Below are 57,671 nucleotides of genomic sequence, written 5' to 3'. Positions count from 1 at the left end.
ATGCACGCTGGCCAGACGTGCAACATGTTCGATCTCTTCCTGTGTGGCCTGTGGGCGTCCAAGCGCTATGTTGTTGGCGACCGTATCCGAGAACAAGAAAGGTGTCTGGCTGACCACTGCCAGACGGCTACGCCAGCTATCAAGTTGCAAGCGAGTTAACGGGATATCATGAAAGCGCACATCGCCCTCGGTGATATCAAAATGACGCTGGATCAGCGACAACACCGTACTTTTACCCGCGCCGGTCGGGCCACAAATACCCAGCATCTGCCCTGGCTTAAGCTGGAAATTCACATTCTCCAGCACCGGATGAGCCGTTTGCGGGTAGCGAAATTCGCGAATTGCCACCGCCAGCTCGCCGCGTCCTTCCGGCACGGGTTCTGTGCCGTCATCCACTACCGGCGCTTCAGCCAGCATGGCGCGAATACGGCTATACGCGGCGCTGCCTCGCTCAACAATGTTAAACATCCATGCCAGCGCCAGCATCGGCCAAATCATCAGCCCGAGATACATCATAAAACTGGTTAACTGACCAAGGGTCAGAGAGCCATGAACCACCATCCAGCTTCCCCCGGCGATAGCCAGCAGGTTAGCCATACCAATGGCGATATAAATCGTGGGGTCAAAACGGGCGTCAATGCGGGCGACCAGTAAGTTTTTCTTGCCGGTATCTTTAGCATCTGCGGCAAATAGCGCCGACTGTCGGTCTTCCAGACCAAAAGCCTTAATCATACGGATACTGGTCAGGCTTTCCTGAGTACGATCGTTAAGGCTGGAGAACGCTGCTTGCGCAACCTTAAAACGGTTATGGAGTCGATCACCGTAACGTTTGATCATTATCGCCATCACCGGCATTGGGAGTAGCGCGATAAGCGTCAGCTCCCAACTGATTTGCGTAGACATCACGATCAACACCGCGCACCCCATGACCAGCGAGTCCACCAGCGTCAATACACCTTCGCCAGCCGCAAACACCACCCGATCAACATCGTTAGTTGCACGCGCCATCAGATCGCCGGTGCGATGACGCAGATAAAATTCAGGATGCTGGCGGCTCAACTGGCGGTAATAGTCTTCGCGTAGTTCAACTGCCAGTTGGTAGGATGCGCCGAACAAAAGTACGCGCCAGACATAGCGCAACAAATAGACAACCACCGCAATCAGGGCAATCGTGCCAACCCACATCAGCAGTCTCTCGGTGGTGAACCGCTGTGTCGTCACGCCGTCCACGATGATACCGACCACTTTTGGCGGGATAAGCTGAAGAATAGCGATGATGATAAGCAAGGCCACCGCCCCGAGGTAGCGACGCCACTCCCGGCGGAAGTACCAGCTTAATTGAGCAAATAATCGCACGCGTTATGTCCTGACAAGATTTCCGGCAATGATCACCGGGAGAGTTATTCAATAGGTAGAGCAGTCGTGTATTTAATCTGTTCCATCGCAAAACTGGAGGTAACATCAGACAGGCCCGGTACGCTATTCACCAGACGCTTATAGAAATCATCATAGCGTTTCATATCAGCAACCTGCACCCGCATCAGGTAGTCGTACTCCCCAGCCATTCGCCAGAAACCCAGCACCTCCGGCATCCCGGTCACTTCGGTGACAAAGCGGCAGTACCACTCGCTGCTATGATGCTGGGTTTTAATCAGCACAAACGCGGTTAAACCCAGCCCCAGTTTTTCCGGATCCAGCAGAGCAACCTTGCCCAGCAGAATGCCGTCATCCTCAAGCCGCTTGAGCCGTTTCCAGCAGGGGGTGGTCGTCAGATTAACGGCATCGGCTAACGCCTGCAAAGAAAGGGTGCAGTCTTGTTGCAGTAGGCCAAGCAGCTTACGGTCAATTTTGTCTAACATATCCACTCCACAGAGAAGAATTTTCTCCTTACATTCTATTTTAAAGGCTAAATGGCAACAATTTTTTCCGTGCTTTTCGCTATTCTGGGCACAAAATGACAAATGGATATTAATGATGAATAGCTCCTGGGTTAAAAACGCCATCAATGAAATTAATGCGGATTACCAGCGTTCTGCCGATACGCATCTTATTCGCCTGTCGCTTCCGGCGTTTCCGGGTATTCAGCTCTATTTGAAAGATGAGAGCACGCATCCAACCGGTAGCCTGAAACATCGCCTGGCACGTTCACTGTTTCTCTACGGACTGTGTAATGGCTGGATCAAAGAAGGCACCACGATTATCGAATCGTCATCGGGATCAACGGCGGTTTCTGAAGCCTATTTCGCCCGCCTGCTTGGACTGCCGTTTATTGCCGTTATGCCTTCCTGTACGGCAAAACGCAAAATTGAACAAATTGAATTTTATGGCGGCCGCTGCCACTTCGTGGAAAGCGCCTGCGAAATCTACGCGGCCTCTGAACAATTGGCGCGTGAACTGAACGGTCATTACATGGACCAGTTTACTTATGCTGAGCGCGCCACCGACTGGCGTGGCAATAATAATATTGCCGACAGCATCTTTCGTCAGATGCAGTGCGAGCCCAACCCCGTACCCCGCCATATCGTGATGAGCGCCGGCACCGGCGGCACCTCAGCAACTATTGGCCGTTATATCCGCTGCCAGGGCTACGATACTCGCCTGATGGTAGTGGATCCGGAGAATTCGGTTTTTCTGCCCTTCTGGCAGGATCGCGATGCGACATTGCGCAGCCCGGTCGGCAGCAAAATTGAAGGCATCGGCCGTCCGCGTGTCGAACCGTCCTTCATTCCTGACGTAGTTGATGAAATGCTGCGTGTGCCGGATGCCGCAAGCGTTGCCACCGCGCACTGGCTGGAAACGCAGTTGGGTCGTAAAGTGGGCGCCTCAACCGGAACCAACATGTGGGGGACGTTACAACTTGCCGCCCGTATGCGCGACGCCGGAGAAACGGGGTCGCTGGTGACGCTGCTGTGCGACAGCGGCGAACGCTATCTGGAAACCTACTACAACCCGCAATGGGTTGACGCGCACATAGGCGATTTAACGCCGTGGAAAGCGGAACTTGCCCAGTTGCTGAATACACACTGAGCAGACAAAAAAAAAGCCAGACGCGAAGTCTGGCTTGCTGGAAGGGATCTCTCATTCGGGGGAATAAGGTAGATGCGGATTGTCCAGCCAATGCGTCAAAAAGTGAGATACAGCCTGATTGCGGCAATGCCCAATCACCGATAAATGCGGCAGTTCAGCCATCAGTTGCGGCATTGCGTTACCCATAATCAGGCCGCGCCCAACGCTACCTAACATTTCGCGATCGTTCATGGCATCGCCAAATGCCATGCAGTCAGCCATGGAATAACCCAAGTGCTCGCTTAGTACCGCCAGCGCAGAGCCTTTGTTACAGCCCAGCGGTAGTACCTCAAGGCAATCAACCGCGGAGAAACAGAGATTCGCCTGTTCTCCCAGCGCTTCATTCAGTTGAATGCGCAATTGGATCAGCGACTCATGATCGCCGCAGAAACAGATCTTCGTTACCTGATGAGCCGGAATACGTTTCACATCGACGATCTGGTAGCGAAATCCGCTATACACATGCGCCTGTAGCAGCGAGGGTATCTCTTGTCCGGTGAACCAACCGTTGTCATTAAAGACATGCATGCTGGCGGTGGTATCCCATTTCTGATGTAACACGATATCCGCAACATTCGGATCCAGATCCTGACGATGCAACACATCGCCCTCAAGAGAGTGAATGCGCGTGCCGTTACCGGTGATCAAAAAGGCGTCCAGCGAGATAGAACCCAAAATGTGGCGCATTTCCAGCACATGGCGGCCAGTGGCAAATGTCAGGGTGATATCGCGTTCACGCAGACGCGCCAGTGTTGAAAGCGTTTCGTCACCTAAATGGTGATTCGGCATTAAAAGGGTGCCATCCATATCAAATGCAGCCAGACGAGCCATTTCTTTCTCCACACTGTGACGCGGTTAACTTGTGATTCAGTATCACCTGAGATATACGGAAGTAATAGTGAATAGATAAAATGAATTGTTCCGGGTTTATATGAGATTGTTGAATCGCCTGAACCAGTACCAGCGCCTGTGGCTGCCTTCGAACGGAGAACCGCAGTCGGTGACCGTCGGGGAACTGGCTGAACGCTGTTTTTGCAGCGAGCGCCACGTGCGAACCCTGCTAAAGCAAGCGCAGGATGCAGGCTGGCTGGAGTGGCACGCTCAGTCCGGACGCGGGAAACGCGGAGCATTACGTTTTTTGGTCACCCCAGACTCGCTGCGCAACACGATGATGGAGCAGGCACTGCAAAAGGGTGAACAGCTCAGCGTACTGGAACTGGCTCAACTGGCCCCCGGGGAATTAAGAACCCTGCTGCAGCCGTTTATGGGCGGGCAATGGCAAAATGATACGCCAACCCTGCGTATCCCCTATTATCGCCAGCTCGAACCTTTGCATCCTGGATTCCTGCCCGGTCGCGCAGAGCAGCACCTTGCCGGACAGGTATTCTCTGGCCTGACACGTTTTGACAGCACTACGCAACGTCCCTGTGGAGACTTAGCCCACCACTGGAATATCTCCGCTGACGGCCTGCGCTGGGATTTCTATATTCGTTCCACCCTGCATTGGCATAACGGCGATACGGTAAGCAGCACGCAGCTACATCAACAGTTGCTGAAGCTGTTAGAGTTACCTGCGCTGAATAAGCTGTTTATCAGCGTAAAGCGCATTGAGGTGACGCATCCCCAGTGTCTGACCTTTATTCTGCATCGTCCCGACTTCTGGCTGGCGCACCGTCTGGCGAGCTACAGCAGTCACCTGGCGCATCCTGAGCACCCGTTTGTGGGTACCGGCCCGTTCCGGTTGACGCTGTTTACTCCTGAGCTGGTGCGTATCGAGAGTCACGATCACTACCATCTGAGTCATCCGCTATTGAAAGCCATTGAATACTGGATAACCCCACAGCTTTTCTCCCAGGATTTGGGCACCAGCTGTCGCCATCCGGTGCAAATTGCGATTGGTAAACCTGAAGAGTTACCAATTCTAAGCCAGGTAAGCAGCGGGATCAGCCTTGGTTTTTGCTATCTCACACTCAGAAAAAGCGCGCGGCTGAATACGCAACAGGCCCGTCGACTGGTCAATATTATCCACCGCTCTTCGCTGCTACAGACGCTTGAGGTGGATGAAAACCTCATTACTCCCAGCAATGCCCTGCTGCCAGGATGGACGATCCCACAATGGGATGAACTGAACGAAGTAGCGCTACCAGAAAAACTGACGTTGGCTTACCACCTGCCGGTAGAACTGCACGCCATGGCTGAACAGCTTCGCCAGGCCCTGGCAAAACTGGGCTGTGAATTAACGCTTATTTTTCATAATGCTAAAAACTGGGATGGCGACCATCCTTTAGCCCAGGCCGATCTGATGATGGGCGACAGGCTGATTGGCGAAGCCCCCGAGTATACCCTCGAACAGTGGTTACGTTGCGATCAGCTATGGTCACACGTTCTGAATGCACCCGCATATACTCATCTGCAGACCACGCTGGATGCCTTGCAAATTCAGGCCGATGAGGACGATCGTCATGCAGCTTTACAGCAGGTTTTCGCCACGCTGATGCATGACGCAACCCTGACGCCGCTGTTCAATTATCACTATCGCATCAGCGCGCCGCCGGGCGTGAACGGCGTACGTTTGAATCCGCGTGGCTGGTTTGAGTTCACCGAGGCCTGGTTACCGCCCCCTTCAGCGTGAAGAAGCTGGTCGGCGACACGCCCAGGCGCTACCATAAGGGTTTCGTTATTTGTCAGGAAAAGCCATGAAACGTGCCGTTGTTGTATTCAGTGGAGGTCAGGACTCCACGACTTGTCTGGCGCAAGCGCTGCATCAGTATGATGAAGTGCACTGCGTGACCTTTGATTATGGTCAGCGCCATCACGCTGAAATTGACGTCGCACGTGATCTGGCCTTAAAACTCGGCGCCCGCGCGCACAAAGTGCTTGATGTCACGCTGCTCAGTGAACTGGCTGTCAGCAGCCTGACCCGCGATAATATTCCGGTACCCGATTACGAACCGGATGCGAACGGCATTCCCAATACCTTTGTGCCAGGACGCAATATTCTGTTCTTAACGCTGGCAGCAATTTACGCGTACCAGGTGCAGGCAGAGGCGGTCATTACCGGCGTTTGCGAGACCGATTTCTCTGGTTATCCGGACTGTCGTGACGAGTTCGTCAAAGCGCTGAACCATGCCGTAAGCCTGGGGATGGCGAAAGATATTCGCTTTGAAACCCCACTGATGTGGATCGATAAAGCCGAAACCTGGGCGCTGGCTGATTACTGGGGCAAGCTGGACCTGGTACGCGAAGAAACACTAACCTGCTATAACGGCATCAAAGGTGACGGTTGCGGTCACTGTGCGGCGTGTAATCTGCGTGCCAACGGCCTGAACCATTATCTGGCGGATAAACCGGCAGTGATGGCGGCAATGAAGCAGAAAACCGGCCTGAAATAATAGAGCGAATAGTGCCGGATGGCGGCGTAAACGCCTTATCCGGCCTACCGACAGCGTTCATCGTACGCAATGTCGCCCGTAGGCCTGATAAGCGAAGCGCCATCAGGCAACGTTGAGCTACTGCACCATCTGCTCCAGTTTTTCGCGTAACTCCCCTTCCAGCGGCAGCGCTTTTTGCGTTTTCAAATCAATACAGACGAAGGTAATCAACGCGTCAGCCACCACCTGCCCTTCCGGCTCCAGGGTAATTGTCTGGTTTAACACCCCGCTTTTGCCATTTAGCTGTTGCACCTGACTGGTGATGGTCAGCAGGTCGCTTAGCACCGCTGGACGGCGGTAGTTAATATTTATATTCACGACCACAAAAGCGATGTTGTGTGCGGTCATCCATTGAAAGCTGTCGCTGTTTTCCAGACCATCCCAACGGGCTTCTTCCAGAAACTCGAGATAGCGGGCGTTGTTGACGTGCTGATAGACATCAAGATGAAAACCACGGACTTTGATTTGTGTTTGCATAGCGCAGGGGCCTTACGTTGTTTTTATAGGAACAGACTTTAGGGTAAAGAGGTCATAACTGGTATGACCTCTACAGTCTGGCAAATTTTCAGCGCTGTGCAAGTTATTAAAGTGTTAAAACTGCCAGGTTACGCTCCACCAGCGAACTGCCCATACCCGGTACCTGCTTTAAGTCCTCCACCGTTTTAAACGGTCCGTACTCCTCACGATAGCTCACAATCGCCTGCGCTTTCTTCAGACCGACGCCATTCATGACTCGCGCTAAATCCTCCGCGGAAGCGCTGTTGATGCTTACCCTGGTGCCTTCATCGTCGCTTGCTTTAGCGGGCTGTGTGGCTTTGCTTTGTGCCGCCCCTGAGTTTTCCGCTTTGGTTTGTACCGCCTGACTTTTAGCGACAGACTCTGCGGCCAGTGCGCTTTGAGCCATGCCGGCACAGGTCAATGAAAGGGTGATAAGCAGGGCTTTGATTCCATGTTTCATACTGTTTTCTCCTTGTTTGTTAACAGTGGAATCACGATAGCGAGGTGCAGAACAGCAGACAAACGGCAAATATCAAAAATGGAAAAGGCCGCGAAAGCGGCCTTTTGTAGATACAAACTTTTGCAATTTTTTGCGAGCGGACTCGGTTATTGCTGCTGTTCCAGCGCATCACCGACTTTAATTTTTGCCGCTTTACGCAGGTTACTCATCAGCGCTTCGAAGACAATCTGCGCGTTGTTCTGAGTGATCCCCTGAACCATCGCTTTCTTCTGCGCTTCAGGCATAGAACCGGCTTTCACCTCGTCCAGCGCCAACAGTACAACGTTACCCTGCATATCGTTCGCAACACCGTAGCTCGGCTTGTCTTTCGCCGGCAGGCTCAGACCAAAGGCAGCCTGACTCAACGGATCCTGACCCGTACGGCTCAGCGTTTTCGCCTCGCCAAAGCTCAGACCCGCCGCTTTCAGCGCTTCATCGCCTTTACCGGCTTTCAGATCCGCCAGCAGTTTATCGGCATCAAGCTTCGCCTGCTGCTCTGCTTTATTGTGCTTAACGAGCGCAGTTACCTGCTCTTTCACTTCAGCCAGTGGCTTCACGGCTTCTGCTTTGTGTTCGCTAATACGCAGCACGAACGCGCGATCGCCATCCACGGTGATGATATCGGAGTTACTGCCAGGTGTACCGTTCTCGCCAACCAGGCCACCATTGAAAATGATGTCAGCGACTGGTTTGAAATTCAGTTCTTCCGGCAGGCTGTCACGGCTAAACCAGCCCGTTTCAACCGCTTTCACGCCCGCGGCCTGCTCCGCACCCGCCAGGGATTCGTTGTCGTTGCTGGCGGCATCGCTCACTTTCTGTTGCAGCGCATAGTAGGCATCCAGCGCTTTTTCCTGCTTCACTTTCGCCGCAATGTCCTCACGGGCTTCGCTCAGCGGTTTAACCTGCGCAGGCTGTACGTCATCAAGACGCGCCACGAGGAAACCAACGGAAGACTTAATTACGCCAGACAGTTGGCCTTTTTCTTTCAGACCGGCATTTTTCAGCTCATCTGGGGTGGTAGAGTCTTCCAGCCACCCCATATCACCGCCGTTACGGGCAGAGATGATATCGGCAGATTTTTCTTTCGCCAGAGTCGCAAAATCACCGCCTTTGTTCAGCGCATCAAGCACCGCTTTTGCTTCATCTTCCGTTTTGGTCTGGATGATGCTATAGCGGTTACGCTGCGGCTGAGTGAACTGATCCTGATGCTGGTCATAATAAGACTGAATATCAGCATCGCTGGCGGTTTCCTGCATTGCTGCAGCGTCCAGCTTGATATAGCTCACACGGAACTGTTCCGGCGTCATAAAGTTGTTTTTATTCTGCTCGTAGTAGCTGGCAACTTCCTGCTCGGTAACAGACTGCTTCGCGGCCAGTGCGTTAACGTCAATCGTCGCTTCACGCACGATACGTTGCTGTGCAACCAGTGCAGCCAGTTCGTCCGTTTCACCCTTCAGCATGAAGTCGGTCCCGGCAACGCCGTTGATCAACTGTTGCGTGGTGAGCTGGTTACGCAATGCCTGAGCGTACTGATCGGCGGTCATGCCCATCTGATTCACAATTGCGTTGTAGCGGTTGTTATCAAATTTGCCGTCAACCTGGAAAGCCGGTGTGGCGAAAATAGCCTGCTTAATCTGATCGTCGCTAATGTTGAGCTTAAGCTCACGGGAGTACTGATCCAGCAGCGCTTCGTCCACAAGACGATTCAGCACCTGCTGACGCAGCGTTTTCATATAACCTTCGTTCGCCGCCAGCTCAGAATATTGATCGCCCAGCTGTTGCTGCATGCGGTTACGTTCGCTGTTGAACGCATTCTCGAACTGCCCGCGGCTGATCTCCTGGCCATTCACTTTAGCGGCGTAGTTATTGCCCCCGCCAATCAGGTAACCACTCACGCCGGTCAAAATGAACGACACGATAATGATACCGAAAATAATCTTGAGCACGAGACTGTTAGCAGCCGTGCGTAAGCTGTCCATCATGGTGTAACCACACTCCGCTGTAGATGACTATACGCGTTATCCTTCAGGCCGTCTGCGCGTTGACACAACAACGGCGGCAAGGATTTTGAGTATATATGCTTCACGCAGCATAGCGTTTCCTGAACGCTGCGCACAAAGGCCTATTGTGACAAGAAACAGGGGCAATTGTCAGCCCACAACGCATAGAAAGTACCGGAATCAGAAATAAAAAAGGCACATCGGTTGATGCGCCCTTGTACTTAGTCACATCCCCAAAGGGGAAATCACTTAGTTTACCGCGTCTTTCAGTGCTTTACCTGCACGGAAGCCCGGTACTTTAGCCGCGGCGATGGTGATCTCTTTACCTGTTTGCGGGTTGCGACCAGTACGGGCAGCACGCTCTTTAACGGCAAAAGTACCAAAACCTACCAGTGCTACGTCATCACCGTCTTTCAGGGATTCGGTAACAGAAGCAATAATTGCATCTAACGCACGTCCAGCCGCAGCTTTAGAGATATCAGCCCCTGCAGCAATTTTGTCGATCAGTTGAGATTTATTCACTCTTCTCTTCCTCTTTATAATATATATCGCACCAGAATCCTTCAAAGTGCGACCGCGCAGCAGTTATATCAGGCCTGCCATGCCCTTACAACACCCGATAATGATGGCAAGCCCAATCCGTTATCTAAATTAGCTATACAAAAAAAGGCTGGCAAGCCCGAAATGGCCTGCCAGCCCTGTTTTTATTAATGCTCTTTGCGCGAGGTCACTATTTTGCCGTCACAACCTGCATTCCAGAGGGTTCATTTTGCAACGCAAGAGTCAGAACTTCCTCAATACGTTTCACCGGGTGAATATTAAGATCGGCAATGACGTTGTCCGGAATCTCTTCCAGGTCACGTTTGTTTTCGTCTGGAATTAAGACCGTTTTAATGCCGCCGCGGTGCGCCGCCAGCAGTTTCTCTTTCAAACCACCAATAGGCAGAACCTGACCACGCAGGGTGATCTCGCCGGTCATCGCCACATCGGCACGAACCGGGTTACCGGTCAGACATGAGACCAGCGCGGTGCACATGGCAATACCCGCACTTGGACCATCTTTTGGCGTCGCGCCTTCAGGTACGTGAACGTGGATGTCGCGTTTTTCGTAAAAGTCCGGATTAATACCCAGTTTTTCCGCACGCGCACGCACCACGGTCAGCGCTGCCTGAATGGATTCCTGCATCACTTCGCCCAGAGAACCGGTGTAGGTCAGCTTACCTTTACCCGGTACGCAGGCGGTTTCGATGGTCAGCAGATCGCCGCCCACTTCCGTCCACGCCAGACCGGTCACCTGACCCACGCGGTTTTCGTTATCCGCACGGCCATAGTCAAAGCGCTGTACGCCCAGGTAGTCGTGCAGATTATCGCCATTGATCTCGATGTGTTTCAGTGATTTATCGAGCAACAACTGCTTAACTGCTTTGCGGCACAGTTTGGAGATTTCGCGCTCCAGACTACGCACGCCCGCTTCACGGGTGTAGTAACGAATAATGCCTACAATGGCGCTATCGTCGACCGTCAGCTCACCTTTTTTCAGCGCGTTACGCTCAATCTGTTTTGGCAACAGGTGACGTTTCGCAATGTTCAGCTTCTCGTCTTCGGTATAACCAGACAGACGAATCACTTCCATACGATCCAGCAACGGTGCTGGAATGTTCATGGAGTTCGACGTCGCAACAAACATCACGTCGCTGAGATCGTAGTCCACTTCCAGGTAGTGATCGCTGAACGCCACGTTCTGCTCTGGATCCAGCACCTCAAGCAGTGCGGAAGCCGGATCGCCACGCATGTCAGAAGACATTTTGTCGATCTCATCAAGCAGGAACAGCGGGTTTTTAACGCCCACTTTGGCCATTTTCTGGATCAGTTTGCCCGGCATCGAACCAATATAGGTCCGGCGGTGACCACGAATTTCAGCCTCATCACGCACGCCGCCAAGCGCCATACGGATGTATTTACGCCCTGTCGCCTTGGCGATGGACTGACCCAGAGAGGTTTTACCTACCCCCGGCGGCCCAACCAGACACAGGATCGGCCCCTTGATTTTGTTCACACGGCTTTGGACCGCGAGATACTCAAGGATACGGTCTTTGACGCGTTCCAGACCGTAATGGTCGGTATCGAGGATTTCCTGCGCCTGACGCAGGTCTTTTTTGACCTTGCTACGCGCATTCCACGGCACCTGTACCATCCAGTCGATGTAGCCACGCACGACCGTCGCTTCTGCCGACATCGGAGACATCATTTTCAGCTTCTGCAGTTCCGCTTCCGCTTTCTCTTTTGCCTCTTTCGGCATTTTCGCCGCGTCGATCTTACGCTTCAGTGCTTCGTTTTCGTCCGGCGCATCGTCCATCTCGCCGAGCTCTTTCTGAATAGCTTTCATCTGCTCGTTCAGATAGTACTCACGCTGGGACTTCTCCATCTGCTTTTTCACGCGGTTGCGAATGCGTTTCTCAACCTGCAGCAGATCGATTTCTGACTCCATCATCGCCATCAGATATTCCAGACGTTCATTCACGTCGGACATCTCCAGCACGGACTGTTTGTCAGCCAGCTTCAGCGGCATGTGCGCTGCGATGGTGTCCGCCAGACGTGCAGGATCGTCAATGCTGTTAAGCGACGTCAGCACTTCTGGTGGGATTTTTTTGTTTAGCTTGATATAGCCTTCGAACTGGCTGATAGCTGTACGTACCAGCACTTCCTGTTCACGCTCATCAATAGCAGGCGAATCAAGGTACTCCGCTTTCGCAGAGAAATGCTCGCCGTTGTCTGACAACGCAGAAATACGCGCGCGCTGTAACCCCTCGACCAGCACTTTTACGGTGCCGTCAGGCAGTTTCAGCATCTGCAAAATAGAGGCCACGGTCCCGACGGTGAAAAGATCGTTTACACCCGGCTCATCCGTTGACGCTTCTTTCTGTGCGACCAGCATGATTTTTTTATCATGGTCCATAGCCGCTTCCAGACAACGGATAGATTTTTCCCGCCCTACAAATAAGGGTATGACCATGTGCGGATAAACCACCACATCGCGCAACGGCAATACGGGGATTTCAATGCGTTCAGAACGCTCAGGATTCATAGAGCTCTCTCTTAGTTTAGTTTCCGCCAGGTAATCAGGTGGTACGACTGTGCTTCACACCACCTTTAACATGTATGTCAGTATATGGGGATGATTCCCACACATTCAACGCCATGTTTACGGAAAAATAAAAGGGGAGATAAAATCCCCCCTTTTTGGTTAAACGTCTGTATGAATTGATGAATTATTCGCCAGATGCCTGCTGTGCTTCCGGCTTACCGTAAATCAGCAACGGCTTGCTCTGGCCGCCAATCACCGACTCGTCGATCACCACTTTTTCAACGTCTTCCATAGAAGGAAGATCGTACATGGTGTCGAGTAACGCCGCTTCGACGATAGAACGCAGACCACGCGCACCGGTTTTACGAATCATCGCTTTCCTGGCGATAGCATCCAGCGCTTCCTCGCGGAATTCCAGATCAACACCTTCAAGATTGAACAACGCCTGGTACTGCTTGGTCAGGGCATTTTTCGGCTCTTTCAGGATCTGAATAAGCGCTTCTTCGCTCAGTTCGCTCAGGGTTGCCACAACCGGCAGACGACCGATGAACTCAGGGATCAGACCAAATTTAATCAGATCTTCCGGTTCTACCTGCGACAGCAGTTCACCTTCGCTGGCTTTATCAGACTGTGCTTTTACCGTTGCGCCAAAACCAATGCCGGAGCCGGTTTCAACACGGTTAGCAATCACCTTATCCAGACCGGCAAATGCACCACCGCAGATAAACAGAATCTTGGAGGTATCAACCTGCAGGAATTCCTGCTGCGGATGTTTGCGTCCACCCTGCGGCGGAACGGCGGCAACCGTACCTTCGATCAGTTTCAACAGCGCCTGCTGTACGCCTTCGCCAGAAACGTCACGGGTAATGGACGGATTGTCTGATTTACGCGAAATCTTGTCGATTTCATCGATATAGACGATCCCACGCTGTGCTTTCTGCACGTCGTAATCGCACTTCTGCAACAGTTTCTGAATAATATTTTCAACATCTTCACCCACATAACCGGCTTCGGTCAGCGTGGTGGCGTCGGCCATAGTGAACGGAACGTCCAGCAGGCGCGCCAGCGTTTCAGCCAGCAGCGTTTTACCGGAACCCGTCGGGCCAATCAGCAGGATGTTACTTTTGCCCAACTCGACGCCATTGCTGGTGTCGCCGTTGCGCAGACGTTTGTAATGGTTGTATACCGCGACCGCCAGCACTTTCTTCGCCTGTTCCTGGCCAATAACATAATCGTCCAGGTGGTTGCGAATTTCATGTGGCGTCGGCAGCGCACTGAGTTCACGGTGCGGTGCTACTTCCTTAATCTCTTCGCGAATGATGTCGTTACATAAATCAACACATTCGTCGCAGATATACACGGATGGTCCGGCAATCAGCTTACGCACTTCATGCTGGCTTTTGCCGCAAAAAGAGCAGTACAACAATTTGCCCGAGCCATCTTTGCGTTTATCTGTCATGGGTCAAAACCTCTTCTTTGTTCTTTGTGCCGCACACGACGACGCAAATGCCATTCTCAGGCGCAAGACGCTAGTCAGCGTTGTGCCGCTCCAGGTAATTATAGCGGCACACCTGCGCGCTGGGCATTAATTACGATGGGTCAAAATCGAGTCGACCAGACCGTACTCCACCGCTTCAGAAGCGGAGAGGAAGCGATCGCGCTCGGTATCACGTTCAATCTGCTCAAGAGATTGACCCGTATGATGCGCCATAAGTTCGTTCATGCGCCCTTTTACCTTCAGGATTTCACGGGCATGAATTTCAATATCCGTTGCCTGACCCTGGTAACCGCCCAGAGGCTGGTGGATCATGACGCGAGAGTTAGGCAGGCAAAAACGTTTACCTTTCGCCCCGGCGGTCAGCAGGAACGCGCCCATTGAGGCCGCCTGGCCCATACAAATGGTGCTGACGTCTGGCTTAATAAACTGCATGGTGTCATAGATAGACATCCCGGCAGTGATCACCCCACCAGGGGAGTTAATATACAGGTAGATATCTTTTTCCGGGTTTTCTGCTTCCAGGAACAGCATCTGCGCCACGATCAGGTTAGCCATATGGTCTTCGACCTGGCCGGTCAGAAAAATGACGCGTTCCTTAAGTAGACGAGAATAGATATCAAATGAGCGCTCACCACGTGAGGTCTGTTCAATGACCATCGGCACCAGCGCCATATGGGGTGCAAAGTTATCTCGTTCGCCGCTGTATGACATTTCCGTCTCCTGGATAAAATTTGAAAAAACCTGCTGTGCTGATTGTAACCTTATGGACGGATTATCAGCTAGTCCCTCAGTAATGGGTACGACATCGCCATAATTCAAGCATAACAATCTTTTGTTGTAACGCTAACACTGAAACGCTGTTTTCGCACTCTTCCCATGCAAAATGCGTGACAAAAAAAAACCCGCCACCAAAAGGTGACGGGCTTGCGTATGAAATTCGTGCTAAAAAAGCGACGAATTACGCCTGCTGGTTCATCAGTTCGTTGAAGGAAGTGGCTTTTTCAGTCACTTTCGCTTTCGCCAGAACGGCTTCAACAGCCTGCTCTTCCAGAGCGACGTTACGCATGTTGTCCATCAGCTCTTTATTTTTGCTGTAGAACTCAACCACTTCTTTCGGATCTTCGTAAGCAGAAGCCATCTCTTCGATCAGGCCTTTAACGCGATCTTCGTCAGCTTTCAGTTCATTGGTGCGAATCACTTCGCCCAGCAGCAGACCAACAACTACGCGACGCTTAGCCTGTTCTTCGAACAGTTCACGCGGCAGTTCCAGAGCTTGTTTCTCGTTGCCGCCGAAACGCTGTGCAGCCTGACGACGCAGAACGTCGATTTCGCTGTCGATCAGCGCAGCCGGAACGTCGATGTCGTTAGCTTTTACCAGACCTTCGATCGCCTGAGACTTAACGCGGTTACGCACTGCGCCTTTCAGCTCGCGTTCCATGTTTTTGCGTACTTCAGCGCGCAGACCTGCTACGGAACCATCTTCAACGCCGAAACGTTTGATGAATTCTTCAGTCAGTTCCGGCAGTTCGCGTTCTTCAACTTTCTTCAGGTTGATAACGAACTTAGCGGCTTTACCTTTCAGGTTTTCAGCGTGGTACTCTTCCGGGAAAGTCACGTCGATAGTGAACTCTTCGCCAGCTTTATGGCCTTTAACGCCTTCTTCAAAGCCTGGGATCATACGACCCTGGCCCATCGCCAGTACGAAGTCAGACGCTTTGCCGCCTTCGAACTCTTCGCCGTCTACAGAGCCGGTGAAGTCGATGGTTACACGGTCTTCTGCGTCAGCAGCGCCGTCTTTGTCTTTCCAGGTTGCCTGCTGCTTACGCAGGGTGTCCAGCATCACGTCAACGTCAGCGTCAGTAACTTCAACAACCGGTTTTTCAACTTCGATTGCTTCCAGGCCAGTCAGCTCAACTTCCGGGTAAACTTCGAACTCTACCGCGTAAGTAAAATCTTCACCCAGCTTGTATTCACCCGGAACGTAGTTCGGTGCGCCAGCCGGATTGATTTTTTCTTTGATGATCGCGTCAACGAAGTTGCGGCTCATCAGGTCACCCAGAACGTCCTGGCGAACAGACGCGCCATAACGCTGAGCAACAACATTCATCGGTACTTTTCCTTTGCGGAAACCGTCAATACGCACTTTCTTCGCTACGTTGACCAGCTCGCTTTTCACAGCGGTCTCGATGCTGTCAGCAGCGATAGTAATCGTTACACGGCGGCCAAGGCCTTGAGTGGTTTCAACTGAAACTTGCATCTTGTTACCTCAAAAAATCACAGTGCTCGGTCAACTCTTCTCCGCAAGCACAGGTTGTTGGCTTCGCGGAACTGGGATGTTCTCATAATCAATCACATTCCCTGTCGTCAGAATCATCCCGAAGACATTCCGAAAAATAAGACGCGCATTATAGCGGCATCACTTTTATGAGTCGAGAACGGTTATTGCGCGTTGCTGCGGCTTTTTTCACAATTCCCGGCTAATTTTTGTCTGAATACTGGACGACCTACTCAGAATTCAGACAAAACAAAACGGCCCGCAGGCCGTTTTCACATAATCTGTAGCAACATACTGGAAAAGCGTCGGTTGTTGCAAATCCGTTTTTACGCGATGCTTCCCGCCCCACGACACGGAGGCGATGCAAAAATCGTATCCTGCAACGCTTCCCACTCCTTAATGGTGTAGGTATGCAGAGCAAGGGCATGAACGGTTGTGGAAAGCTCTGCCGTTAACGTGCTGTAAATCATCCGATGACGATTAAGAAAACGTTCACCTGTAAAGCGATCGCTGACCAGCACAACCTTAAAGTGGCTTTCAGAACCAGCCGGGACATTGTGACGATAGCTTTCATCCACAACTTCGAGGAACACGGGTTGGAACGCTGCCCTTAATTTTTCTTCTATTTGCTCACGAATCATCATGAAATTTTCCTCCGACAACGCTGAGATGTCACCCATCCCTTTAAATACTAGCCGCTTTTACCGTTTTCATTACACCTTAGCAACAAAAAATTAGCGCTTGTCTGATTTTCTCAGCCAAATGGATGAAGTTCACTAATTCCTCACTTCGATTTATTGCAAAAAGTCCGTTTATGGTCTCCACAAAATCATAAAACGAACAACACAATGAATTTACATGCGTTACCCACTTCCCCTCATCGTTGGCGATGTTATGATGGCGGGAAATTTCTCCAACCATACAATTTAGATTCGCTGAGAGCCCTGGCATGTTTAAAAAAATCCTCGTCCCGTTTGTCGCGCTGTTCATGTTAGCTGGATGCGCAACGCCGCCGACCACTATTGAAGTCTCCCCGAAAATTACTCTGCCGCAGCAGGACCCAAGCCTGATGGGCGTGACCGTTAGCATCAACGGTGCCGACCAGCGTCAGGATCAAGCGCTGGCAAAAGTCACCCGCGACAACCAACTGGTTACGCTGACTGCGTCACGCGATCTGCGCTTCCTGCTACAAGAAGTGCTGGAAAAACAGATGACCGCACGCGGTTATATGATTGGACCAAACGGTGCTGTAAACCTGCAAATCATTGTTAGCCAGCTGTACGCTGACGTGTCTCAGGGTAGCGTGCGCTATAACATCGCCACCAAAGCAGACATCGCCATCATTGCGACCGCTGCTAACGGCAACAAGATGACCAAAAACTACCGCGCAAGCTATTCTGTTGAAGGCGCACTGCAGGCCTCTAACAAAAATATCGCTGACGCCGTTAACAGCGTGCTGACCGACACCATCGCTGATATGTCTCAGGACACCAGCGTTCACGATTTCATCAAGCAGAACGCGCGTTAATTTCTGCCCATATGGCCCGGCGTTCGTCGGGCCTATAGAAGCCCATGTCCAGTCATTACTTACGTATTTTTCAGCAACCACGTTCGGCTATCCTGCTCATACTGGGGTTCGCTTCCGGTTTACCGCTCGCACTGACCTCGGGTACGCTCCAGGCATGGATGACGGTCGAGAATATCGATCTTAAAACCATCGGTTTCTTTTCTCTGGTCGGCCAGGCCTACGTGTTTAAGTTCCTCTGGTCCCCGCTTATGGATCGCTACACGCCGCCATTTTTAGGTCGACGTCGTGGTTGGTTGTTGGCAACTCAGGTGCTGTTACTCATTTCTATCGCCGCGATGGGCTTTCTTGAGCCTGGCACACAGCTGCGCTGGATGGCCGCGCTTGCGGTGGTGATCGCGTTTTGTTCAGCATCGCAGGATATCGTCTTTGATGCCTGGAAAACCGACGTGTTACCCGCCGAAGAACGCGGCACCGGCGCGGCTATCAGCGTGCTGGGATATCGATTAGGGATGCTGGTTTCCGGTGGGCTGGCACTGTGGATGGCCGACCGCTGGCTCGGCTGGCAAGGCATGTACTGGCTGATGGCAGCGCTACTGATTCCCTGCATTATCGCCACCCTGTTAGCACCCGAACCGACTGATGCCATTCCGGTGCCCAAAACGCTGGAGCAGGCAGTTGCAGCCCCGCTGCGCGACTTCTTTGGTCGTAACAACGCCTGGCTTATCCTGCTGCTCATTGTGCTGTATAAGCTCGGTGATGCCTTCGCCATGAGCCTGACCACCACCTTTTTGATCCGCGGTGTCGGATTTGATGCCGGTGAAGTCGGCGTCGTCAATAAAACGCTGGGGCTGCTGGCGACAATAGTCGGTGCGCTATACGGTGGGATCCTGATGCAGCGTCTTTCGCTGTTTCGCGCGTTACTCATTTTCGGCATTCTGCAGGGCGTATCGAACGCCGGATACTGGCTGCTTTCTATAACCGACAAGCACATGTTCAGTATGGCGACTGCCGTCTTCTTTGAAAACCTGTGCGGTGGGATGGGTACTGCGGCGTTTGTCGCCTTATTAATGACGCTGTGTAATAAATCGTTCTCCGCAACCCAGTTCGCCCTGCTCTCCGCGCTTTCAGCGGTCGGTCGCGTTTACGTTGGCCCGGTAGCAGGTTGGTTTGTCGAAGCGCACGGATGGCCAACGTTTTATCTGTTTTCCGTGTTTGCCGCGATCCCTGGACTCCTGCTGCTGCTGGTGTGCCGCCAGACGCTGGAACATAGCTGGCAAAATGAGAGTTTTATTCCACGCACAGAGTTCCGTGGGGCGTACAATCTGGCTTTGATGACGCTAGTAACGGGCTGCTGTTTGCTGGCTGTTTGGCTGTTGCTGCTCACCATGAACGCGCTGGATTACACCAGCTTCTCTTTCCTGACAGGGCTGCTTGAAGTCTCAGTCGCGGTCGCCATCTGTGGCGTCGTATTGGGTGGGTTACTGGACTATCTTGCACTACGAAAAACACGTCTGATGTAATTTTTCACATTAATTTGGCCGTTGTAATCACCCTGCGTAATTATAACGGCTAAATAAACAACAATTGATAAAAATAATATTTGTTGTTTTGTGCGCCATAGAATTTGGAAATTATTGACTCCTTTTATAAATTCTATTTTCCTTACTCGATTCAGCCAAATCAGATTTATTTTTTGTTCATCATTTGTCTTTTTATTGATAATCAATTGTTAAACAATTGTTTTATTTTCGTATTGGTTATACCAATTGCCCTCAACACCTCCCCTGCTCGCCCGCTTTCGTTATAACGTGATGTTGCAACAGGTTCTTAAAGCCGAGACGACATATATTGCGACATATGTGACATGCACGGCAGAACCCGGTAACACAGATCCAAGGATGTTTACAGTAATGTAACCTTCCCGTAAAATGCCCTCACACTTTAAACGCCACCCGGTCCCGTGGAATTGAGGTCGTTAAATGAGACTCAGGAAATACAATAAAAGTTTGGGATGGTTGTCATTAATTGCAGGCACTGCGTTACTCAGTGGCTGTAATTCTGCGCTGCTTGACCCTAAAGGACAGATTGGACTGGAACAACGTTCACTGATACTGACGGCATTTGGCCTGATGTTGATTGTCGTTATTCCTGCCATCTTGATGGCTGTTGGTTTTGCCTGGAAGTATCGTGCAAGCAATAAAGATGCGAAGTACAGCCCGAACTGGTCACACTCCAATAAAGTGGAAGCTGTGGTCTGGACGGTGCCGATCTTAATCATCATTTTCCTTGCCGTACTGACCTGGAAAACCACTCACGCTCTTGAGCCAAGCAAACCGCTGGCGCATGACGAGAAGCCCATTACCATCGAAGTGGTTTCCATGGACTGGAAATGGTTCTTCATCTATCCGGAACAGGGTATCGCTACCGTGAATGAAATCGCCTTCCCGGCGAATACTCCGGTTGAGTTCAAAGTGACATCTAACTCCGTGATGAACTCCTTCTTTATCCCGCGTCTGGGTAGCCAGATTTATGCCATGGCCGGTATGCAGACTCGACTGCATCTGATCGCCAACGAAGTCGGTACTTATGATGGTATCTCCGCAAGCTATAGCGGACCAGGCTTCTCCGGTATGAAGTTCAAGGCTATCGCAACAAAGGACCGCGCCGAATTCGACCAATGGGTTGCTAAAGCTAAACAGTCCACGAACACCATGAGCGACATGGCTGCGTTCGAGAAAGTGGCTGTGCCAAGTGAATACAACCAGGTGGAATACTTCTCCAACGTGAAACCCGATTTGTTTAAAGACGTTATTAACAAATTTATGGCTCACGGTAAGAGCATGGACATGACCCAACCCGAAGGCGAGCACAGCGCACACGAAGGTATGGAAGGCATGGACATGAGCCACGCGGAATCCGCCAACTCAAGGGGTTGAGGAAGAATACGATGTTCGGAAAATTGACGCTGGATGCAGTGCCGTTCCATGAACCCATTGTCATGGTTACGATCGCTGCCATTATCATCGGTGGTGCGGCCTTACTGGGCCTATTCACTTACTTCGGTAAGTGGACCTACCTGTGGAAAGAGTGGCTGACTTCGGTTGACCACAAACGCCTTGGCATCATGTATGTCATCGTCGCAATCGTCATGTTGATTCGTGGCTTTGCCGACGCCATCATGATGCGTAGTCAGCAAGCGCTGGCTTCTGCGGGTGAAGCGGGCTTCTTGCCACCTCACCACTACGACCAGATCTTCACGGCTCACGGCGTGATTATGATCTTCTTCGTGGCAATGCCATTTGTTATCGGTCTGATGAACCTGGTGGTTCCGCTGCAGATCGGCGCACGTGACGTTGCGTTCCCATTCCTGAACAACCTGAGCTTCTGGTTCACCGTTGTCGGCGTAATCCTGGTTAACCTGTCTCTGGGCGTGGGTGAATTCGCGCAGACCGGTTGGCTGGCGTATCCACCACTTTCGGGAATAGAGTACAGTCCAAGCGTCGGGGTCGATTATTGGATATGGGCAGTCCAGTTGTCCGGTATTGGTACAACCCTGACCGGTATCAACTTCTTTGTGACCATCATTAAGATGCGTGCGCCAGGAATGACCATGTTCAAGATGCCGGTATTCAGCTGGGCGTCTCTGTGCGCGAACATCCTGATTATCGCTTCTTTCCCAATCCTGACGGTTACCGTCGCGTTGCTGACCCTGGATCGCTATCTGGGTACCCATTTCTTTACCAACGATATGGGCGGCAACATGATGATGTACATCAACCTGATTTGGGCCTGGGGCCATCCGGAAGTGTACATTCTGGTTCTGCCGGTCTTCGGGGTGTTCTCCGAAATCGCGGCAACCTTCTCACGTAAACGTCTGTTTGGTTACACCTCGCTGGTGTGGGCAACCGTGTGTATCACCGTTCTGTCGTTCGTTGTTTGGCTGCACCACTTCTTCACCATGGGTGCAGGCGCTAACGTAAACGCCTTCTTCGGTATCACCACTATGATTATCGCCATCCCGACCGGGGTGAAGATCTTCAACTGGCTGTTCACCATGTATCAGGGGCGTATCGTATTCCACTCAGCGATGCTGTGGACGATTGGCTTTATCGTGACCTTCTCAGTCGGCGGCATGACCGGCGTACTGCTGGCGGTGCCGGGTGCGGACTTCGTACTGCACAACAGCCTGTTCCTGATTGCGCACTTCCATAACGTTATCATCGGCGGCGTTGTATTTGGCTGCTTCGCTGGTATGACCTACTGGTGGCCAAAAGCGTTTGGCTTCACGCTGAACGAAACCTGGGGTAAACGCGCATTCTGGTTCTGGATCATCGGCTTCTTCGTGGCATTTATGCCGCTGTACGTGCTGGGCTTCATGGGTATGACCCGTCGTCTCAGCCAGCAGATTGACCCTCAGTTCCATCCGATGCTGGTCGTTGCCGCCTGCGGTGCCGCGCTGATTGCACTGGGTATCCTGTGCCAGCTGATTCAGATCTACGTTTCTATTCGCGACCGCGAGCAGAACCGTGACCTGACCGGTGACCCATGGGGTGGTCGTACGCTGGAGTGGGCAACCTCTTCCCCGCCTCCGTTCTATAACTTTGCCGTTGTGCCGCACGTTCACGAGCGTGATGCCTTCTGGGAAATGAAAGAAAAAGGTGAAGCGTACAAGCAGCCTGCGCACTATGAAGAAATTCATATGCCGAAGAACAGCGGTGCCGGTATCGTCATTACCGCCTTCGCAACACTGTTTGGTTTCGCCATGATCTGGCATATCTGGTGGCTGGCGATTGCAAGCTTCGCAGGCATGATCATCAGCTGGATTGTGAAAAGCTTTGATGAAGACGTGGATTACTACGTGCCGGTCCCGGAAGTCGAAAAACTGGAAAACCAGCATTTCGATGAGATTACTAAGGCAGGGCTGAAAAATGGCAACTGATACTTTAACGCACGCGACTGCCCACGCGCACGAACACGGGCACCACGATGCAGGCCAGACCAAAATCTTCGGATTCTGGATCTACCTGATGAGCGACTGCATTCTGTTCTCTATTCTGTTTGCAACCTATGCCGTTCTGGTGAACGGCACCGCAGGTGGCCCGACAGGTAAGGACATTTTTGAACTGCCGTTCGTTCTGGTTGAAACATTCCTGCTGTTATTCAGCTCCATTACTTACGGCATGGCAGCGATTGCCATGTACAAGAACAACAAGAGCCAGGTTATCTCCTGGCTGGCGTTGACCTTCTTGTTCGGTGCCGGATTCATCGGGATGGAACTCTATGAATTCCATCACCTGATTGTTAACGGCATGGGCCCGGATCGCAGCGGTTTCCTGTCTGCGTTCTTCGCGCTGGTCGGCACGCACGGTCTGCACGTCACCTCCGGTCTTATCTGGATGGCTGTACTGATGGTGCAAGTCGCTCGTCGCGGCCTGACCAGTACTAACCGTACCCGCATCATGTGCCTGAGCCTGTTCTGGCACTTCCTGGATGTGGTATGGATCTGTGTGTTCACTGTTGTTTATCTGATGGGGGCGATGTAATGAGTCATGCTAACGAGAGCGGCGGCGCATCCCATGGCAGCGTAAAAACCTACATGACAGGTTTTATCCTGTCTATCATCCTGACGGTCATTCCGTTTTGGATGGTGATGACAGGTTCTGCCTCTCCGGCCGTCATTCTGGGAACTATTCTGGCAATGGCAGTGGTACAGATTCTGGTGCACCTGGTGTGCTTCCTGCACATGAATAGCAAATCTGATGAAGGCTGGAACATGACGGCCTTTGTCTTTACTGTGCTAATCATCGCCATCCTGGTTGTGGGCTCCATCTGGATTATGTGGAACCTTAACTACAACATGATGATGCACTAAGAGCGGCGATTATGATGTTTAAGCAATACCTGCAAGTAACGAAACCAGGCATCATCTTTGGCAACCTGATCTCGGTGATTGGGGGGTTCCTGCTGGCCTCGAAAGGCAGCATTGATTATCCCCTGTTTATCTACACGTTGGTTGGGGTGTCACTGGTTGTGGCGTCGGGTTGTGTATTTAACAACTACATCGACAGGGATATCGACAGGAAGATGGAGAGGACCAAAAACCGCGTGCTGGTTAAAGGTCTGATTTCCCCTGTGGTCTCACTGGTATACGCCACCCTGCTGGGTATTGCTGGCTTTATGCTGCTGTGGTTTGGCGCGAACCCTCTGGCCTGCTGGCTGGGGGTAATGGGCTTCGTGGTCTATGTGGGCGTCTATAGCCTGTACATGAAGCGCCATTCCGTTTATGGCACGCTGATTGGCTCACTCTCCGGCGCTGCGCCGCCGGTGATTGGCTACTGCGCCGTAACCGGTGAGTTCGATAGCGGAGCGCTGATTCTGCTGGCTATTTTCAGCCTGTGGCAGATGCCGCACTCTTACGCGATTGCGATTTTCCGCTTTAAGGATTATCAGGCTGCCAACATCCCGGTACTGCCGGTGGTGAAAGGTATTTCCGTCGCGAAAAACCATATCACGCTGTATATCATCGCATTTGCTATCGCCACGCTGATGCTAACCCTGGGCGGCTATGCAGGTTATAAATACCTGATTGTTGCTGCGGCGGTGAGCGTCTGGTGGTTGGGCATGGCGCTGCGCGGTTATAAAGTGGAAGATGACAAAGTCTGGGCGCGCAAGCTGTTCGGTTTCTCCATCATCGCCATCACCGCGCTTTCCGTGATGATGTCCGTCGACTTTATGGTGCCAAACTCGCAGAACCTGCTGACTTACGTCTGGTAAAATCTGCTAATACAAAAAGGGTGCTTCGGCACCCTTTTTTATTATTATGCAGTTTGGAGAGCATTAGGTCTCGTCTTTTTGTTTATCATCCCAGACCTCAAACAGCCATTTCCCCGCTTCAGCCGACTCAGCAAACATCCTTACGGTTAACGGTATGCGCGTTGCTTCCACTTCTTCCCGGTTAGCTTTGAACCACCGAGTCAGAAGAGGCGTGTTTTCCCAAGGATAATAACAAGCCCAATTTACCTCCGATAAATCAATATTAAACATCTTCCTGTACTTTCGTAATGCGTCGTATAAGTCATCACCGGTGGCATCAAACAAATCTGAATCGAGTTCTAAAGGAACCTCTTTCCAGTTTTCATCCAAATACCCAGGTATTTCTTCCCTGAAAAGCGTTAACACATCGTCTTGAATACTCATTAGAATGATATCCATCGGAAACAGTCATCCATAGGAAGCAATTGGTTATATTTATCGCGAAATACCATTTTCCTTTTCCCTCTTTCCATTAGAAATAACCACAAAAAGACTACACTTGTAATTATCGCAAGTAAATTAGTTGCGATTGTAACTATTTAAGTTTCCGTGCTACACAATTCCACATATCGTAGAGGTTTACCCCATTCCTTCCCCGCTTTACACTAGGCGCGAAATTAATACAGAGGTGGGAATGAACGATTACAAAATGACGCCCGGTGAGTTGCGCGCCACCTGGGGTTTAGGGACCGTATTCTCGTTGCGCATGCTTGGCATGTTTATGGTTCTGCCGGTTCTGACCACATACGGTATGGCGCTACAGGGTGCCAGCGAAGCGCTGATAGGCCTTGCCATCGGCATTTATGGCCTGGCACAGGCCGTCTTCCAGATCCCCTTTGGTCTGCTCTCTGACCGCATTGGCCGTAAGCCGCTTATTGTCGGCGGACTGGCGGTATTCGTTCTCGGCAGCGTGATTGCCGCCCTCTCCGATTCAATCTGGGGAATAATTCTTGGCCGCGCCCTACAAGGCTCTGGCGCGATTGCCGCTGCCGTAATGGCGCTGCTTTCCGACTTAACCCGCGAGCAAAACCGCACCAAAGCGATGGCGTTTATCGGCGTCAGCTTTGGTATCACCTTTGCCATTGCGATGGTGCTGGGGCCAATCGTTACCCATGCGCTGGGGTTACACGCGCTGTTCTGGATGATCGCCGCCCTTGCTACCACGGGTATCGTGCTGACCATTTGGGTCGTTCCCAATAGCACCAGCCACGTACTAAACCGTGAATCGGGCATGGTAAAAGATAGCTTCAGCAAAGTGCTGGCGGAGCCCAAACTGCTGAAGCTTAACTTTGGCATCATGTGCCTGCACATTTTGCTGATGTCCACTTTCGTCGCGTTACCAGGACAACTGGCGAAAGCCGGTTTCCCCGCCGCAGAACACTGGAAAATTTATCTGGTGACGATGCTGCTGTCCTTTGTTTCCGTGGTGCCGCTCATCATTTACGCCGAAGTGAAGCGCAAGATGAAACGCGTGTTCCTCGCCTGCGTGTTACTGATCCTTATTGCAGAGATTGTATTGTGGAGCGCTAACGTGCGTTTCTGGGGTCTGATTGCGGGCGTGCAGATCTTCTTCCTCGCCTTTAACCTGATGGAAGCCCTCCTCCCCTCACTTATCAGCAAAGAGTCTCCGGCTGGCTATAAAGGCACGGCGATGGGCGTTTACTCCACCAGCCAGTTTCTTGGCGTGGCGATTGGCGGTTCGCTCGGCGGTTGGGTGGTCGAAATGTTTGATGGCCAGGCGGTATTCCTGGCTGGCGCGTTGCTGGCAGCAGTTTGGTTGATTGTGGCAAGCACAATGAAAGAGCCACCGTATGTCAGCAGCCTGCGCGTGGAAATCCCACCTGAAATTGCTGCGGATGACACGTTAAAGCAGCGTCTGCTGGCAAAAGAAGGGATAAGCGAAGTGTTAATTGTGGCGAAAGAGCATTCGGCCTACGTGAAAATCGACAGCAAAGTCACCAATCGATTTGAGGTTGAGCAGGCCATCAGCCAGGCGTGATGATTGCCGGATGGCGACTATCGTCTCGTCCGGCCTACCAATAGCGTGTGCTACCTGTAGGCCGGATCAGGCATTACGACTTAATCGCGGAAGTTCTTGAACTGGAACGGTTGACCGAGATCGCCGCCGCGAACCAGCGCCATGACGGATTGCAGGTCGTCACGCGCCTTGCCGGTTACACGGATTTCTTCGCCCTGAATCTGCGCCTGTACCTTCAGTTTGCTGTCTTTGATCAGCTTAACGATTTTCTTTTGCACTGCGCTTTCAATGCCTTGTTTAAGCTTAGCTTCAACAAACCAGGTTTTACCGCTGTGCACGAAGGTTTCCGGTACGTCCAGCGAGGTGCCTTCAATACCGCGTTTGAGCAGCTTGGCACGCAGAATATCCAGCAACTGATTGACCTGAAAATCAGACTCGCTCAGCACCTTAATCGTCTTATTTGACTCATTCAGCTCAAAAGTGGCTTCAACGCCACGAAAATCAAAGCGTGACTCGACTTCACGGCTGGCGTTATCCACCGCGTTACGGGCTTCCTGAAGATCAACTTCAGAGACAATATCGAAAGATGGCATCTTTTCCTCTCCCTTCATTTTTGATGCGAAGCATAATACCTGCAAAGTTACTCAACAGACAGCGCTATACTAGGCTGTATCCTTTCATTGTACGTGGTAGTGACATCTGCGAACAATAATGGGGTGCGGTCGATATGGATTAACACCTGGTGCTGTTGCAGGTGAGGAGGAAGAATGAAAATTACCGTACTGGGATGTGGAGCGTTAGGGCAGCTATGGCTTACAGCGCTGTGCAAACATGGACATGAGGTGCAAGGGTGGCTGCGCGTACCGCAACCCTACTGCAGTGTAAACCTGATCGACACGGATGGCTCAGTTTTTAATGAATCCCTGACGGCAAATGACCCCGACTTTTTGGCAAAAAGCGACCTGCTGCTGGTCACCCTGAAGGCCTGGCAGGTTTCTGATGCGGTAAAAGGCCTGTCTGCAATTCTGCCTGAAACCACGCCCATTCTGCTTATTCACAACGGCATGGGGACGATTGAAGAGTTACATAACATTAAACAACCCCTGCTGATGGGCACCACCACTCACGCGGCACGCCGTGACGGGAACGTCATCATTCATGTCGCTCAGGGAACAACGCGTATTGGGCCGGCGCGTGAGCAAGACGGCGATTTCAGCTATCTGGCTGAAACCCTGCAAGAGGTGCTGCCGGACGTCGCCTGGCATAACACCATTCGCGCCGAGCTGTGGCGCAAGCTGGCCGTCAACTGCGTCATTAACCCGCTGACCGCATTATGGGATTGCCCAAACGGTGAGTTACGCCATCATCCGGAAAAAATAGCGCTCATCTGCGAGGAAGTGGCAGCGGTGATCGAACGCGAAGGCCACCACACATCAGCGGATGATTTACGCTATTATGTCGAGCAAGTGATTGACAGTACGGCGGAAAATATCTCATCTATGCTGCAGGACATTCGCGCCATGCGTCATACCGAGATCGACTACATTACCGGTTATTTGTTAAAACGCGCACGCGCGCACGGCATCGCCGTTCCGGAAAATGCCCGCCTGTTTGAAATGGTTAAAAGAAAGGAAAGTGAGTATGAGCGCTCAAGCACTGGTATGTCTCGCCCCTGGTAGTGAAGAAACCGAAGCGGTTACTACTATCGATCTACTGGTTCGCGGCGGAATTAAGGTCACAACCGCCAGCGTCGCCAGCGATGGCAACCTGACGATCGTGTGCTCGCGCGGTGTGAAACTGCTGGCGGATGCGCCATTAGTCGAAGTTGCTGACGGCGATTTCGACATTATCGTACTGCCGGGCGGTATTAAAGGCGCCGAGTGTTTTCGCGACAGCCCTCTGCTGGTCGAAACCGTGAAACAGTTTCATCGCTCCGGGCGCATTGTCGCGGCAATCTGCGCCGCTGCCGCGACCGTCCTCGTCCCGCACGACATTTTTCCCATCGGCAACATGACCGGTTTCCCGGCGCTGAAAGACCAAATCCCCGCTGATCAATGGCAGGACAAGCGTGTCGTGTGGGATCCGCGCGTTAACCTGTTAACCAGCCAGGGACCGGGAACCTCCATCGATTTCGGTTTGAAAATCATTGATCTTTTGGTTAGTCGTGAAAAAGCCCATGAGGTAGCGTCACAGCTGGTGATGGCTGCGGGAATTTATAACTACTACGAGTAAATCTTCAGGCCACTCCCTTATAAGGAATCATAATGAAAGGATATCTGAGTGGAGTGGCTTTATTGCTCCTTTCCGGTTATGCCACAGCGACGCAACTCGACATAAAGAGTATTGAGTATCGCTATCCCGGAAGCACTGAAATGCAATATCGCGTGCCATGGTTTTCCTCGACGGATAACCCCAAGGTTGCGAAACGTATTAACGATTATATTTTCGCAACCTTTATCAATCAGCTACCGGGTAATACTCCGCAGGCCACAGTAAACCAGTTTGCGAAATCAGCCATGAATCCCACCGCAAACCTTAACTACACGGTTGAATTTCGCGACGAAAAAATCCTGACCATGAATATGTTTGTCGAAGGCTGCGGAGCGTATTGCGAATCGTACAATGTACCGCTCAGCTTCGATTTAGCCATCGGCGCGGCAATTACCCTCAACGACCTCTTTTCCCGTTCTACGATGGCCGAATTAAATACTCGCATCAGAAAAGATATCCGTGGCCAAATCGACACCTTTGTTGATGCGCATAAATCGCAAACACCAGAACAAATAAAAGAAGAGAAAGGCGAAGACTTTGACTATGCCGAATTCTACGCATCATGCGCAACCTACACCGACGGGTTGTATTACATCGACAAATTCTCCCTGCAAAAAGACCATCTGGTCTTCCTGAACGGACGCTGTAGCAACCACGCCAGCCGCGCGCTTGACGAGTTGGGTGATTTCACCACGAAAATCCCAACCGCGGAACTGCAAAATCGGCTCACGCCGTACGGCCAGTATCTGACTGGCGCAAAGAGTACAACACCGGTTTCGCCAGCGCCCGGCATTGACGGCAAAGTCATGTACGGCACGCTGGGAAAAAGCATGCGTATTGTGTTGAAGGTGGACTGCAAATACGGTGATTTTTTTGAAGGGGATTACTTTTACCAGAAATTTGGCGCACCGATTGAATTAACCGGCAAATGCGATACAGCCGACAATCAACATTATGAACTGAAGACATCTGCTGCTGAACAAGCGCAAGAGAAGATAACGCTGGAGTTAAAAGACGGAGTTTATCAGGGCGTCTGGGAGTCGAACGGGAAGACGCTTCCTGTGCGTTTTGAATAATATCGTTGCATTGCCGGATGGCGGCACAACCGCCTTATCCGGCCTACAACACGGTGTTTACTCAATTACGGGCGATACACCTTCACGTTTTCAAAGCCCTGCTCGCGCAGATAAAGCGCCTGCAGACGGCTCATCACCCCGCGTTCACACCACAGCAGCCAGGTTTTACTCTGGTCCAAATCGCCGAATTTAGTGCTCAGCTTGTAGAACGGCAGAGAAACGACGTCCACGCCGTCAACCTTCAGCGGTTTATCATCCTGTTCATCCACAGAACGGATATCCAGAATCACATCGTTCGGGCCGAAGTCGCTCACGGTTTCCACTTCTACCACGGTTTGCTGCGTCTGCTGGGCAATATCGCGAATATCGATATTGTTCGCTTCTTCAACCACTTTATCGAGGATAGAGAAATCGAAGTTTTCTTCTTCGGCCTCAATCTTCGCTTTAACCGCTTTCACCGTCGGGCTTTTTGAAATTACACCGCAGTATTCCGGCATGGTACGAGCAAAATCCTCGGTGCCAATTTCACGCGCCAGATTGATGATGTGCTCTTTATCATGGGAGATAAGTGGGCGCAGGATCAGGGTGTCTGATACGTTATCGATCAAACGCAGGTTGGTCAGCGTCTGGCTGGACACCTGGCCCAGTGCTTCACCGGTGACCAGCGCCTGTACGCCGTAGCGCTCAGCGACTTTCGACGCCGCGCGAACCATCATACGCTTGAGAACCACACCCATCTGACCGTCGTCGACTTTCTCCAGGATCTCACCGACCACCGGTTCAAAGTTGATAGCAACAAAACGCACGCGATGCGAACTACCAAAACGGTTCCACAGATAATGCGCCACCTGACGAACACCGATTTCATGCGCTGCGCCGCCGAGGTTAAAGAAGCAGTAATGTACGCGGCAGCCGCGACGCATCAGCATGTAGCTGGACACGCCAGAGTCGAAACCACCGGAGATCAGCGACAGTACGTCTTCCTGCGTACCAATAGGGAAACCGCCAATACCTTCATAACGGCCTTTAACCAGCAACAGACGGTCGTTTTCGATTTCAAGATTAACCGTCACGTCCGGCTTCGTCAGCTTCACGCGCGCGGATTCAATATGCTGGTTCAGTCCACCGCCAACATAACGTTCCACCTCAATGGAGCTAAACTCATGCTTACCACGACGCTTAACGCGTACGCAGAAGGTTTTACCTTCCAGTTGGTCACGATACTGTACCAGCGCTTTCTCGAAAATATCGTGCATATCGGTAAACGGCACGTCTTCTACTTCGAGAATGTGGTGGATCCCCGGAATACGGGTCAGCGCGTCGCGAATGTCCAGGCGCTGGCTTTCATCTTTCGCGCGAACCTCAACGTGATCCCAGTGGCGGACAACGGCAAGGTCTTCATCATAGTGCTTTAAAACGTTACGAATGTTCCCTGTCAGAATTTTTATAAAGCGCAAACGCACAGATTGGCTTTTGATGGTGATTTCTGGGAACAATTTAATGATAAACTTCATGGCGGCAATGGTTCTTTGGCAAGTCTGAATGACTTGTAATGGGAAAAAATACAGCAGCCCATACCCTGCGGCTGCATCCAGGCGCGCAAGTATACCACCATCATGGTCATCCTGTGCACATCGCCTTACCATTGCGCGTTATTTGCTTATCAGTGCGAGTCCGTTACCATAGTCTTGTGCTGCCAATACAGAGAGTCAGACATTCATTATGCCGAAGAAAAATGAAGCGCCAGCCAGTTTTGAAACAGCGCTGAGCGAGCTGGAACAGATTGTTACCCGCCTGGAAAGCGGCGACCTGCCGCTGGAAGAAGCGCTGAACGAATTCGAACGCGGCGTACAGTTGGCGCGTCAGGGACAGGTTAAATTGCAACAGGCTGAACAGCGCGTGCAAATCCTGCTGTCAGATACTGAAGACGCCGCCCTTACGCCTTTTACACCGGATAATGAGTAAATGGATTTTACGCAGCAGCTACAGGCTTGCGTTGAGCAGGCCAACCAGGCACTGAGCCGTTTTATCGCGCCACTGCCCTTTCAGAACACTCCCGTGGTCGAAACCATGCAATATGGCGCATTATTAGGCGGTAAACGTCTGCGCCCGTTCCTGGTGTACGCGACCGGCCAGATGTTTGGCGTCAGCCTGAGTACGCTTGATGCTCCCGCTGCAGCCGTCGAGTGCATCCATGCTTATTCACTGATGCACGATGATTTACCCGCGATGGACGATGATGACCTGCGCCGCGGTCTGCCGACTTGCCACGTCAAGTTTGGCGAAGCGAATGCGATTCTGGCCGGTGATGCGCTGCAAACGCTGGCATTCTCTATTATCAGCGACGCCCCGATGCCGGAAGTGTCTGACCGTGACCGCATCGCGATGATCTCTGAACTGGCTCAGGCCAGCGGTATCGCCGGTATGTGCGGCGGCCAGGCGCTGGATCTGGCAGCCGAAGGCCATCAGGTTGAGCTGGATGCGCTGGAGCGTATTCACCGCCACAAAACCGGGGCATTGATTCGCGCCGCCGTACGTCTGGGCGCATTGAGCGCAGGCGATAAAGGGCGAGAATGCCTGGCAATACTCGACAAATACGCAGAAAGCATCGGTCTGGCCTTCCAGGTTCAGGATGACATACTGGATGTGGTAGGCGATACTGCAACATTGGGTAAACGTCAGGGTGCTGACCAGCAGCTTGGCAAAAGTACCTATCCTGCACTTCTGGGTCTTGAGCAAGCCCGGAATAAAGCCCGGGATTTAATCGAAGATGCCCGCCAGTCGCTGAATCTGCTGGCCGCACAGTCACTCGATACCTCGGCACTGGAAGCGCTAGCGGACTACATAATCCAGCGTGATAAATAAACCAACATATCCCATGAGCTTGCGATGAGTTTTGATATAGCCAAATACCCGACCCTGGCGCTGGTCGACTCCACCCAGGAGTTACGCCTGCTGCCGAAAGAGAGCCTGCCAAAGCTTTGCGACGAACTGCGCCGCTATTTGCTCGACAGCGTGAGCCGTTCCAGCGGGCACTTCGCCTCTGGTCTGGGCACGGTGGAACTCACCGTCGCGCTGCACTATGTCTACAACACCCCGTTTGACCAGTTAATCTGGGATGTGGGACATCAGGCTTATCCGCACAAAATCCTGACCGGCCGCCGCGATAAAATCGGCACGATTCGCCAGAAAGGCGGTTTGCATCCGTTCCCGTGGCGCGGTGAGAGCGAGTATGACGTACTGAGCGTTGGGCACTCCTCAACCTCCATCAGCGCTGGCATCGGTATTGCGGTTGCCGCTGAGAAAGAAGGCAAAGAACGTCGTACCGTCTGCGTGATTGGCGATGGCGCCATCACTGCTGGCATGGCGTTTGAAGCGATGAACCACGCGGGTGATATTAAACCCGACATGTTGGTTATTCTGAACGACAACGAAATGTCGATCTCAGAAAATGTCGGTGCGCTGAACAACCACCTGGCGCAATTGCTCTCCGGCAAACTTTACTCCTCGCTGCGCGAAGGCGGGAAGAAAGTGTTCTCCGGCGTACCGCCGATTAAAGAGCTGCTCAAACGTACCGAAGAACACATCAAAGGCATGGTTGTTCCGGGTACGCTGTTTGAAGAACTGGGCTTTAACTATATCGGTCCGGTGGACGGTCACGACGTGCTAGGGCTTATCACCACACTGAAGAACATGCGCGATCTGAAAGGCCCGCAGTTCCTGCACATCATGACCAAAAAAGGTCGTGGTTACGAGCCGGCAGAAAAAGATCCAATCACCTTCCACGCGGTACCAAAATTCGATCCGTCCAGCGGATGCCTGCCGAAAAGCAGCGGCGGCCTGCCGAGCTATTCAAAAATCTTCGGTGACTGGCTGTGCGAAACCGCGGCGAAAGACAATAAGCTGATGGCGATCACCCCGGCAATGCGCGAAGGCTCCGGCATGGTGGAGTTTTCCCGTAAGTTCCCGGACCGCTACTTCGATGTGGCGATTGCCGAGCAGCACGCGGTGACGTTTGCTGCCGGTCTGGCGATTGGCGGCTATAAGCCGGTCGTGGCGATTTACTCTACTTTTCTGCAACGCGCGTACGATCAGGTGCTGCATGATGTCGCCATTCAGAAACTGCCGGTCCTGTTCGCCGTCGACCGGGCGGGTATTGTGGGCGCAGATGGACAAACCCACCAGGGAGCGTTCGATCTCTCCTTCCTGCGCTGCATCCCGGAAATGGTCATCATGACCCCGAGTGATGAAAACGAATGCCGCCAAATGCTGTTCACCGGCTATCACTACAACGACGGTCCAACGGTCGTGCGCTACCCACGCGGTAACGCGGTGGGCGTAGAGTTGACCCCGCTGGAACAACTGCCTATCGGGAAAGGTATAGTGAAACGTCACGGGGAGAAAGTGGCAATTCTCAACTTCGGTACCCTGATGCCGGAAGCCGCTCAGGTCGCAGAGTCGATGAACGCCACGCTGGTGGATATGCGCTTTGTGAAACCGCTGGATGAAACGCTGATCCTGGAAATGGCTGCCCAACACGAAGTGCTGGTCACCATTGAAGAGAACGCCATTATGGGCGGTGCTGGCAGCGGCGTAAACGAAGTACTGATGGCACATCGTAAGCCCGTTCCGGTACTGAACATTGGCCTGCCTGATTTCTTCATTCCCCAGGGAACTCAGGACGAGGCTCGCGCCGAACTGGGCCTGAATGCCACCGGAATTGAGGCCAAAATCAAGGCCTGGCTGGCATAATCCCCCCCTCGCTCCTGCTATGCTTAATGAATAACACGCTAAGCAGGAGCGAATTTATGCAATACAACACCTTAGGAAAAACAGACCTTCGGGTCTCCCGCCTTTGTCTGGGCTGCATGACGTTTGGCGAACCCAATCGCGGCAATCACGCCTGGACGCTACCGGAAGAAAGTAGCCGTCCGATAATCAAACACGCCCTTGAGGGCGGTATTAACTTTTTTGATACCGCCAACAGCTACTCCGCTGGCAGCAGCGAAGAGATTGTCGGTCGCGCGCTGCGTGATTTCGCACGCCGTGAAGATGTCGTGGTCGCCACCAAGGTTTTTCATCAGGTTGACGACCTGCCGGAAGGATTATCCCGCGCACAAATCCTGCGCTCAATCGACGACAGCCTCAGACGTCTGGGTATGGACTATGTCGACATCCTGCAAATTCACCGCTGGGATTACAACACACCTATTGAAGAAACCCTGGAGGCTCTAAACGACGTAGTGAAAGCAGGTAAAGCGCGCTATATCGGTGCCTCATCCATGCACGCTTCGCAGTTTGCTCAGGCGCTGGCCATACAGAAGCAACACGGCTGGGCGCAGTTCGTTAGCATGCAGGATCACTACAATCTGATATACCGCGAAGAAGAACGCGAAATGCTGCCACTGTGCTATCAGGAAGGTGTGGCGGTGATCCCATGGAGTCCGCTGGCGCGTGGTCGCCTGACGCGCCCGTGGGGAGAAACGACGGCACGTCTGGTTTCCGATGAAGTCGGTAAAAATTTGTACAACGAGAGCGATGAAAACGATGCGCAAATTGCCGCACGGCTGGCCGGTATCAGTGAAGAATTAGGCGTCACGCGTGCACAGGTTGCGCTGGCCTGGCTACTGAGTAAACCCGGTGTGGCCGCGCCGATTATCGGTACGTCGCGTGAGGAACAGCTGGATGAGTTGCTTAATGCGGTGGATTTAACGCTGAAACCAGAGCAGGTAGCCGAGCTGGAAACGCCGTACAAACAGCATCCGGTGGTGGGATTTAAATAAGCATTGGCGATTGCTAATTGTAGGCCGGATAAGCATAACGCATCCAGCACTGATTGCCCGATGGAGCGACGCTTATCGGGCCTACAACAGCCCCCAAAAGGGTTAAATAATACCTACCGGCCAGTGATGACCGATAAAATACAAAATTCCGGCAGAGAGTATTCCGGCCACAATATCGTCGATCATGATCCCTGTACCGCCATGCACGTTGCGATCAAACCAGCGGATCGGCCACGGCTTCCACATATCCAGGATACGGAAAATCACAAAACCCGCGGCAACCCACTGCCAGTCGTTGGTTGGTAGCGCCATCAGGGTTATCCACATCCCGACAAACTCGTCCCAGACAATGCTGCCGTGATCGTGCACGCCCATATCTTTCGCCGTTTGATGGCACAGATAAACGCCAATACAGATAGACAACATGACCACCAGCGAATACAGCTGCCACGGCAGAAAGGTCATTAAATACCAAAATGGGATCGCCGCCAGCGATCCCATGGTGCCAGGAACAATTGGACTCAGTCCGCTGCCAAAACCGGTGGCCAACAAGTGCCACGGGTTGCGCATACTCAGGCGACTTTTGGCGACATCTTTTTTAAGGCGCTGCAAAATGGTCATATCCTTTCCAGTCGAACGTGACGGGTTTTCCGTCGCGCGTAAAGTGAATGCCTTCCACGTCCGCGCTCATCTGCCCAATGCAGGTAAACGCTGCGCCGAGATTCCCCAGCGCCACGTCCAGCGCGCCACGGTTAATTTCCGGTACGGTAAAGCATAACTCATAATCTTCCCCCCCCGAGAGCGCCCAGCGCAGCGCCTGTTCCGATTCCACGTGTTGGGCAAATGCCGGAGAGTAAGGCAGCGAATCAACGTTAACCCGCGCGCCGCAGCCGCTGGCATTAACGATATGCCCCAAATCGGAAATCAGGCCGTCGGAAATATCGATAGCGGCACTGGCCAGATCGCGCAGGGCTTGTCCCTGCAAGATGCGCGGCGTTGGCCGCAGATGACGTTTAAGCAGATAGTCTGCGTCTTTTGCATCTCCAACCTGCAACCGATTCTGTAAAATCGCCAGCCCCGCCGCGCTGTCTCCCGGCGTACCGGTAACATAAATCCAGTCTCCTGGTTTCGCTCCGGAGCGTTTTAAGGCCCGTCCTACAGGAACGTAGCCATGGATACCCAACGTCATCGACAGTGGCCCACGCGTGGTGTCACCGCCAATCAGCTGCATATCATAGTAATTCAGCAGTTCAAACAGGCCATCGCTGAAGGCTTCAAGCCAGGCTTCATCGACGTCAGGTAACGTGAGCGCTAACGTCAGCCATGCAGGGTCCGCCCCCATCGCCGCCAGATCGCTCAAATTCACCGCCAGCGCTTTCCAGGCGAGATCGGTCGGATCAATGTCAGGGAGGAAGTGGTTACCAGCTACCAGCGTATCGGTACTGATCGCCAGCGTCTGTTTTTCAGGGATGTTCAGAAGTGCGCAATCGTCACCAATACCGGTTTCGACATCAAGACGAGAGGTTCTTACGCGGTCAAAATAACGGGCAATCAGGGAAAATTCGCCGCATGCCATACGTTATGCCTCAGCAGAAAAAAAAGAAAAAGCCGGGGATAGCGGAAACATGTTCCACCATCCGACCGGCCTCGGAATTACTTTTTGTTGGGGCGAATCACAGGTGCTGCTTTATCCAGTACGCCGTTGACGAATTTGTGGCTGTCTTCAGCGCCGAAGGTTTTCGCCAGTTCAATCGCTTCGTTGATGGCCACTTTGTATGGCACATCGCTACGTTTAGACAGTTCAAACAGCGCAATACGCAGCACGGCTTTTTCTACCTGACCCAGCTCTTCCAGCAGGCGAGACAGGTAAGGCTTCATTAAGCCATCCAGGTACGCGCTGTTAGTCGCCACCCCGGACAGCAGTTCACGGAAATACAGAACGTCGACATCTTTTACGTCCTGTTCCGCCAGGAACTGGTATTCAACATCAGCGATGTCGTTCTGGGACAACTGCCAGGAGTAGAGCGCCTGGACGGCACACTCACGGGCGCGGCGACGAGCAGCAGGTTTCACGGATTTCCCCTTACAAAAATCAGGCCTTGATGGCTTTCAATACATTAATCATTTCAAGCGCAGTCAGTGCAGCTTCTGCGCCTTTGTTGCCGGCTTTAGTGCCAGCACGTTCGATGGCTTGTTCAATACTTTCGGTGGTCAGAACACCGAAGGCTACCGGAATGCCGCTGTCCTGAGCGACATGCGCCAGGCCATTGCTTGCACCGCCAGCCACATATTCGAAGTGCGCGGTACCGCCACGGATCACCGTACCGAGCGCAATCACCGCGTCGTATTTACCGGTTTTCGCCAGAGCGTCAGCCGCCAGCGGCAGCTCATAGGCACCTGGAACCCAAACAACGGTAATGTTTTCATCTTTAACCTGACCAATACGTTTCAGGGCGTCGATCGCACCTTCCAGCAGGCTGTCATTGATAAAGTTGTTGAAACGCGCAATGGTGATGGCGACGCGAGCGTCCGGGGTAGCAACGTTAGCTTCAATAATGTTCATATTCTTCCTTCGGGTTCGATTTATAGCCCCGTAAGGGGGGCGGATTTTATCATAATATTCTGTGCGCTGCTTCCTCTAAATCAGAAAGCCTCACGCAGTCGTTAAATGCAGGCAAACGTCCGGGCCCACCTGGCGTATCTCATTGAATTTGAAATGGGGGGCGTCAACCAGTTTCTCAAGGCCTGGAAGCACACATAATCCTCGCGCATCGCTGCCTAACAGTTTAGGCGCAACATACACGATTAGCTCATCGACCAAACCGGCCTGTAATAATGCCCCCGCGAGCGTTGGGCCTGCTTCTACCCAAATGCTGTTAATTTGCTGTTTGCCCAGTTGCATCATCAGCACCACCAGATCCAGATGCCCGTTATGTTCCGGCACCTTCAGGCTACGAACCGTCTCCGGCCAGCTACGAGGGTCGTCTTCAGTCCGGACAATCCAGGTTTCTCCAGGCTGTTGCACAATACGATGCTCCGGCGTGACCTGATTCTGGCTATCCAGAACAATGCGGATTGGCTGGCGCAGCTCTTCCTGCGGGTAACTCGCCTGAGTTGATTCCCCAAGCTCCGACCAACGCACGGTAAGCTGAGGGTCGTCGGCTAACACCGTAGCGCTACTGGTTAAAATGGCATGGCTTTGCGCGCGTAAACGTTGCACATCGCGGCGCGCCTGTGGTGAGGTAATCCACTGGCTTTCACCGCTGGCCATCGCCGTACGGCCATCAAGCGAGGCGCCAAGCTTAAGCTGCACATAAGGGAATCCGGTACGCATACGCTTAAGGAAGCCTTTATTCAGTTGCTCAACTTCGCTCATCATCAGCCCGTGGCTGACATCAATGCCCGCCTGCTGCAAACGGTAGAGCCCACGTCCTGCGACCTGCGGATTGGGATCCTGCATCGCCGCAACCACACGCGATACACCTGCGGCAATCAACGCATCGCAGCACGGCGGCGTACGGCCATGATGGCTACAAGGTTCAAGCGTGACATAGGCGGTTGCACCTTGTGCTTTTTCTCCCGCCATCCGCAGGGCATGGACTTCGGCATGTGGTTCGCCCGCGCGGTGATGATACCCTTCACCGACGATCTCCCCATCTTTAACAATCACGCAGCCCACGTTGGGATTGGGGTGAGTGGTAAAACGTCCGCGCGCAGCAAGCTTCAGCGCGCGCGCCATGTATAATTCATCCTGCATGGCTTAGTCCTGTAGGCGAGCAATCTCCTCGCCAAATTCTTTGATATCTTCGAAACTCCGGTAAACCGAAGCAAAGCGGATGTAGGCGACTTTATCGAGTTTTTTCAACTGCTCCATCACCAGGTTGCCAATCATCTTGCTCGGCACCTCACGCTCGCCAGTCGCACGCAGTTGTGATTTGATATGGTTCAACGCCATTTCGACGTCATCAGAGCTGACCGGACGTTTCTCAAGCGCTCTGAGCATGCCGCTGCGCAGCTTATCTTCATTAAAGGGTTCACGCACATCGTTGCTTTTCACAACGCGCGGCATGACTAGTTCAGCCACTTCAAAAGTGGTGAAACGTTCGTTACAGACCAGACACTGCCGACGGCGGCGTACTGAGGAGCCCTCGCCGACAAGACGAGAGTCAATTACCTTAGTGTCTACGGCGAAACAGAATGGGCAATGCATACGGCGTCCTGTACCTCAGTGGTTGACCGGAATCTATTTTACCCTGAACTGGCGTGACAACAAAGGCGCAACGCTTTTGAGACAAAGGATCGATGCCTTCGCGCTCAGTGCGCACTACCATTATGCTATCGCGACAATAAAGGAAGTAATCACAATGACAAGACGTTACCTAAGAATTCTCCTGGTGGGAAGTCTCTTTAGCCTAAGCGCCTGCGCACAGCAAAGCGAAGTACGCCAGATGCATCAAAGTGTTAGCACGTTGAATAAAGAGATGACGCAGCTAAATCAGGAAACGGTAAAAATTACTCAACAAAATATGTTGAACGCAAAATCAACCAGCGGCGTCTATCTGCTGCCAGGTTCCAAAACCCCTGCCCGACTGGACAGCCAGATAGGCACGTTACGTATGTCGCTGATAAATATTGCGCCGAACGCCGACGGTACGCGCCTGACGCTGCGGATTCAGGGTGAATCCAACACGCCTTTACCCGCCTTTAGCGCCACCGTCGAATACGGGCAAATTCAGGGCACCACGGACAACTATCAGGAAGTGAACGTTCACAACCAATTGGTCAACGCCCCGGCAAGTATTCTTGCCCCCAGTGATGTAGACATTCCATTGCAGTTAAACGGACTGTCTCCAGATCAGTTAGGTTTTGTTCGCATCCACGACATCCAACCTGTTAGTCAATAAACTTTTTGCGGAACGTTTTTGTGCGTTCCGCAACATCACTCCCGCCAATTTTGTTACTCCTCTGACATAAGCGATATTTCCGGTAAAACTTGGCAACATTCACCGGAGCCAGTACAATTCGCCGCCTAAAGTACGCAAACGTGAACGCAATCGATTACGCAAATGATAGAACTGTGAAACAAAACATATTTTTGTGAACAATGATTTTTATAATAGGCACCGAAGAAACACGAAATATTTCTACACAAAATCATGCAAGACGTATCAAGGCGGCAACTGCGTGAATCCCTGGAGCTTACATCAGTAAGTGACAGGGGTGAGCAAAGGCAGCCAACAAAGAGGCGGCTTGAAGGATGAAGTGTATAGAAACGCAAATTGCGCATTTTTCTATCCCGAAAGGGATTTCAAACAGTGGCATACATATGAAAAAAACATTACTTGCAGCCGGTGCAGTGCTGGCGCTCTCCTCGTCTTTTACTGCCAACGCGGCAGAAAATGACAAACCGCAATATCTGTCCGACTGGTGGCACCAGAGCGTCAACGTGGTGGGTAGCTACCACACCCGTTTCTCCCCGAAACTGAACAACGACGTGTATCTGGAATATGAAGCGTTTGCCAAAAAAGACTGGTTTGACTTCTATGGCTACATCGATATTCCTAAAACCTTCGACTGGGGTAACGGCAACGATAAAGGTATCTGGTCTGACGGTTCCCCGCTGTTTATGGAAATCGAACCGCGTTTCTCCATCGACAAGCTGACCGGCGCTGACCTGAGCTTCGGTCCGTTCAAAGAATGGTATTTCGCCAACAACTACATCTACGATATGGGTGATAACAAAGCCAGCCGCCAGAGCACCTGGTATATGGGTCTGGGTACCGATATCGATACCGGTCTGCCGATGGGTCTGTCTCTGAACGTGTATGCTAAATACCAGTGGCAGAACTATGGCGCATCCAACGAAAACGAGTGGGATGGCTACCGTTTCAAAGTGAAATACTTTGTGCCGATCACCCAGGTATGGGGCGGCCAGTTGACCTACATCGGCTTCACCAACTTCGACTGGGGCTCAGATTTGGGTGACGATCCGAACCGCACCAGCAACTCTATCGCTTCCAGCCACGTTCTGGCGCTGAACTACGATCACTGGCACTACTCCGTAGTGGCGCGTTACTTCCACAACGGCGGCCAGTGGAAAGGTGGGGATACTCTGAACTGGGGCGAAGGCGATTTCAGCGCGAAATCTACCGGTTGGGGTGGTTACCTGGTTGTGGGTTACAACTTCTAATCCAGCCAATCTATCGCAGACAAGCCAGCTTAACCGCTGGCTTTTTTATGGCCGGTCTTCACAGCGTACTTTACGTAAAAAGTCACTTAGCGATCGATCCGCTGATTCGCAAAAATACCTGTTAAGCGGCGTGATCTTCAGACAACGATCAACGCGAAAACAGCGATAATCGTCACGTTTTTCACACCAGGCAACGAGCAGCCAGTGCTCGCCCCAGAAAAATAATCCCAGCGGCTGAACGTCGCGCCAGGAGAGATTCCCGGACTCATCGCGATAATGCAGCGCCAGCGCCTGCTGCGCCGAAACCGCGCGATGAATGAGATCGAACGCACTGCGTGAATGCGGCTGATTACCAAAATCAGGTGCGAAAATCCGCGTTTGCTCGGCTCTGCGCCGACTCTCTGGCGGTAATATCGCCAACACTTTTTCCTGTGCTGATTCCAGCGCCTGTGAGAGTGAATCCCCGCCCCATGTTTTCAGCAACCGAATCGCTACCATCAACGCTTCTGATTCGTGCTGGGTTAGCATCAACGGCGGCAGATCAAACCCCGCCATTAAGCGGTATCCACTACCCACTTCGCCTTCAATGGGCACGCCGGATAAAGAGAGATCGCGGATATCGCGATAAATCGTCCGTTCAGACACCTCCAGACGTTCTGCCAGCAGCGCCGCCGTTGTCACTCGCCTGCCACGCAGGATTTGTACAATCTGAAACAAGCGGTCGGCGCGTCTGGTCATATTAATCGTCAGTCCTGAAAAAATTACGCGGGTTGATGTAAACCAACGCGATTGCCTTCGCTGTCAGTAAACAGCGCAATCGTGCCAATGTCTTGCCCCAGTTCAAGCGGGCCAAACACGCACTGGCCACCAGCGGTGGCGACGCGTTCAAGCGTTGCAGCCAAATCGTCCGTATGCAGGTAAATAATAGCGCCCTGCGCTGAAGGCGTAATACCGTCAAATTTAGCCAGCGCCCCGCCGGGAGCGGGATCCTGATGCGGAAATACGGCCAGCTCCGCGCAGTCCATGTTCTCCCGACGCAAAGAAACCTGCATCACTGGTTCATAAAAAGCAATGGCGCGATCCATTTGTGCTACGGGGATTTCAAACCAATTAATTACGTTGCTCATACTTCCTCCTGCCTGTGTGGGTAATCTCAGAAGGACTATAAGACAGGGCTACTGACAGCATACTGTCAGTAGTGTGGCGACAGGAAAAGATAATTGCCTGTCGCTAATTCACAGGCAAAAAAAATCCCGACCTTACGATCGGGATTCCAGTATCTTTACTCTTAATGGTTAAGGAAGAATCGACGGTTGATCCGCCCCTTCTTTCTCGACCTTCTGCTGCAGCATGTGCTCACGCTTCATACCCAGCTTCAGCGCCAGCGCCGATGCCACGTAGATAGAAGATGCGGTACCGATGGAAACACCGATCAGCATCGTCAGCGAGAAGCCTTCCAGTACCGGACCACCGAACAGGAACAGCATCAGAATAACCATCAACGTTGTACCGGACGTAATCAACGTACGGTGCAGCGTTTGAGTCAGTGACACGTTAAAGATTTCGTAAGGCGTACCGCGACGAATCTTGCGGAAGTTTTCACGAATACGGTCAGATACAACGATACTGTCGTTCAGCGAGTAACCGATTACCGACATCAGTGATGCGACGATAGTCAGGTCAATCTCGATATGGAACAACGACAGGATCCCAAGTGTGATAATCACGTCGTGCGCCAGAGCGATAACCACCCCCGCCGCCAGTCGCCACTCAAAGCGGAAACCGACGTACACCAGGATGGAGATCAGCGCCGCCATCAGCGCCATCGCACCGGTTTGCGCCAGATCAGCCCCCACGCTCGGACCCACGAATTCAATTCGCTTCACCGCGGCGTTTTGGTTGGTGGATTCGTTAATCACACTCAACACTTTGCTGCCCAGCACCTGACCGCCGTCTGCACCTTCAGTTGGCGGCATACGTACCATAATGTCGTGGCTGCTGCCGAAGTTCTGCAGAAGCGGATCAACAAAGCCCGCTTTCTCCAGCGCATCGCGCATCACGTCCATATCGGCCGGTTTTTCCAGCGTGATTTCAATAACCGTACCACCGGTGAAATCGAGACCCCAGTTAAACCCGCGTACGCCCATCACCACGATGGCCGCAATCAGCAGGAAACCTGAAATGCCGAAAGCCCAGTAGTCCCAGCGCATAAAGTCCCAGACTTTACGGCCGTGGTTTAATTGTTCAACAGTATATTCCTGTGCCACTTCGCACTCCTCAGATTGACAGCTTTTTGACGCGCTTGCCGCCATACAACAGGTTTACGATGGCACGTGTACCGACAATCGCGGTAAACATCGACGTCGCCACACCAATACCGGTAGTAATCGCGAACCCTTTAATTGCCCCGGTGCCAACTGCGTACAGGATGATGACCTTGATCAGCGTCGTAATGTTCGCATCAAAGATGGAGCTAAATGCGCCCGCATAACCTTCGTTGATGGCCTGCTGCACCGAACGCCCGTTACTCAACTCTTCTTTGATACGTTCGTTGATCAGTACGTTCGCATCGACCGCGACGGCAAGGGTTAAGACGATCCCCGCAATCCCCGGCATACTCAGCGTAGCGCCCGGCAGTAGCGACATAATACCGACAATCAGCACCAGGTTAGCAATCAGCGCACTGGTCGCAATCAGACCGAACTTCTTATAGAAGAAGATCATGAACAGGATAGACACCACCAGACCGGCCAGACACGCTTCCAGACCCTGTTTAATGTTCTGCATACCCAGGGTTGGGCCGATGGTACGTTCTTCAACAATCTGAATCGGCGCAATCAGCGCACCGGCACGCAGCAGCAGAGAGAGCTGACGCGCTTCGTTCGGGTTGTTGATACCGGTGATACGGAAGCTGTTACCCAGGCGAGACTGGATATTGGCAATGTTAATCACCTCTTCCTGTTTCACCAGTACGGCACGACCGTTAGCATCTTTCTTACCGCTGTCTTTGTACTCCACGAACAGGGTCGCCATCGGCTTACCGATGTTGTCCTTGGTGAAGTTGGACATAATGTTACCACCCGCGCTATCCAGCGAGATGTTAACCTGCGGCTGATTGTATTCGTCCTGGCTGGAAGTGGAGTCGGTGATATGGTCACCGGTCAGGATCACGCGCTTGTACAGCACAACAGGCTGACCTTCACGAGACTGTTTCACTTCCGAATCACCCGGAACACGACCCGATGCCGCAGCGGACTGGTCAACGTTGGTGTTTACCAGACGGAACTCCAGCGTCGCGGTTGCGCCCAGAATTTCTTTCGCACGCGCGGTATCCTGAATACCCGGCAGTTCGACCACGATGCGGTCAGCACCCTGACGTTGTACAACCGGCTCAGCAACACCCAGTTGGTTAACACGGTTACGCAGAATGTTGATGTTCTGCTGTACCGCGTATTCACGGGCTTCGCTCAGACGCGCATCGGTCATTACCGCACGCAGTGCATTGCTGCCCTGGCTGGAAATAACCAAATCCTGGTGACGCTTGCTCAGGTAAGAGATAGCTTCATCACGGGCGCTGCTATCACGGAAGGTGATGCTCAGACCGTAGTTATCTTCTTTGCGAACGGTAGTATAAGGAATGCCTTTTTCACGCAGATCGCTGCGCAGGCTATCAATATTTTGTTCCTGCAACTTACTCAACGCGGTGTCCATATCCACTTCCATCAGGAAGTGAACGCCGCCACGCAGGTCAAGACCGAGTTTCATCGGTTCTGCGTGAATGGCTGCCAGCCAGCGCGGGGTTGCCGGAGCAAGGTTAAGCGCCACGACGTATTGATCGCCCAGCACGCCCATTAATACTTCACGTGCGCGCAGTTGGGTATCAGTGGAGTCGAAGCGCGCGAGAATAGCACCCTCTTCCAGAGCCACAGACTTAGGTGTGATTTTATCTTCTTGTAACGTTTTCTGGACCTGGATCAGCGTTTGCTCACTGGCGGCGGCACCGCGCACGCCAGTGATTTGAACAGCCGGATCCTCACCATACAGGTTGGGAAGCGCATAGAGCAGACCGACGACAATAACGACGATCAGCATGACATACTTCCACAAAGGATAACGGTTTAACACGGCAGTTCCCTTTGGGAAAACAATAAATTACAGCGCCTTCATGGTGCCTTTCGGCAGAACGGCAGCTACGAAATCACGTTTAATAACCACTTCAGTGGTGTCGTTCAGCGCGATAGCGATGTAGCCAGATTCTGCTACTTTGGTCACGCGACCCACCAGACCACCGTTAGTCAGCACTTCATCGCCTTTCGCAATGGAGTTCATCAGATTTTTGTGTTCTTTGGTACGCTTTTGCTGCGGGCGCAGGATCATGAAGTAGAAAATCAGACCAAACACCACCAGCATCAGAATCAGAGACATCGGGCTGCCCTGCGCCGGAGCACCTGTTGCCGCTACCGCATCAGAAATAAAAAAGCTCATTCAAATTCCCTCATTATTAAAATTAATCAACGTTCACAGGTGGAACTGGTCTACCCTGACGTTGGTAAAAATCGGTCACGAAGCTCTCTAATTTACCCTCTTCAATAGCCTTGCGTAAACCCGCCATCAAACGCTGGTAGTAGCGAAGGTTATGAATCGTGTTGAGTCGCGCGCCCAATATTTCGTTGCAACGGTCAAGATGATGCAAGTAAGCGCGCGAATAATTGCGACAGGTGTAGCAATCACACTCAGCATCGAGCGGACTGGTGTCGCTTTTATGTTTCGCGTTACGAATTTTTACCACGCCGTCAGTCACAAACAAATGACCATTACGGGCATTTCGCGTTGGCATCACGCAGTCAAACATATCGATACCGCGACGCACGCCTTCAACCAGATCTTCTGGTTTACCGACGCCCATCAGGTAACGCGGTTTATCAGCCGGAATCTGCGGGCAAACATGCTCCAGAATGCGGTGCATATCTTCCTTCGGTTCACCAACAGCCAAACCGCCGACAGCGTAGCCATCAAAGCCGATATCTACCAGACCTTTGACGGAGATATCACGTAAATCTTCGTAAACACTGCCCTGAATGATGCCAAAAAGCGCATTTTTGTTGCCGAGGCTATCAAAACGGTCACGGCTGCGCTTCGCCCAACGCAAAGACATCTCCATCGAGCGTTTAGCATAGTCCCAGTCGGCAGGATACGGTGTACATTCGTCGAAGATCATCACGATATCGGAACCGAGATCGTATTGAATCTCCATCGACTTCTCAGGATCGAGGAAAATCGGATCGCCGTTGATCGGGTTACGGAAATGCACGCCTTGTTCGGTTATCTTACGGATGTCGCCCAGACTGAATACCTGGAAGCCACCAGAATCGGTGAGGATTGGGCCTTTCCACTGCATGAAATCGTGCAGATCGCCGTGCAGCTTCATGATTTCCTGACCCGGGCGCAGCCACAGGTGGAAAGTGTTGCCCAGGATGATCTGTGCGCCGGTCGCTTCAACTTCTTCCGGCGTCATACCTTTTACTGTGCCGTAAGTACCGACCGGCATAAAAGCAGGCGTTTCCACTACGCCACGATCAAAAACCAGGCGGCCGCGGCGAGCGCGACCGTCTGTGGTATCCAGTTCAAATTTCATCTTCACTCCTGCGTCAGAAAAACAGTCCGACGTTTTAAACACTCATGCCGGAAACTTATTCCCCGACACGCTCAGAAATAGCCTGCGGATTGTACGTGATAAACATGGCATCACCGTAACTAAAAAAGCGATATTCCGCTTTTACCGCTTCATGATAGGCGCGCATGGTGTTTTTGTAGCCAGCAAATGCGGAAACCAGCATGATCAGCGTCGATTCCGGCAGATGGAAGTTGGTCACCAACGCGTCTATCACTTTGTATTGATAGCCTGGATAGATGAAGATCTGCGTATCGCCGAAGAACGGTTCAATAAGGTCGTTTTTGGCTGCCTGCGCTGCGCTTTCCAGTGAACGTACGGAGGTGGTACCTACTGCAATCACGCGGTTGCCGCGGGCTTTCGCCGCCAGCACAGCATCAACCACATCCTGCGGCACTTCCGCATACTCGGAGTGCATGATGTGATCTTCGATGGTGTCTACGCGCACCGGCTGGAAAGTACCCGCGCCGACGTGTAGCGTAACGAACGCCATCTCAATGCCTTTATCACGCAGTTTTGCCAACAGTGGTTCGTCAAAGTGCAGACCGGCGGTCGGCGCGGCGACCGCGCCCGGTTTTTCGCTGTACACGGTCTGGTACAGCTCGCGGTCGGCGTCTTCATCCGGACGATCGATATATGGCGGCAGCGGCATGTGGCCGATGGCGTTCAGAATATCCAGCACACTGCGTTCGTCGTTAAACTCAACTTCAAACAGCGCGTCATGGCGCGCCACCATCGTTGCTTTAATGCTTTCGTCATCGCCCAGCAGCAGCTCTGCGCCCGGCTTCGGCGCTTTTGAAGCACGAATATGCGCCAGAATACGTTTGTCATCCAGCATACGCTCGACCAGCACTTCAATCTTGCCGCCACTGGCTTTACGGCCAAACAGACGAGCCGGGATCACGCGGGTATTATTAAAGACCAGCAGATCTCCAGGGTTGAGCTTATCGAGCAAATCAGTGAAAGTACCGTGCGTCAGCGCGCCCGTCGGCCCATCCAGTGACAGCAAGCGGCAACTGCTGCGCTCAGCTTGCGGATAGTGGGCAATCAGGGATTCGGGTAATTCAAAGGTGAAATCGGTAACGCGCATGACACTGACTCAGACTAAAATAAGAGGCGGGTAGTCTAGTGCCGGGGCGTTCTCCCTGCAACCTTTACCCCTCAAGTTAAGAGACATAATCTATACACAAAATCATTCAAGATGCATCGAGGCGGCAACTGAATGAGTCCCCGGAGCTTACTCAAGTAAGTGACTGGGGTGAGTGACAAATCTGTCAGGAACAGATTTGAACGTCGCAAAGCGACGGCCCGTAAGGGCGAGTCTCAGGACGAGACGAGTAACTCAGCAGCTAACAAAGAGGCAGTTTGAAGGATGAAGTGGATATGAATTTTCTTGCACATTTGCATCTGGCCCACCTTGCCGATAGCTCGCTTTCCGGCAATCTGCTGGCCGATTTTGTCCGGGGTAATCCCCAAACGCACTATTCGCCCGACGTGGTGGAAGGCATCTTCATGCACCGTCGCATCGACGTAATGACCGATAACCTGCCACAGGTGCGTGAAGCCAAGGAGTGGTTTCGTAGCGAAACGCGTCGCGTCGCACCGATTACACTGGACGTCATGTGGGATCATTTTCTGTCGCGCCACTGGTCGGAAATCTCTCCCGATTTCCCACTGACGGATTTTGTGCGCTACGCGCACACCCAGGTTGCCACTATTCTGCCAGAATCACCGCCGCGCTTTATTAATCTGAACAATTATATGTGGTCAGAGAAATGGCTTGAGCGCTATCGCGACATGGATTTTATCCAGAACGTACTCAACGGCATGGCCAGTCGCCGTCCACGTCTCGATGCCCTACGCGACTCATGGTATGACCTCAATACGCATTACGATGCGTTAGAAGAACGATTCTGGCAGTTTTATCCGCAAATGATGGACCAGGCGCGGCGTAAAACCCTTTGATTGTAGCCCGCATGACGCGCCGGATAAGCAGTAGCCGTCATCCGGCAAAAGATTGATAGACAAAACCTGTCTCATTGATTGCCAGCGCCTCTTTGTCTTATTCCCGAACACTCTCTATACTGGCCCGCGTTGCGTTCCAAAAACCCCTTAACTTTGCAGGAGAATTATATGGTACTGGTAACTCGTCAGGCTCCGGATTTCACAGCAGCTGCGGTACTGGGTAGCGGTGAGATTGTTGATAACTTCAACTTCAAACAGCATACCAACGGTAAAACCACCGTTCTGTTCTTCTGGCCGATGGACTTCACCTTCGTTTGCCCGTCTGAACTGATCGCATTCGACAAGCGTTACGAAGAATTCCAGAAGCGCGGCGTAGAAGTGGTTGGCGTTTCTTTTGACTCTGAATTTGTCCACAACGCATGGCGTAACACCCCTGTCGACAAAGGCGGCATCGGTGCAGTGAAATACGCAATGGTTGCTGACATCAAACGCGAAATCCAGAAAGCCTACGGCATCGAGCACCCGGAAGCGGGCGTTGCTCTGCGTGGTTCTTTCCTGATCGACGCTAACGGCGTTGTTCGTCACCAGGTGGTTAACGACCTGCCGCTGGGTCGTAACATCGACGAAATGCTGCGTATGGTTGACGCGCTGCAGTTCCACGAAGAACACGGCGACGTTTGCCCGGCACAGTGGGAAAAAGGTAAAGAAGGTATGAACGCCTCTCCGGACGGCGTAGCAAAATACCTGACTGAAAACGTTTCCAGCCTGTAATTGGCATGAATCGAAAAAAGGCCGCAAAAGCGGCCTTTTTTATTGGCTCTGACCCGTCCGTTAAAACGCGAAGCAGGAACAACCGAGCGCCCCCCAGAAGGCCCGGTCATCTGACACAGGAATCCCCGATTTACGCGCTATATCATGCTGATGACCGTGTACGCCGCAGCTGCCACAGCACTGATGCATCTGCACCATTGCGCCAATTTTTGCCGCAGCAGGAGGCGCTGAGCGATAGTGCCCCGGCACCTTCACTACCGGCGACCAGTCAGGTACAACCGGGATGGCCGGCGGTGCTAGTGGGGTGAAATGTCCGGCGGCATAAACAACCTTGCCGTCGACAATCGTCATCACCGACTCAATGCCTTTGATCTCTTCTTCCGGCACGCTGAAATAGTCTTTTGACAGCACCACCAGATCTGCCAGTTGATCCTTTTCAATACGCCCTTTCTTACCCTGCTCGCTGGAGAACCAGGCACTGCCTGCTGTCCACAGTTCCAGCGCCACATCGCGCGCCAGACGGTTGTTATCATCATACATCGCCATACCGCCAACGGTGCGTCCTGATACCAGCCAGTACAACGCTGTCCACGGGTTGTAACTTGCCACGCGCGTAGCATCGGTACCCAGGCCAACCGGCACATCAGCCGCCAGCATTTTCGCCACCGGCGGCGTATGTTTAACCGCCTCTTTGCCATAGCGATCGATAAAATACTCGCCCTGGAATGCCATACGGTGCTGAACTGCAATGCCACCGCCCAGCGCTTTTACCCGCTCGATGTTGCGTTCAGTAATCGTTTCGGCGTGATCGAAGAACCAGTGCAGGCCATTGAACGGAATGTCACGGTTCACCTTCTCAAACACGTCGAGCATGCGGCTGATGGATTCATCGTAGGTGGCATGCAGGCGGAACGGCCAACGATGTTCCACCAGGTGGCGCACCACGCGCTCCAGTTCCTCTTCCATCCCTTCCGGTAAATCCGGGCGTGGCTGCAGGAAATCTTCGAAGTCAGCCGCCGAGAAGACCAACATTTCCCCTGCCCCGTTAGCACGATAGAAATCGGTTCCCTGCCCGGGTTTGAGCATATCCGTCCAGCGCTCAAAGTCTTCCACTTCCTGCTTCGGACGCTGGGTAAACAGGTTGTAGGCAATACGCACCGTCATCTGCTGGTTCGCGTGCAGTTGCTCGATGATCTCGTAATCTTCCGGGTAGTTCTGGAAGCCGCCGCCGGCATCGATGGCGCTGGTCAGCCCCAGTCGGTTCAGTTCACGCATAAACTGGCGGGTCGAGTTAACCTGCATCTCTAACGGCAGTTTTGGCCCTTTCGCCAGCGTCGAATAGAGGATCATGGCGTTCGGTTTGGCTATCAACATTCCGGTTGGATTGCCGTTGCTGTCACGCACAATCTCACCGCCCGCCGGATCCGGCGTCGCTTTGGTGTAGCCGACGGCTTTCAACGCAGCGCGGTTCAGCAAAGCCCGGTCGTAGAGATGCAGAACAAAAACTGGGGTATCCGGAGCAGCTTCATTCAGTTCTTCCAGGGTTGGCATGCGCCGTTCGGCAAACTGAAACTCGCTCCAGCCGCCGACCACCCGTACCCATTGCGGAGACGGCGTCCGATCGGCTTGCTCTTTGAGCATGCGCAGCGCATCTGCGAGCGATGGGACACCTTCCCAGCGCAGCTCCAGGTTGTAGTTCAACCCACCGCGAATGAGGTGCAGGTGCGAATCATTTAAACCCGGGATCACGGTGTGTCCCTGCAGATCGACAATCTGCGTACCGTCGGTCGCAAAGCTCATTACCCGATCGTGACTACCCGTCGCGAGGATCTTCCCGTTAGCGATCGCCACCGCCTCTACCTGCGGGCTTTGCTTTTCGAGAGTATGAATTTTTCCGTGAGTCAGAATCAGTGTGGCAGTTTGAGACATAACAATCTCCTGAGAAACCGGTCAGGCTTTTTTCAGCCATCCGGCAAACAGACGGGTTACGATGGGCATCCACAACCAGACCACCAGCGCAACCACACAGGCATCATTAATCAGATGCAGGAGTAACGAGCCTTTCATTGAAGGCAGCAGAATACCGGTCAGCCACGGCACCAGGTTGGTACTGGGGAAAATCACCAGCAGCGTTATCAAAAACTGCTTCCAACGTTTGGGCTGACGTACATGGGGGGCTGGCGGCGTAAACCAGAAGGCCGCTTCGGTGCGCACTTCTGTTTTATCGCCTTCGGCCAGCAGCGGCGCAATTTCTTCAACCAGCTCCCGGCGCGTATCAGATTGAGTCCAGTTATACAGATGCTCAAGGGTGTCGAAGCGAATGATGATGTTCCACAGATTTTGTCCATCTGTGGGTCGAATGACATTCGCCCCAAGATGTCCGGGAAACTCGGCGGCCAGCGGCATGATTTTCCCCAACCACTGCTCATAACGCTGCGCCTGGTCAGGCCGCAGGGTGTGAGTAATTACCAACGTCACATGTTTGTTCTGCGCCATGAAAGGTTCCTTGCTAAAGGGAAATTGACCTGCTTAAGCCATGAAAGCAATACACAATTATTCGTGAAACATCGAGGCGGCAAGATTGTGTAGCCCCGGTCACTTACATAAGTCAGTGACCGGGGTACGCAAACTAAGCCAACAAAGAGGCAACATGAAAGATGGCGTGTATTCAGGCTTTACGTTCCGGCGCGCCATGCACCATGGTATACGCGTAATCCACACCCATACCGTAGGCGCCGCTGTGTTCACGCACCAAATCCATAACGGCGTCGTAGGTTTCTTTGCGGGACCAGTCGCGCTGGTACTCAAGAAGAACCTGTTGCCAGGTCACAGGTACAGCACCCGCCTGCACCATGCGATCGATGGAACGTTCATGGGCATCCACCGACGTGCCGCCTGAAGTGTCTGTTACCACATACACTTCGTAGCCCGCTTCCAGCGCCATCAGCGCCGGGAAGGTCAGGCACACTTCGGTCCACAACGCGGAAATAATCAGTTTTTTACGCCCGGTCGCTTCTACCGCCTTAACAAAGGCTGCATCTTCCCAGGAGTTCATAGAGGTGCGTTCAATCGGTTTCACATCAGGATGAACAGCTAACAATTCCGGCCAGATATATCCGCTAAAACTTTTCGTTTCTACTGAAGTATAAATTACTGGAACATTGAATATTTTCCCGGTTTTGGCTAATGCAACGGTATTATTTTTCAATGTCTGGCGATCAATATTCGCCACACCAAATGACATTTGCGGCTGATGGTCAATAAAAATTAGCGTAGAGTTTTGAGGGTCAATCAGTTCCCGAATAGACATAGCACACCTTCTTAATCAATAAGTTAAAAGGTAACGGTCTGTATCTGCCGTCAGCAGCAGGATCCTGAATCAGAAAGCTTGTTGAGTATAGCGGGAAATTTCTAACGAGTTATTAAAGAAAACTTACCGTCCTGTGAAACTATTCGTTCTGTGTTGCGATATATCCTAAACAACATCAAAAAAATGCGCATGACTCATCTAATTTATTCACTGGCATTGTTTTTCTCCATTCGGTAAAACAGAGGGGTTTAATTTTCAGGATATTTTCTGCTTATGCGCCTCAATCTGGATGTTCTGCTGATCCTCGACGCACTCGACAAACAGGGGTCATTTGCTGCGGCGGCCGAATCGCTGTTTAAAACCCCTGCGGCACTCAGCTATATGATTCAGAAGCTGGAAAGCGATCTGAACATCGAATTGCTTGACCGTTCCGGACACCGGGCAAAATTCACCGACACCGGACGGATGATGCTGGAAAAGGGGCGTCTACTGCTGAGTGCGGCAAAAGATCTCGAAAAGCAGGCAATACAGCTAAGTTCCGGCTGGGAAAAGGAGTTGGCAATAGCGCTCGATGATTCTTTTCCCTTTGCCGCGCTGCTACCTATTATTGATGAATTTCATGCACTTAATAAACAAACCCGTCTCAACTTCACCCACCATACGCTGGCGGGTTCATGGGAGGAGCTGACCCATAATGGAGCAGATATCATTCTGGGGGCGATTAATGAACCACCAACGTCAGCGGCCTGGTCCTACAAAATGCTCGGCACGCTGGACAATGTCTTTGTCGTCGCCCCAGGACACCCGCTGGCGAGCGCGCCTGATGACCTGACGAATGAGCAATTGTGTCTGCACCGGGCGATTGTTATCAGCGACAGCGCTCGCTTTTGCCACCCATTACAGACCAACCTGATGGATGAACAGGCGCAAATTCGCGTCGATGATTTCCACAGTAAGGTGATGCTGCTGCGGGCGGGAATGGGCTGCGGATTTCTCCCCCGCCACATTGCCAGCCCATGGATTGCCAGCGGTGAACTGGTGGAAAAGAAGGTTATCTCATTTCGTCAAAAAGATGTCGCCTATATGGCATGGCGCAATAGTAGCGAAGGACTGGCGCAGCGCTGGTGGCGAGACGCGCTGCTGGCCAGTGGGGAAATTGCGCGCTTGTATCAATGACTCATCCAGACTGAAGCCGATATTGCGGGCAGCGTCAGGATATCATCGACGAGTTGGCCTTTGCCCTCTTTGTGCTGCCATTGACTGACATTGAGCAACGGTGAGGCTGGCAGCACGACTTCACAAGCGTGGCCGCGGTTTATCGCCACCAACACGCGCTGGCGGTTTAGCACGCGTGCAAACACCACCACGTTATCCTCGGCGTAAATCACCTGGCACCCACCGTGGCGTAGCGCCTGGATCTGGTGACGTAATTTGGCCAGACGCTGATACAACGCCAGCAGGTCAGCGTCCTGTTTTTCAGGCTGCCACGGGAACGGTTTGCGACAAAAAGGATCGTTATTTCCATCCAGCCCCACTTCGTCGCCGTAGTAAATACAGGGCACGCCAGGCCAGGTAAATAACCACACCACCGCCAGCGGTAACCGTGCAACGTCTTTACCAAGCAGAGATTTAAAACGGGCGGTATCGTGGCTGTCGAGCTGATTAAACATCCGCAACTGCTGCTGATGCGACAACCCCGCGCGGTAGCTATCCATCCACGCCATACAGGTCTGAGCGTCAATAGATTGTGGGTCGTATGAAATATCGGTATTGGCGAGGAATCCCCAGAGGGGGAAAGTAAAACCGCGATAGTTCATGGCGGCATCTTCCGCATCGGCCTGCAACCACTGACGCGCATCGCCAAAATGTTCACCCACCACATACGCCTCTGGCTGGGTTTCTTTCGCCGCCTGCGTAATTCCGGCGACATGCTGCAAGTTATTACGTGCGCCACCGGCCTCTCCCAGCATATGCACGACATCCAGACGCCAGCCGTCCATACTCCACGGTGCTTTTAGCCAGTGGCGAACAATGCTGTCTTCGCCACGATAAATTTCATTTACCAGGCTTTCAGAGGAAAAGTCCAGTTTGGGTAGGCTTGAGTACCCCAACCAGTCCAGCGCAACCCCATCATCAGAGAAATGGTACCAGTCGCGCCAGGGGGAGTTTGGGTTATGGCACGCCCCGTCCGTCCCGCGATGATGTCGATCAAACCAGGCATGCGAATCGCCGCTATGGTTAAAGACACCGTCCAGAATCAGCCGCATGCCCTGCTGTTGCGTATTGTGACGCAGGCGCAGCAGCGCCCTGTCGCCGCCAAACAGCGGATCAACATGGCGGTAATCTTCAGTATCATATTTATGTACGCTCGGCGCGATAAACACCGGATTCAGATACAGCGCCGTTACCCCTAACGTCTTCAGATACGGCAGTTTCTCGCTGATGCCGTCCAAATCTCCGCCATAAAACGTCGAACCACCGGCCTGAGCCGTAAGCGGTTCATCCCATTCGCGCCGCACGATGTCGTGTCCGGCCGCGTGGTGGTAATAGACGTTATCCTGAGTCGCTTCACGCGACTGGCTGCGGGCAAAGCGATCCGGGAAAATCTGATAAAAAATCTGATCGGCAACCCACTGCGGACCGTTATCCGGTACATCAACAGCAAACTGCTCCAGACGCGCAGGCGGAAAGCGGTTGAATCCCTGCGGGGTGAACCACAACTGGCGATCGCGCCACAGTAATTTAAAGCTATAGCGTCGGCGGGGCTGTCCGCTGGTAAGATCGATCGCCGCTCGCCACGCGTTCACGCCCGGCTGCGGTTGGCTACGCAGTTTGTGCATGCTCAGAGAAATTTCTTCGTTATCGTTTTCCGCGCGTAGCGTCACCCGCTGAGGAGGATTTTCCCCTGCCAGCCATAATGTAATCGTCAGTTGATCTTTGTTTTGCTTCACAAATGGGGCAACCGGAAGGTGCCAGGCGTTCAACATCACGTATCCCCTTTGATGATAATGACGACACCTTGCCATAGCGAAGTACAGGATCACTCATCATCTTAACGTTTATTGGGGGAGGAGTGCGGGGGAGGAGAAAATTACCGGGTAACGTCAGACTACCCGGTAAACAATGAATACTTATTGGCCATCAGGCAAATTGAAAGTAGGCTTTTCCAAATTTAGATGGGAGAGCGCTTCAGGCATACCACTGAACATAACTTGCGCTACATTATTAAAGTTATAGGTATTTTTATCGGCATTGGCAAAATGCTGTTGCATTGAACCGAGCAATGACACCATTTCGTTGAAAGCATCCTTGGCTGTCTCCTTGTCTTGACCACTTTTCATTTCAGTGTATGCCTGATTGATGGCATATTTGAATATATTAAAGAAAGCAACTACATCGTCACCACCATTAAACAGCTCTCCATTACCTTCAGCCATTTTATTTATGGTTTCTTGAAAATATGTTTTAGTGTTATTGGCTTCGAGATGCGCCCCCCTAAAAACCCCAAATGCTTCAAGACGTGTTGAGCCATTACTTTGAGATACATCGAGAGCAAGAATATTCCTAACACCTTTATTAATTAAGTCCCTATTTTCATAAGCTAAAGCTTTTCTCTGTTCCAGATTTAGCAAGGCATCCTTGCTGTGGTGAATACTAAAAAATTGCAGGATTTTATTCTTAAGTGATTTTTTTTCTGGAACACTATTTTTCTTTACAACGTCGTTTTTTACCTTAGCGACATTCTCCGCTTGAATAGTTGCATTTTTCGCTACATGGCTCTTTGGATTACTCATTACCTTTGTTTCTGGCTGTAGAAGAACTTCACGTTTTAACTCCGACCTCCGCAAGTCTTCTGCTCCAGGGGGTGCAGGCCGTGGGGTATTCTGCACCGACGCCTGCTTATGCACATCTGTACGGAGCGGCACCTGCGGAGGGGTCTGCACCGACGCCTGCTTGTGCACA

At 52.3% G+C, this 57,671-nt stretch carries 56 protein-coding genes (1 of these 56 cut by a window edge); 23 read left to right on the top strand and 33 right to left on the bottom strand.

Translation table 11 applies throughout. The features are described 5' to 3' along the window. A protein-coding gene (locus OGY19_RS22305) for a SmdA family multidrug ABC transporter permease/ATP-binding protein (protein ID WP_115600835.1) crosses the window boundary here: on the bottom strand, positions 1-1,356 show its 5' portion. It extends 417 nt beyond the left edge of the window; the window shows 1,356 of its 1,773 coding nt (coding positions 1-1,356); its start codon is at positions 1,354-1,356; the stop codon falls past the left edge of the window. 44 nt (positions 1,357-1,400) lie between these two features. Further along, the gene (gene decR / locus OGY19_RS22300; protein WP_005125175.1) at positions 1,401-1,859 is read right to left on the bottom strand and encodes a DNA-binding transcriptional regulator DecR; all 459 of its coding nucleotides are present in this window, start codon (positions 1,857-1,859) and stop codon (positions 1,401-1,403) included. A 112-nt stretch (positions 1,860-1,971) separates the two neighbouring features. Between decR and OGY19_RS22295 the strand changes: the two genes are divergently transcribed. Further along, positions 1,972-3,027, top strand: a complete 1,056-nt coding sequence (locus tag OGY19_RS22295) for a PLP-dependent cysteine synthase family protein (RefSeq protein ID WP_086523606.1) — start codon at positions 1,972-1,974, stop codon at positions 3,025-3,027. Positions 3,028-3,078: 51 nt separating this feature from the next. Here OGY19_RS22295 and cof read toward each other — a convergent pair whose 3' ends face one another. Continuing rightward, on the bottom strand, positions 3,079-3,897 hold the full coding sequence (gene cof / locus OGY19_RS22290) for an HMP-PP phosphatase (RefSeq protein WP_048212423.1): 819 nt from the start codon (positions 3,895-3,897) through the stop codon (positions 3,079-3,081). Between the two features lie 100 nt (positions 3,898-3,997). Here cof and OGY19_RS22285 point away from each other — a divergent pair, with 100 nt between their 5' ends. Both OGY19_RS22285 and queC read left to right on the top strand, forming a co-directional pair. Beyond that, positions 3,998-5,698 (top strand): SgrR family transcriptional regulator, encoded by a 1,701-nt coding sequence (locus OGY19_RS22285; RefSeq protein ID WP_115600836.1) that lies wholly within the window; start codon positions 3,998-4,000, stop codon positions 5,696-5,698. Positions 5,699-5,762: 64 nt separating this feature from the next. Beyond that, entirely contained in the window at positions 5,763-6,458 is a 696-nt protein-coding gene (gene queC / locus OGY19_RS22280) for a 7-cyano-7-deazaguanine synthase QueC (RefSeq protein ID WP_115600837.1), read from the top strand. Between the two features lie 117 nt (positions 6,459-6,575). On the opposite strand, the gene fadM is transcribed toward queC, so the two are convergent. From fadM to bolA, 9 genes are all read right to left on the bottom strand, one after another. Next, positions 6,576-6,974 (bottom strand): long-chain acyl-CoA thioesterase FadM, encoded by a 399-nt coding sequence (fadM, locus tag OGY19_RS22275; RefSeq protein WP_003021636.1) that lies wholly within the window; start codon positions 6,972-6,974, stop codon positions 6,576-6,578. A gap of 106 nt (positions 6,975-7,080) precedes the next feature. Next, a complete protein-coding gene (locus tag OGY19_RS22270) occupies positions 7,081-7,455 on the bottom strand; it encodes a helix-hairpin-helix domain-containing protein (RefSeq protein WP_115600838.1) in 375 nt (124 codons plus the stop codon). 146 nt (positions 7,456-7,601) lie between these two features. Further along, positions 7,602-9,476 carry a peptidylprolyl isomerase gene (ppiD, locus tag OGY19_RS22265; protein WP_115600839.1) on the bottom strand — a complete coding sequence of 625 codons (1,875 nt, stop codon included), beginning with the start codon at positions 9,474-9,476 and terminating at the stop codon, positions 7,602-7,604. A 267-nt stretch (positions 9,477-9,743) separates the two neighbouring features. Beyond that, on the bottom strand, positions 9,744-10,034 hold the full coding sequence (gene hupB / locus OGY19_RS22260) for a nucleoid-associated protein HU-beta (protein ID WP_263428433.1): 291 nt from the start codon (positions 10,032-10,034) through the stop codon (positions 9,744-9,746). 190 nt (positions 10,035-10,224) lie between these two features. After that, positions 10,225-12,579: an endopeptidase La gene (lon, locus tag OGY19_RS22255; protein WP_003831014.1), complete on the bottom strand. Its 2,355-nt coding sequence runs from the start codon at positions 12,577-12,579 to the stop codon at positions 10,225-10,227. 184 nt (positions 12,580-12,763) lie between these two features. After that, positions 12,764-14,038: an ATP-dependent protease ATP-binding subunit ClpX gene (clpX, locus tag OGY19_RS22250; RefSeq protein WP_286597218.1), complete on the bottom strand. Its 1,275-nt coding sequence runs from the start codon at positions 14,036-14,038 to the stop codon at positions 12,764-12,766. Positions 14,039-14,164: 126 nt separating this feature from the next. Next, positions 14,165-14,788 carry an ATP-dependent Clp endopeptidase proteolytic subunit ClpP gene (gene clpP, locus OGY19_RS22245; RefSeq protein WP_003021624.1) on the bottom strand — a complete coding sequence of 208 codons (624 nt, stop codon included), beginning with the start codon at positions 14,786-14,788 and terminating at the stop codon, positions 14,165-14,167. Positions 14,789-15,035: 247 nt separating this feature from the next. Beyond that, positions 15,036-16,334, bottom strand: coding sequence for a trigger factor (tig, locus tag OGY19_RS22240; protein ID WP_003021622.1), 1,299 nt, complete (start codon positions 16,332-16,334; stop codon positions 15,036-15,038). A 344-nt stretch (positions 16,335-16,678) separates the two neighbouring features. Then, on the bottom strand, positions 16,679-16,996 hold the full coding sequence (gene bolA, locus OGY19_RS22235) for a transcriptional regulator BolA (RefSeq protein WP_040232707.1): 318 nt from the start codon (positions 16,994-16,996) through the stop codon (positions 16,679-16,681). A gap of 305 nt (positions 16,997-17,301) precedes the next feature. Here bolA and OGY19_RS22230 point away from each other — a divergent pair, with 305 nt between their 5' ends. From OGY19_RS22230 to cyoE, 7 genes are all read left to right on the top strand, one after another. Then, the gene (locus OGY19_RS22230; RefSeq protein WP_016152050.1) at positions 17,302-17,880 is read left to right on the top strand and encodes a lipoprotein; all 579 of its coding nucleotides are present in this window, start codon (positions 17,302-17,304) and stop codon (positions 17,878-17,880) included. Positions 17,881-17,924: 44 nt separating this feature from the next. Further along, positions 17,925-19,400 carry a muropeptide MFS transporter AmpG gene (gene ampG, locus OGY19_RS22225; protein WP_115600840.1) on the top strand — a complete coding sequence of 492 codons (1,476 nt, stop codon included), beginning with the start codon at positions 17,925-17,927 and terminating at the stop codon, positions 19,398-19,400. A 459-nt stretch (positions 19,401-19,859) separates the two neighbouring features. Next, positions 19,860-20,816, top strand: a complete 957-nt coding sequence (gene cyoA, locus OGY19_RS22220) for a cytochrome o ubiquinol oxidase subunit II (protein ID WP_086523605.1) — start codon at positions 19,860-19,862, stop codon at positions 20,814-20,816. An 11-nt stretch (positions 20,817-20,827) separates the two neighbouring features. Next, positions 20,828-22,819: a cytochrome o ubiquinol oxidase subunit I gene (gene cyoB, locus OGY19_RS22215; RefSeq protein WP_286597216.1), complete on the top strand. Its 1,992-nt coding sequence runs from the start codon at positions 20,828-20,830 to the stop codon at positions 22,817-22,819. After that, a complete protein-coding gene (locus tag OGY19_RS22210; RefSeq protein ID WP_003021608.1) occupies positions 22,809-23,423 on the top strand; it encodes a cytochrome o ubiquinol oxidase subunit III in 615 nt (204 codons plus the stop codon). Before cyoB ends, OGY19_RS22210 begins: the two co-directional genes overlap by 11 nt. Further along, the gene (locus OGY19_RS22205; RefSeq protein ID WP_003021607.1) at positions 23,423-23,752 is read left to right on the top strand and encodes a cytochrome o ubiquinol oxidase subunit IV; all 330 of its coding nucleotides are present in this window, start codon (positions 23,423-23,425) and stop codon (positions 23,750-23,752) included. Before OGY19_RS22210 ends, OGY19_RS22205 begins: the two co-directional genes overlap by 1 nt. A gap of 11 nt (positions 23,753-23,763) precedes the next feature. Beyond that, on the top strand, positions 23,764-24,654 hold the full coding sequence (gene cyoE / locus OGY19_RS22200; protein ID WP_115600841.1) for a heme o synthase: 891 nt from the start codon (positions 23,764-23,766) through the stop codon (positions 24,652-24,654). A 63-nt stretch (positions 24,655-24,717) separates the two neighbouring features. Here cyoE and OGY19_RS22195 read toward each other — a convergent pair whose 3' ends face one another. Next, positions 24,718-25,092 (bottom strand): DUF1493 family protein, encoded by a 375-nt coding sequence (locus tag OGY19_RS22195; protein ID WP_286597213.1) that lies wholly within the window; start codon positions 25,090-25,092, stop codon positions 24,718-24,720. Positions 25,093-25,327: 235 nt separating this feature from the next. Between OGY19_RS22195 and OGY19_RS22190 the strand changes: the two genes are divergently transcribed. Continuing rightward, positions 25,328-26,692, top strand: a complete 1,365-nt coding sequence (locus tag OGY19_RS22190) for an MFS transporter (RefSeq protein ID WP_115600842.1) — start codon at positions 25,328-25,330, stop codon at positions 26,690-26,692. A gap of 80 nt (positions 26,693-26,772) precedes the next feature. On the opposite strand, the gene OGY19_RS22185 is transcribed toward OGY19_RS22190, so the two are convergent. Next, on the bottom strand, positions 26,773-27,264 hold the full coding sequence (locus OGY19_RS22185) for a YajQ family cyclic di-GMP-binding protein (protein WP_003831002.1): 492 nt from the start codon (positions 27,262-27,264) through the stop codon (positions 26,773-26,775). 174 nt (positions 27,265-27,438) lie between these two features. Between OGY19_RS22185 and panE the strand changes: the two genes are divergently transcribed. Genes panE through OGY19_RS22170 form a run of 3 tightly spaced genes read left to right on the top strand, consistent with a single transcriptional unit; the run spans position 27,439 to position 30,018 of the window. Beyond that, a complete protein-coding gene (gene panE / locus OGY19_RS22180) occupies positions 27,439-28,350 on the top strand; it encodes a 2-dehydropantoate 2-reductase (RefSeq protein WP_003021593.1) in 912 nt (303 codons plus the stop codon). After that, the gene (yajL, locus tag OGY19_RS22175) at positions 28,313-28,903 is read left to right on the top strand and encodes a protein deglycase YajL (protein WP_115600843.1); all 591 of its coding nucleotides are present in this window, start codon (positions 28,313-28,315) and stop codon (positions 28,901-28,903) included. The genes panE and yajL overlap by 38 nt, the downstream gene beginning before the upstream one ends. 32 nt (positions 28,904-28,935) lie before the next feature. Then, positions 28,936-30,018: a hypothetical protein gene (locus tag OGY19_RS22170; RefSeq protein ID WP_115600844.1), complete on the top strand. Its 1,083-nt coding sequence runs from the start codon at positions 28,936-28,938 to the stop codon at positions 30,016-30,018. Positions 30,019-30,083: 65 nt separating this feature from the next. Here the strand turns inward: OGY19_RS22170 and thiI are convergent, their stop codons facing one another. After that, positions 30,084-31,532, bottom strand: coding sequence for a tRNA uracil 4-sulfurtransferase ThiI (gene thiI, locus OGY19_RS22165; protein ID WP_048212433.1), 1,449 nt, complete (start codon positions 31,530-31,532; stop codon positions 30,084-30,086). A 208-nt stretch (positions 31,533-31,740) separates the two neighbouring features. On the opposite strand from thiI, the gene xseB reads away from it, so the two are divergent. The 4 genes from xseB to yajO are packed head-to-tail and all read left to right on the top strand — an operon-like array spanning position 31,741 to position 35,801. After that, positions 31,741-31,983 carry an exodeoxyribonuclease VII small subunit gene (gene xseB / locus OGY19_RS22160; protein WP_038638224.1) on the top strand — a complete coding sequence of 81 codons (243 nt, stop codon included), beginning with the start codon at positions 31,741-31,743 and terminating at the stop codon, positions 31,981-31,983. Beyond that, positions 31,984-32,883, top strand: coding sequence for a (2E,6E)-farnesyl diphosphate synthase (ispA, locus tag OGY19_RS22155; RefSeq protein WP_048212434.1), 900 nt, complete (start codon positions 31,984-31,986; stop codon positions 32,881-32,883). It begins immediately after the preceding gene. 24 nt (positions 32,884-32,907) lie between these two features. Continuing rightward, positions 32,908-34,770 (top strand): 1-deoxy-D-xylulose-5-phosphate synthase, encoded by a 1,863-nt coding sequence (gene dxs / locus OGY19_RS22150; RefSeq protein ID WP_115600845.1) that lies wholly within the window; start codon positions 32,908-32,910, stop codon positions 34,768-34,770. A gap of 56 nt (positions 34,771-34,826) precedes the next feature. Continuing rightward, positions 34,827-35,801 carry a 1-deoxyxylulose-5-phosphate synthase YajO gene (gene yajO, locus OGY19_RS22145; protein WP_115600846.1) on the top strand — a complete coding sequence of 325 codons (975 nt, stop codon included), beginning with the start codon at positions 34,827-34,829 and terminating at the stop codon, positions 35,799-35,801. A gap of 102 nt (positions 35,802-35,903) precedes the next feature. On the opposite strand, the gene pgpA is transcribed toward yajO, so the two are convergent. The 6 genes from pgpA to nrdR all read right to left on the bottom strand — a co-directional run bounded on the left by pgpA (position 35,904) and on the right by nrdR (position 40,011). Beyond that, positions 35,904-36,422 carry a phosphatidylglycerophosphatase A gene (pgpA, locus tag OGY19_RS22140; RefSeq protein ID WP_115600847.1) on the bottom strand — a complete coding sequence of 173 codons (519 nt, stop codon included), beginning with the start codon at positions 36,420-36,422 and terminating at the stop codon, positions 35,904-35,906. After that, positions 36,400-37,377 (bottom strand): thiamine-phosphate kinase, encoded by a 978-nt coding sequence (thiL, locus tag OGY19_RS22135; RefSeq protein ID WP_115600848.1) that lies wholly within the window; start codon positions 37,375-37,377, stop codon positions 36,400-36,402. The genes pgpA and thiL overlap by 23 nt, the downstream gene beginning before the upstream one ends. 77 nt (positions 37,378-37,454) lie before the next feature. Next, positions 37,455-37,874 (bottom strand): transcription antitermination factor NusB, encoded by a 420-nt coding sequence (nusB, locus tag OGY19_RS22130; RefSeq protein ID WP_000801129.1) that lies wholly within the window; start codon positions 37,872-37,874, stop codon positions 37,455-37,457. 19 nt (positions 37,875-37,893) lie between these two features. Next, positions 37,894-38,364, bottom strand: a complete 471-nt coding sequence (gene ribH / locus OGY19_RS22125) for a 6,7-dimethyl-8-ribityllumazine synthase (RefSeq protein ID WP_003021575.1) — start codon at positions 38,362-38,364, stop codon at positions 37,894-37,896. A gap of 90 nt (positions 38,365-38,454) precedes the next feature. Then, positions 38,455-39,558: a bifunctional diaminohydroxyphosphoribosylaminopyrimidine deaminase/5-amino-6-(5-phosphoribosylamino)uracil reductase RibD gene (gene ribD / locus OGY19_RS22120; RefSeq protein ID WP_115600849.1), complete on the bottom strand. Its 1,104-nt coding sequence runs from the start codon at positions 39,556-39,558 to the stop codon at positions 38,455-38,457. A 3-nt stretch (positions 39,559-39,561) separates the two neighbouring features. Next, positions 39,562-40,011, bottom strand: coding sequence for a transcriptional regulator NrdR (gene nrdR / locus OGY19_RS22115; RefSeq protein WP_016152032.1), 450 nt, complete (start codon positions 40,009-40,011; stop codon positions 39,562-39,564). 154 nt (positions 40,012-40,165) lie between these two features. Here nrdR and OGY19_RS22110 point away from each other — a divergent pair, with 154 nt between their 5' ends. Both OGY19_RS22110 and OGY19_RS22105 read left to right on the top strand, forming a co-directional pair. Beyond that, positions 40,166-40,705, top strand: a complete 540-nt coding sequence (locus OGY19_RS22110) for a SadB/YajI family lipoprotein (protein ID WP_048212439.1) — start codon at positions 40,166-40,168, stop codon at positions 40,703-40,705. 422 nt (positions 40,706-41,127) lie between these two features. Beyond that, entirely contained in the window at positions 41,128-41,991 is an 864-nt protein-coding gene (locus tag OGY19_RS22105; RefSeq protein ID WP_003021561.1) for a nucleoside-specific channel-forming protein Tsx, read from the top strand. Positions 41,992-42,036: 45 nt separating this feature from the next. Here the strand turns inward: OGY19_RS22105 and OGY19_RS22100 are convergent, their stop codons facing one another. The 7 genes from OGY19_RS22100 to queA all read right to left on the bottom strand — a co-directional run bounded on the left by OGY19_RS22100 (position 42,037) and on the right by queA (position 48,752). Beyond that, entirely contained in the window at positions 42,037-42,729 is a 693-nt protein-coding gene (locus tag OGY19_RS22100; protein ID WP_115600851.1) for a helix-turn-helix transcriptional regulator, read from the bottom strand. A 23-nt stretch (positions 42,730-42,752) separates the two neighbouring features. Further along, entirely contained in the window at positions 42,753-43,118 is a 366-nt protein-coding gene (locus tag OGY19_RS22095) for a VOC family protein (protein ID WP_003021554.1), read from the bottom strand. 168 nt (positions 43,119-43,286) lie between these two features. After that, complete coding sequence (gene secF, locus OGY19_RS22090; protein WP_003021550.1) at positions 43,287-44,258, bottom strand: protein translocase subunit SecF; 972 nt, start codon at positions 44,256-44,258, stop codon at positions 43,287-43,289. Positions 44,259-44,268: 10 nt separating this feature from the next. Beyond that, positions 44,269-46,116, bottom strand: a complete 1,848-nt coding sequence (gene secD / locus OGY19_RS22085) for a protein translocase subunit SecD (protein WP_003021547.1) — start codon at positions 46,114-46,116, stop codon at positions 44,269-44,271. Between the two features lie 27 nt (positions 46,117-46,143). Next, entirely contained in the window at positions 46,144-46,476 is a 333-nt protein-coding gene (yajC, locus tag OGY19_RS22080) for a preprotein translocase subunit YajC (protein ID WP_003021544.1), read from the bottom strand. A 22-nt stretch (positions 46,477-46,498) separates the two neighbouring features. Next, positions 46,499-47,626 carry a tRNA guanosine(34) transglycosylase Tgt gene (gene tgt / locus OGY19_RS22075; RefSeq protein WP_003021535.1) on the bottom strand — a complete coding sequence of 376 codons (1,128 nt, stop codon included), beginning with the start codon at positions 47,624-47,626 and terminating at the stop codon, positions 46,499-46,501. A 55-nt stretch (positions 47,627-47,681) separates the two neighbouring features. After that, positions 47,682-48,752: a tRNA preQ1(34) S-adenosylmethionine ribosyltransferase-isomerase QueA gene (gene queA, locus OGY19_RS22070; RefSeq protein WP_115600852.1), complete on the bottom strand. Its 1,071-nt coding sequence runs from the start codon at positions 48,750-48,752 to the stop codon at positions 47,682-47,684. Positions 48,753-49,045: 293 nt separating this feature from the next. On the opposite strand from queA, the gene acpH reads away from it, so the two are divergent. Both acpH and OGY19_RS22060 read left to right on the top strand, forming a co-directional pair. Then, positions 49,046-49,627: an ACP phosphodiesterase gene (gene acpH / locus OGY19_RS22065; protein ID WP_048212443.1), complete on the top strand. Its 582-nt coding sequence runs from the start codon at positions 49,046-49,048 to the stop codon at positions 49,625-49,627. 168 nt (positions 49,628-49,795) lie between these two features. Further along, entirely contained in the window at positions 49,796-50,398 is a 603-nt protein-coding gene (locus tag OGY19_RS22060) for a peroxiredoxin (protein ID WP_048212444.1), read from the top strand. A gap of 60 nt (positions 50,399-50,458) precedes the next feature. Here OGY19_RS22060 and OGY19_RS22055 read toward each other — a convergent pair whose 3' ends face one another. From OGY19_RS22055 to OGY19_RS22045, 3 genes are all read right to left on the bottom strand, one after another. After that, on the bottom strand, positions 50,459-52,327 hold the full coding sequence (locus OGY19_RS22055; RefSeq protein WP_115600853.1) for an amidohydrolase: 1,869 nt from the start codon (positions 52,325-52,327) through the stop codon (positions 50,459-50,461). A gap of 21 nt (positions 52,328-52,348) precedes the next feature. Next, entirely contained in the window at positions 52,349-52,894 is a 546-nt protein-coding gene (locus OGY19_RS22050; RefSeq protein WP_005125120.1) for an antibiotic biosynthesis monooxygenase, read from the bottom strand. 172 nt (positions 52,895-53,066) lie between these two features. After that, the gene (locus OGY19_RS22045) at positions 53,067-53,708 is read right to left on the bottom strand and encodes a hydrolase (protein ID WP_048212446.1); all 642 of its coding nucleotides are present in this window, start codon (positions 53,706-53,708) and stop codon (positions 53,067-53,069) included. Between the two features lie 273 nt (positions 53,709-53,981). On the opposite strand from OGY19_RS22045, the gene OGY19_RS22040 reads away from it, so the two are divergent. Then, a complete protein-coding gene (locus OGY19_RS22040) occupies positions 53,982-54,884 on the top strand; it encodes a LysR family transcriptional regulator (protein WP_061067412.1) in 903 nt (300 codons plus the stop codon). Here the strand turns inward: OGY19_RS22040 and malZ are convergent. Continuing rightward, positions 54,878-56,695 (bottom strand): maltodextrin glucosidase, encoded by a 1,818-nt coding sequence (gene malZ, locus OGY19_RS22035; RefSeq protein ID WP_115600855.1) that lies wholly within the window; start codon positions 56,693-56,695, stop codon positions 54,878-54,880. The two genes, OGY19_RS22040 and malZ, sit on opposite strands and share 7 nt — an antisense overlap. 144 nt (positions 56,696-56,839) lie before the next feature. After that, positions 56,840-57,671, bottom strand: an 832-nt coding sequence (locus tag OGY19_RS22030; RefSeq protein WP_286597212.1) for a hypothetical protein, incomplete at its 5' end; no start/stop codon positions are given.

Source organism: Citrobacter sp. Cy070 (genome assembly GCF_030332245.1).
GTDB classification, from domain to species: Bacteria; Pseudomonadota; Gammaproteobacteria; order Enterobacterales; family Enterobacteriaceae; genus Citrobacter; species Citrobacter youngae.
The sequence above is the reverse complement of the archived record's forward strand: the minus strand, read 5'-3'. Positions and strand labels throughout refer to the sequence as shown.

Coding starts and splice junctions, on each gene's coding strand:
- OGY19_RS22105 (WP_003021561.1), top strand. CDS start 41,128: ATGAAAAAAACATTACTTGCAGCCGGTGCAGTGCTGGCGCTCTCCTCG.
- OGY19_RS22060 (WP_048212444.1), top strand. CDS start 49,796: ATGGTACTGGTAACTCGTCAGGCTCCGGATTTCACAGCAGCTGCGGTA.
- lon (WP_003831014.1), bottom strand. CDS start 12,579: ATGAATCCTGAGCGTTCTGAACGCATTGAAATCCCCGTATTGCCGTTG.
- ppiD (WP_115600839.1), bottom strand. CDS start 9,476: ATGATGGACAGCTTACGCACGGCTGCTAACAGTCTCGTGCTCAAGATT.
- ribD (WP_115600849.1), bottom strand. CDS start 39,558: ATGCAGGATGAATTATACATGGCGCGCGCGCTGAAGCTTGCTGCGCGC.
- cyoB (WP_286597216.1), top strand. CDS start 20,828: ATGTTCGGAAAATTGACGCTGGATGCAGTGCCGTTCCATGAACCCATT.
- queC (WP_115600837.1), top strand. CDS start 5,763: ATGAAACGTGCCGTTGTTGTATTCAGTGGAGGTCAGGACTCCACGACT.
- OGY19_RS22270 (WP_115600838.1), bottom strand. CDS start 7,455: ATGAAACATGGAATCAAAGCCCTGCTTATCACCCTTTCATTGACCTGT.
- OGY19_RS22295 (WP_086523606.1), top strand. CDS start 1,972: ATGATGAATAGCTCCTGGGTTAAAAACGCCATCAATGAAATTAATGCG.
- bolA (WP_040232707.1), bottom strand. CDS start 16,996: ATGATGATTCGTGAGCAAATAGAAGAAAAATTAAGGGCAGCGTTCCAA.
- OGY19_RS22100 (WP_115600851.1), bottom strand. CDS start 42,729: ATGACCAGACGCGCCGACCGCTTGTTTCAGATTGTACAAATCCTGCGT.
- dxs (WP_115600845.1), top strand. CDS start 32,908: ATGAGTTTTGATATAGCCAAATACCCGACCCTGGCGCTGGTCGACTCC.
- OGY19_RS22055 (WP_115600853.1), bottom strand. CDS start 52,327: ATGTCTCAAACTGCCACACTGATTCTGACTCACGGAAAAATTCATACT.
- OGY19_RS22110 (WP_048212439.1), top strand. CDS start 40,166: ATGACAAGACGTTACCTAAGAATTCTCCTGGTGGGAAGTCTCTTTAGC.
- ampG (WP_115600840.1), top strand. CDS start 17,925: ATGTCCAGTCATTACTTACGTATTTTTCAGCAACCACGTTCGGCTATC.
- acpH (WP_048212443.1), top strand. CDS start 49,046: ATGAATTTTCTTGCACATTTGCATCTGGCCCACCTTGCCGATAGCTCG.
- OGY19_RS22040 (WP_061067412.1), top strand. CDS start 53,982: ATGCGCCTCAATCTGGATGTTCTGCTGATCCTCGACGCACTCGACAAA.
- pgpA (WP_115600847.1), bottom strand. CDS start 36,422: ATGACCATTTTGCAGCGCCTTAAAAAAGATGTCGCCAAAAGTCGCCTG.
- yajL (WP_115600843.1), top strand. CDS start 28,313: ATGAGCGCTCAAGCACTGGTATGTCTCGCCCCTGGTAGTGAAGAAACC.
- OGY19_RS22205 (WP_003021607.1), top strand. CDS start 23,423: ATGAGTCATGCTAACGAGAGCGGCGGCGCATCCCATGGCAGCGTAAAA.
- OGY19_RS22210 (WP_003021608.1), top strand. CDS start 22,809: ATGGCAACTGATACTTTAACGCACGCGACTGCCCACGCGCACGAACAC.
- thiI (WP_048212433.1), bottom strand. CDS start 31,532: ATGAAGTTTATCATTAAATTGTTCCCAGAAATCACCATCAAAAGCCAA.
- OGY19_RS22230 (WP_016152050.1), top strand. CDS start 17,302: ATGTTTAAAAAAATCCTCGTCCCGTTTGTCGCGCTGTTCATGTTAGCT.
- cyoE (WP_115600841.1), top strand. CDS start 23,764: ATGATGTTTAAGCAATACCTGCAAGTAACGAAACCAGGCATCATCTTT.
- panE (WP_003021593.1), top strand. CDS start 27,439: ATGAAAATTACCGTACTGGGATGTGGAGCGTTAGGGCAGCTATGGCTT.
- OGY19_RS22170 (WP_115600844.1), top strand. CDS start 28,936: ATGAAAGGATATCTGAGTGGAGTGGCTTTATTGCTCCTTTCCGGTTAT.
- OGY19_RS22195 (WP_286597213.1), bottom strand. CDS start 25,092: ATGGATATCATTCTAATGAGTATTCAAGACGATGTGTTAACGCTTTTC.
- yajC (WP_003021544.1), bottom strand. CDS start 46,476: ATGAGCTTTTTTATTTCTGATGCGGTAGCGGCAACAGGTGCTCCGGCG.
- OGY19_RS22185 (WP_003831002.1), bottom strand. CDS start 27,264: ATGCCATCTTTCGATATTGTCTCTGAAGTTGATCTTCAGGAAGCCCGT.
- clpX (WP_286597218.1), bottom strand. CDS start 14,038: ATGACAGATAAACGCAAAGATGGCTCGGGCAAATTGTTGTACTGCTCT.
- OGY19_RS22050 (WP_005125120.1), bottom strand. CDS start 52,894: ATGGCGCAGAACAAACATGTGACGTTGGTAATTACTCACACCCTGCGG.
- queA (WP_115600852.1), bottom strand. CDS start 48,752: ATGCGCGTTACCGATTTCACCTTTGAATTACCCGAATCCCTGATTGCC.
- ribH (WP_003021575.1), bottom strand. CDS start 38,364: ATGAACATTATTGAAGCTAACGTTGCTACCCCGGACGCTCGCGTCGCC.
- thiL (WP_115600848.1), bottom strand. CDS start 37,377: ATGGCATGCGGCGAATTTTCCCTGATTGCCCGTTATTTTGACCGCGTA.
- fadM (WP_003021636.1), bottom strand. CDS start 6,974: ATGCAAACACAAATCAAAGTCCGTGGTTTTCATCTTGATGTCTATCAG.
- malZ (WP_115600855.1), bottom strand. CDS start 56,695: ATGTTGAACGCCTGGCACCTTCCGGTTGCCCCATTTGTGAAGCAAAAC.
- nrdR (WP_016152032.1), bottom strand. CDS start 40,011: ATGCATTGCCCATTCTGTTTCGCCGTAGACACTAAGGTAATTGACTCT.
- yajO (WP_115600846.1), top strand. CDS start 34,827: ATGCAATACAACACCTTAGGAAAAACAGACCTTCGGGTCTCCCGCCTT.
- decR (WP_005125175.1), bottom strand. CDS start 1,859: ATGTTAGACAAAATTGACCGTAAGCTGCTTGGCCTACTGCAACAAGAC.
- OGY19_RS22190 (WP_115600842.1), top strand. CDS start 25,328: ATGAACGATTACAAAATGACGCCCGGTGAGTTGCGCGCCACCTGGGGT.
- tgt (WP_003021535.1), bottom strand. CDS start 47,626: ATGAAATTTGAACTGGATACCACAGACGGTCGCGCTCGCCGCGGCCGC.
- cyoA (WP_086523605.1), top strand. CDS start 19,860: ATGAGACTCAGGAAATACAATAAAAGTTTGGGATGGTTGTCATTAATT.
- ispA (WP_048212434.1), top strand. CDS start 31,984: ATGGATTTTACGCAGCAGCTACAGGCTTGCGTTGAGCAGGCCAACCAG.
- OGY19_RS22045 (WP_048212446.1), bottom strand. CDS start 53,708: ATGTCTATTCGGGAACTGATTGACCCTCAAAACTCTACGCTAATTTTT.
- cof (WP_048212423.1), bottom strand. CDS start 3,897: ATGGCTCGTCTGGCTGCATTTGATATGGATGGCACCCTTTTAATGCCG.
- tig (WP_003021622.1), bottom strand. CDS start 16,334: ATGCAAGTTTCAGTTGAAACCACTCAAGGCCTTGGCCGCCGTGTAACG.
- xseB (WP_038638224.1), top strand. CDS start 31,741: ATGCCGAAGAAAAATGAAGCGCCAGCCAGTTTTGAAACAGCGCTGAGC.
- clpP (WP_003021624.1), bottom strand. CDS start 14,788: ATGTCATACAGCGGCGAACGAGATAACTTTGCACCCCATATGGCGCTG.
- OGY19_RS22285 (WP_115600836.1), top strand. CDS start 3,998: ATGAGATTGTTGAATCGCCTGAACCAGTACCAGCGCCTGTGGCTGCCT.
- OGY19_RS22095 (WP_003021554.1), bottom strand. CDS start 43,118: ATGAGCAACGTAATTAATTGGTTTGAAATCCCCGTAGCACAAATGGAT.